The sequence below is a fragment of the Pseudomonas sp. COW5 genome, from assembly GCF_026240005.1.
Lineage (GTDB): Bacteria > Pseudomonadota > Gammaproteobacteria > Pseudomonadales > Pseudomonadaceae > Aquipseudomonas > Aquipseudomonas kribbensis.
Map to the genome: position 1 here is coordinate 5346428 of NZ_JAPHVP010000001.1, position 55691 is coordinate 5402118.

Sequence of the window (55691 nt, forward strand, 5' to 3'; positions counted from 1 at the left end):
CAGGCGCAAGGCGTGCTCGACGTACAACTGGATCGAATCGACTGCTCCGGCGTGCTTGTCAGCGGTTCGACCCAGGCTGCGCAGATGATCAACTGGATAGTCGGAACGGATCACGGTGCCCAGATGAGAACTGTAGCGCCCGACGAAGCCATCGTTTTGCAAGGGTTCGGTCATGAAGTACTGCGACAGGGCCCGGCAGATGTCTCGCATCGGGTCGGGTTTCTGCATATTTATTGACGGCACGACACCACTCCAGGAGTAGTAGCGCACCTCATTGACCTGTTCGGCACCTTGCCCGCCCCAGCTCTGCGGCAGGCCTTGCGGATACTTGTCATTGAAGTCGCCGACGCCTTCGGTCGTCAGGGCATTCAATGCGGCCAATGCATGTTGCGGCAGCGCCGTGGTCCCGCTGAGCAGGCACAGAAAGTCAGAAAACAGTGTGGCGACGTTCTGCGCCACGATTTCCGGCAGCTTTCCGGGGACCAGTGCCTTGCGCAGGAAGTCCGCCAGTTCCGAACCGTGATTCGGCCCGCTGACCGATGTCACGGATGCAACCTTGTGTGGGGCAAACGCTGCCGCGTACCGAGCAGCGAGTGCACCCTGGCTATGGCCGATCAGGTTGACTTTCGCCGCACCCGTGCCCTTGAGCACGGAGTCGATCTGGCAAAGCAGTTGTCTGCCGCGTACTTCGTTGTCGTGAATGGCTGACAAGTGAGGTACGAAAACCTGCACGCCGATGGCCTTCAACGCCTGCCTGACGTCGTGGAACAGCTCAAATGGGCCGATACGCTCGAATCCGAACAAACCGTGCACCAGGAGGATGGGGTAACGGGTGGTGGTGTCTTGTTGCATTTTTCATCCTTGATCGCAGAAGTTCATCGATATTTGCCGGGTGCCACTCTAAATCAGTCTCGGAGCTCTCGATGTATGAAGCGTCTGTCTCGGGAGGCGGAAACTGGGTCGGTGTGCGCAGGAAATATCCTCAAAGTTTGGAATCCGGATCGGAATATCTGGACGTCTTTTGCCTCGTCCAATGTATTTGCTCTGTAATTGCCTACCGGTTGCGATGCGATTGCCGCCGGAACGCGGTGTGGATGGACGACATCATTTTTCTTGTCTGACTGATTGAATAGAGGCTCTTCGACGCAGCAGAGAGCTGCAGGGCGTTTCCAGGGAGTGGAGCTACGAATGAATATGCAGAGCGCGCAAGAAGCGACACGGGGCAATGTTTTAGCCGTAACAACGATCGGCTCATCAGGGCACGCATGCCTGCGCGAACCGTCGGGTTCATTGCCTGCGGTGACCCTCGAATCGGTGGAAGGAGGTGTCCTTGATCCCTCGTTGGGCAGAGTTGTCATCCGGATCGCGCCATATCCCGAAATGGCATGTGGTGACAGAGTGGTACTGAGCTGGCATGGTCTCGACATCGAGGGTTTGCTGTATCGACACGAGTTCGCGCGATCGATCAGCGAAACTCAGCTGGGGAGGGATATCGTTTTTGTCATCAGAAGTCCCCACATCGCTGCGCTGGATGGCGGTTCGCTGGAGGTGTTCTGGACGCTGAGCAGCATGAAATGGTTGTTGCCCGTCAACTCCGTCAGGACTCAGCTGAATGTGGGGGATGTTCTATACAGTCTGTTGCCGCCCACGGTTGACGATGCCGTTGGCGGGCACCTTGATCCGGCACGCGTCAACGAAGGCACCACTGTCATTCTCCAGCCTTATGCCGGGATGTCGGTGGGTGATCGAGTGGAGTTGTTCTGGCAGGGGGCTGCAGAGCTCGCTTCATTCCGGGACAGCTTGATTGTCGAGTCCTTCGCTGTTGGAGCGCCGCTGGTGTTCGGTGTCGATTCTCGATTCATCATCCCGCATCCTGGCAGCGAAGTGCTTGTCCGATATGTCATCGAACAAAAAAACGGAGCGCTGCGCGAATCGGGCTCCAGGAACATCACCATTGCTCCGTTGGTGCGCGGCGTACTGGCCGCACCGCAAGTGCTTGAAGCACGGGAAGGGGCGCTGGACGTACGCGAAACCATTGATGGCGTCAGCATAGTGATCAGCAATGCGCAGGTGGAGGTCGGTGAACTGGTTTATCTCAAGTGCGATGGCGAGCACTTCTTTCATCGTGATGATCGGGAAATAACCAGTGGAATGGAGATTGAGCCCCTGGTGTTTATCGTTCCCTATCGCTTCTGGCGCGAGCATGTCGGTACGGCTGTTCGAGTGTCCTATTCGATTGAGCGGCTGGATGATGTCAGTCAGGTATCCGATGTGGCACTGCTGCGCGTGCTGGCTTGACCAAGCGGCCTTCCGGGCAGGCATGCTCCGGAAGGCCGGTTTCATATTCAGGCGAGGGACGGTTTCCGCAGACGCTGCGCAGCATCGAGCAGCAGACGTTCCGTGGCAGCGAAGCCCAGGCAGCCATCCGTTACCGAGACGCCGTAGCGCAACGACTCACTCAATGGCTGGCACCCTTCGAACAGATGCGATTCGATCATCATGCCGACCAGTGAACGGTCTCCCTGTAGGCGCTGCTCCAGCACATCGTTGAAAACGTCCGGCTGACGAAGAGGGTCCTTGCCGCTGTTGGCATGGCTGCAATCGACCATGATCCGGCTCGGGATCTTCAGTCGGCTCAGTTCGGTATGGATTCGGGACACGCTCGCGCGATCGTAGTTCGGCCCTTGATGGCCACCGCGCAGGACCAGGTGGGTATCCGGGTTGCCCGAAGTCGGAATGATTGCCGGATGGCCCTGGCTGTCTACGCCAAAATGGCGATGTGGATGAGCAGCCGAGCGCATGGCGTCGACGGCAATGGATACGCCGCCATCGGTGCCGTTCTTGAAGCCGACCGGCATGCTCAGCCCGCTGGCCATCTCGCGATGAATCTGTGATTCGGTTGTCCGTGCACCGATGGCGACCCAACTGAGCAGGTCGTCGAAATAGCCCGCAGCCATGGGTTGCAGCAGTTCGGTGGCAACCGGCAGACCGAGGCGGATCATTTCCAGCATCAGTTCACGTGACAATGTCAGGCCGGCGGCCATGTCGTCGCTGCCATCGAGATGGGGATCGTAGGCCAGGCCTTTCCAGCCGACGGTGGTGCGGGGTTTTTCGACGTAAGCGCGCATCACGAGGAGCATTTCGCCGCTGACTTCATCGGCCAGTCGAGCAAGTTTGCCTGCGTATTCGAGCGCGGATTCAGGGTCGTGAATGGAGCAAGGGCCGACGACGACCAGCAAACGATGGTCTTCGCCGTTGAGTATGGCGCGAATCGCCTGACGGTGATCGGCAACCTGCTGGTTCAAGGCATTGCTCAGGGGCAATTGCTGCTTGAGTTGCAGCGAACTGGGCAGACGCAGGGTCAATGCCTCGTTGGCCGGGTTCAGGGTGGACAGTGGCAGAGCAGAAACGGACGAGTTCATATTCGGTCTTCCTGGGCTGGTCGCGGGTCTTTCCCGCTGACTCGGCCCTATTGGGGTGTTCGACAGTTGGCCGTATTGGCTACGTGTGTTGGCTTGCCACCTGTGGGTGACCGATCGGAGGCGGCAGGCTGTCCCGAGCGGAGGCTGCTAAATCGCCAGGCGGTAAAGCTGTCGTAGCGGTAATAAGTGGCGTAGTTCATGTGGTTATTCCTCAAGTGTCTGGTGTGTCGCTGAAAGTTCAGGGCCTGAAAAAACAAAACCCCCGGTCGGGAGGCCGACCGGGGGTTGAGAATTCTCTGGTAGGCGACCCGTCTAAATGGGCGCCGTGTGGGTATCAGGCGCGCCAGTGGCTAAACCAATACCCAAAATAAAAGCTGGCTGGAGCGCAGATGCTGTTCACGCAGGCAGCCGCAACCGAGCGCTGGGCGCTGGTGGCATGAAGCTGTGCAAGGACGTTGAACATGGTCTGTCTCCGATGAATGCGCCGAGCTTACTAGAGCCCGATGCGCATCAGCAATCAGAAATTGCTATTGCAGGTACAAGAAGGCCTCTATCGGTTGAGCCTGTGACACACTATCGCTTTTCAGCTGCTCAGGGTCGAGTAGCGTCGCAGTCGCATCAGGGAGGGCAAGTCATGCAGGTGGTGGATGTGCAAACAAGCTTTCAATTGCGACCGGCATTGCCCGATGACCTGTCGTTTGCGCGAGAAATCACCCGTCGGAACATGCTTCGCTATTACATCAACTACGATCTGTTGTGGCAGGACGAAGCATTCGATCTTGCCTGGGCCGGACGCGAGAACTGGTTGATTGAATGCGATGGCAGGCCCGTCGGTTATTTCAGCCTCAGTCGTGATGCTCGCGCGCTGTACATTCGCGAATTGCAGGTCTGCGAGGGTTTCCAGGGACAAGGAGCAGGATCCTGGGCGATCGATCAGGTTGTTGCAATCGCGCGCCAGGAACGTAGACCGGCATTGCGTCTGACCGTGTTCAAGAATAATCCAGCGCAAAACCTGTATCGCAGAAAAGGAATGGTTGTGCAGGGCGAGGACGAATGTTTCCTGAGGATGCAGCTCGATTTCAGTACACCTGTGCTCTGAAACGCACGGCCGGCAAGCCCTGAATGATGAATTGAAACTTTTTATATGTTGCTTGCCGCTAGGTCTGTCTGGCAGTTTTTGCTAAGGTGTCGGGCATCCCAATAAGACCATATCGCGAGGTGTCTGCTTGATTAGGGTGCTAGTGGTCGATGACCATGATCTCGTTCGTACAGGCATTACACGAATGCTGGCCGATATCGATGGCCTGCAAGTGGTTGGCCAGGCCGAGTCCGGGGAAGAATCCCTTATCAAGGCCCGTGAGTTGAAGCCCGACGTGGTGCTGATGGACGTCAAGATGCCCGGCATCGGCGGCCTGGAGGCCACTCGCAAACTGTTGCGCAGCCATCCGGACATCAAGGTGGTCGCGGTCACCGTGTGCGAAGAAGATCCGTTTCCTACACGATTGCTGCAGGCGGGCGCTGCGGGCTACCTGACCAAAGGCGCCGGATTGCCGGAAATGGTACAGGCCATCCGCCTGGTCTTTGCCGGCCAGCGTTACATCAGCCCGCAAATTGCCCAGCAATTGGCAATCAAGTCTTTTCAGCCAACCAATGATTCTCCGTTCGATGCCTTGTCCGAACGGGAAATCCAGATTGCACTGATGATTGTCGGCTGTCAGAAGGTGCAGATCATTTCCGACAAATTGTGCCTGTCGCCAAAAACCGTAAACACCTACCGTTACCGCATTTTCGAGAAGCTTTCGATCAGCAGCGATGTCGAGCTGACGCTTCTGGCAGTTCGTCACGGCATGGTTGATGCCAGCCTCTGACCATGACTGAAACATTCGATTCCGGCGCCTTCCTGTCGACTGTCAGCGGGCGTCCTGGCGTTTATCGCATGTTCGACAGCGATGCGCGTCTGCTGTATGTCGGCAAGGCCAAGAATCTGAAGAAGCGCCTGGCCAGTTACTTTCGCAAGACCGGGCTGGCGCCAAAAACCGCTGCTCTGGTCGGGCGAATCGCCCAGGTCGAAACGACCATCACCGCCAACGAAACCGAAGCCCTGCTGCTTGAGCAAACGCTGATCAAGGAGTGGCGGCCGCCGTACAACATTCTGTTGCGTGATGATAAGTCCTATCCGTATGTGTTTCTGTCTGACGGGCAATTCCCTCGTCTCAGCATCCATCGCGGCGCCAAGAAGGCCAAGGGCAAGTACTTCGGGCCTTATCCGAGTGCCGGCGCCATTCGCGAAAGTCTCAGTCTTCTGCAAAAGACGTTTTTCGTCCGTCAGTGCGAAGACAGCTATTACAAAAACCGGACCCGTCCGTGCCTCCAATACCAGATCAAACGCTGCAAGGCGCCCTGTGTCGGGCTGGTCGAGCCAGAGGTTTACGCCGAGGATGTGCGTCACTCGGTGATGTTCCTCGAGGGCCGCAGCCATGCGTTGACCAATGAGCTGTCGACTGCGATGGAAGAGGCAGCAATCAATCTCGAGTTCGAACGCGCTGCGGAGCTGCGCGACCAGATTGCATTGCTGCGTCGGGTACAGGATCAACAGAGCATGGAAGGCGGGACTGGCGACATCGATGTGATCGCTGCTTTCGTCAATCCTGGTGGCGCCTGCGTGCATTTGATCAGTGTGCGGGGCGGTCGGGTTCTGGGGAGCAAGAACTTCTTTCCGCAGGTTGGCATCGAGGAAGACGTTGCCGAAGTCATGGCGGCGTTTCTTGGCCAGTATTTCATCAGCAGTCCTGAGCGGGATTTGCCAAGCGAGCTGATCGTCAACGTTGTTCATGATGACTTTCCCACGCTGGTCGAGGCGATCCAGGAACTTCGCGGGCGCGAACTGACGATCAGTCATCGGGTTCGCGGAACGAGGGCGCGCTGGCAGCAACTGGCCGTGACCAACGCCGAACAGGCGCTGGGCGCGAGACTGGCCAACCGTCAGCACGTTGCCGCGCGATTCGAGGCCTTGGCCGAGGTACTGAATCTGGATGAGCCGCCACAACGGCTGGAGTGCTACGACATCAGTCATTCCAGTGGCGAGGCAACCGTTGCGTCCTGTGTGGTCTTCGGGCCGGAAGGGGCGATCAAGTCGGATTACCGACGATACAACATCGAAGGCGTGACGGCGGGTGATGATTATGCGGCCATGCATCAGGCGCTGACCCGGCGCTTCAGCAAACTGAAGGACGGGGAGGGCAAGTTGCCGGACATTCTGCTGGTGGACGGCGGCAAAGGGCAGTTGTCGATGGCGCGTGATGTGCTCAACGAACTGGCCGTGCCGGATCTGATCCTGCTCGGGGTCGCAAAAGGCGCAACGCGCAAGGCGGGCTTCGAGACTTTGTATCTGAATGATGCTGCGCATGAGTTCACATTGCGTGGCGACTCCCCGGCGTTGCACCTGATTCAACAGATCCGTGACGAAGCTCACCGCTTTGCAATCACCGGGCACCGCGCGCGTCGTGGCAAAACCCGTCGTACGTCAACGCTGGAAGGCGTGGCGGGCGTAGGTCCGACCCGTCGCAGGGACTTGCTGAAACATTTTGGTGGATTGCAGGAGCTGTCTCGTGCAAGCATCGAAGAGATCGCCAAAGCACCGGGGATCAGCAAAAAGCTAGCAGAGTCGATTTATGCAAACCTGCATAGTGAGTAGAATGCCCATTCACCTCGTAGCCAGTTGTGCCGATGAATATCCCTAATCTGATTACCGTTCTCCGTGTCCTGCTCATCCCGATCTTCATTTTGCTGTTTTATCTGCCTTACCAATGGAGTTATCTGGCCTCAAGTTCGGTCTTTGCCTTTGCGGCAGCAACGGACTGGCTGGATGGTTATCTGGCGCGACGCCTGGAGCAAAGCACTCCGTTTGGTGCGTTTCTGGATCCCGTCGCTGACAAATTGATGGTTGCCGTTGCGCTGGTGTTGCTGGTGCAAGAACACGGCAACCTGTGGCTAACACTGCCGGCAGCCGTCATCATCGGTCGCGAGATCGTCGTTTCGGCGCTGCGTGAATGGATGGCCGAACTCGGGGCGCGGGCCCATGTGGCGGTGTCGAATCTGGGCAAATGGAAAACCGCTGCACAAATGCTTGCATTGGTGATCCTCTTGGCCAACCCCAAGGTTTTCAGCTTCTGGGTTTTTATCGGTTATGCGTTGCTGATGGTATCGGCAGGGCTGACTCTGTGGTCGATGGTTCAATACCTTCGGGCTGCCTGGCCACATCTGAAGACCGATGTTGAAAAGAAATAAAACTTTTTTGAATCAAAGGGTTGACGGCGCTTCTGATTTCTATAGAATGCGCCACACCAAGCGGGAATAGCTCAGTTGGTAGAGCACGACCTTGCCAAGGTCGGGGTCGCGAGTTCGAGTCTCGTTTCCCGCTCCAAGTTTGTACAGCGTTTGTTGTTGCGCTACTGACAGCAAATGTTTTGAGGCCGAGTAGCAAAATGGTTATGCAGCGGATTGCAAATCCGCCTACGCCGGTTCGATTCCGACCTCGGCCTCCACTATTGAAAACCCCGTAGATCAATGATCTACGGGGTTTTTTATTGCCTGCGAGAAAGTGGGGTGTTCCGCAAATTTCGTTGGGTGTTCCGCAACGGAAGCTGTTTGAACGATGAATCGCTCTAATTTTTACGGTAATGTGAGGGCTCTCTGGAGTGCATGAATATGGAAGAGCTTATGGCTGCAAGCATCGGTGACAGGCTAAATCTCATTGGGTTTTTCTTTACATTTACCGGGATTTTGGCATCTCTCCTCGGGGCGATTCTGATGTATGTGGGATCCGGAATCACTGGCGACAGTGTCTGGAACAGCATTAGAAAAACTCAAAAGGTGGCGGAGCAGGCCTCAGTTGTTACGCCGGACAAGTGGACCGACCTTGTAGCGTTCGACATATCGAATATGGTTCCTCCGACTGCTACTGAGGTGAAGCTCACTTATGGGATGCAGGTGGCGGACACTCGAATTCCATTGAAGATGACGGTATCGTCATCTTCAACTGTAGGGGTTGTTGTTCACGGGTCCGGAGGGCAGGGGCAACTTAGCTTAATTATCGAAAAGCCCACGGTTTATGTCTCGGTCGCGCATCCAGATATCAAATGGAATTTGGTTGTTTCAGGCTACCATTTCGATAGATGAGAACCTGGTCTGAAGTTGGTTGGTGATTTCATCTACCGATCGTCATAAAGGGCCTGTCCATGGCCCGTTCGTTGACGCTCCAGGAAAAAGCATCAACGCCTCCAATCTCAGCGGTCAAAATCGGCAGGTATTAATTTTTGCCTGATCGTGCACTTACCTGAAAAACCACTTCTTCTTTCCGGCAGGCGGTGTGTCTTTGCTGACTTTTGCTGCGATAGGGGCAGAGTGTCCCAGCGGCCAGTAAATGCCGTGATTTGGCTCTGGGTCGAGATAGACCTTTATTTCGTCAAAGCCAGCCTTCTTCAGTTCTTCAATGACTGACCACTCGGAAAACCTTCTCATCTCAATGGTGGTGCCTGGGCCGCCGTGATAGACGAGGTCATGAAAGTACTGGATGTCACCGTTCTTCTTGACGTTCCTCAAGTGCGGACCGTTTTCATTTTCGGTTATGGTCCATTCGTGCAGGTCTGGAAAGTTCTCGGTCGTGATTACGCCGCGTTCCCCGGGGTGGAAGTACGGAACGGTGAATACAAAAACGCCACCTGGCTTGAGTAGGCGTCGGGCATTTTCAAAAGCCAGGCTTACGGGAGAAGCAACATGCTCGAATACGTCACTCGAGACGATAAAGTCGAGTGTCCCCTCCATGGCCGGGTCGATGTTAGTGATATCGACTCTCGGCTCCTGGTGGTAGAAGGTGTTTTTGTAGGCAATGCGATGCGCGAGGCGGCTGACATAACCATCCCAGCAGCTCATGCCGATGCCGCAAATGTCAGGGCGCGGCGGAGTTATTTCGGATATGGCGAGGCTGTTGCCAAAAAGCTCGGTGGTCAGGACTTGTACGATCGAGCGCATTCTCACGGTGGACCCACAGCCGCTGCAGGAAGCTTCTTCGCGGGTCAGTCTGGAGATTTCGATAGTGTTGCTGGTATCGCAAATATTACAGGTGAAAGTAGTCATGCTCTCATCTTCAAAATTCATGCTTTCTCTCCGTGTCAAAGCCTATTGAGATGAAATTGTTTTTCTTCTACTGGAGCCGTTTACGCCTTGTTCTTAAAGGGTATTGCGATACTTGTCACCTCGCATCGGCTGCGGCGGATACTATCAAACACTCGCTAAAAAACCGGTTTTTGTTTCTGAAAAAACCTGTGGGAGGCGGAGGGCTGGGGTGTAGTCGGTGATGCGCGCTGGCAGAGCGCTCTGAGAGTGTTGGCTCGTGCTTCCGGTTGCCATGGGCAATGACAGTCGCCGTCAAAGTCAGCATGGCTGACAGGCCTATAAAAATCAGTAGCTTGCACAAAAGGAATAGTGCTAACCTATTGAAACTCTTGGAGTTATAGGTGGATTCAGATTTGAGTTTGCAACGATTAGTCGCAAACCTCAGAGCCAGCTATAAGAAAGCGTTATAGATTCATGATTTATGGATTTATTTTCTGGCATCGCAGTGAAAGATTTCGTCTCGGAATCAGCCTTTGCCAACTTGCTTCACCGGGGAGTGATGTATATATTTCCCCCTCTGCTGCACGGGCAGCAATCTGTCAGGATTGTGAACCGGCATCAGGGCAACGCAACACCGCGCTACCGCCCGAATGGCGAAACTGGTAGACGCATGGGACTTAAAATCCCCCGCTCGTAAGGGCGTGCCGGTTCGATTCCGGCTTCGGGCACCATGAATATCAAGGGCTTGCATGACATACTTCATGCAAGCCCTTTTTCTTTGCTCCGCAAAAAATCCCCGCACCTTTGTCATTCCGGAGCATTCCAGACCCCGGTCGAAGCCGTGCGTCTGGCATAAGCACTGAAGTTATTGGCTGTTCGTCCCAAGGCTTGCCTTACCCCATCGGCAACAGCGGTATTGCGCCCGTCCAGTACGGTGGTGAAGAGATAAAGCACCAGATCAATCCAGGGTGCCGGCAGTTGCGCATTTTCAAGCTCCTTGCGGTAACTCTCTGGCGGTACTTGTATGAACTGGATATCGCGCCCTGTTGCCGAGCCGATTTCCTGAATTGCCTCAGCGAAGGTCAATGCTTTTGGCCCGGTCAGTTCAAAGAGTTTTCCAGCATGTCCCGGTTTGGTGAGTACCTGCACGGCGACCTCGGCAATATCTTCCGCATCGACAAAGGGCTCAGCGACATTGCCAACTGGCAGCACGAGCTGACCCTCAATGATCGGATCGAGAAAATGCGCTTCGCTGAAATTCTGGAAAAACCAGCTGGCTCGCAGAATTGTCCAGTCGATACCGCTGTTCTGCACAATACGTTCAGCTTCTTGCGCTTCAATTTCACCGCGTCCTGACAGCAGTACCAAGTGTTTGACGTGGTGCTCGACGGCAAGCGAAACGAACGCCTGCAGGGTTTCCAGGGCACCGGGCATGGCGAGATCGGGCTGATAGGAGATATAGACTGCGCGCGCGCCCGTCAGAGCTGCGCTCCAGGTTGAAGGATTGTCCCAATCGAATGGAATGGGTGCGTTGCGCGATCCTGGTCGAACCGGATGTCCTTCTTCGATCAGTCGTTTGCTGATGCGGCTTCCGGTTTTTCCGGTAGCGCCGAGTATCAGAAAGGGTTGGGCTTCTGAGCTTGTCATGATCATCTCTCTCGTTAACGTGAGCATCTCTCACAAAAAAATACGATAGATGCTCACGTTATGCCGTCAAGAAACGCCTGCCCTCAGCCGACGACAGGTCATTTGTTGAACGTCACGGATTTAAATCTAAGAATTGAGAGAGTCGGCGAGGGCCGGATGGAGTATTTCCCGAAGCGACATGCGCTTGAAGGTTTCGACCAGTCGCTTACCTTCTGCCTCGGAACAGGAAATGGCCAGGCGCATCGTCGATTCACCCAGTTGCCAGACCAGAAAAGCCGCATCGCTCACTTGTTGTTCATTGGCATCAGGAAAGGCGCGCAGTACCGCGCGGGTCAACATTTGCGCCGCAATGCGACTTTCCTGCAGCTCCAGATTCAGCAGCTGTTTGTCAGCCTGCATGCCTGACCAGATATCGCGCATGACCGGTTCTGCCGTGATGACCTGGTAGTACAGATCCAGCAGTTCCGAATAAGCGACTTCCAAGGATTGCGCATCGTGGACTGTCTCCAGAGCAACCTGGATACAGCGGCGGCTTTCGGCGTTGTAACGCTGCGCGAGGCTGAGGATGATCGAGCTTTTGTCGGGAAAATACTGATAGAGAGAACCGATGGATATCTCGCAGAGTGAAGCGATTTCGCTCATCTTCAACTGATCGCTGCCTTTGTTGGCAATCAGCCGTGTAGCCACGCCGAGAATTCGTTCCTGCCGTTCACGGCTGCGTTTTTGCGACGGATTGCGGCGAGGCGAGGGGGGCGCTCCGAAGTTGTCTTCAGGATCAAGGGATGTTTGCACGCTGAGTTACCGAAACTGGAACCGACAGGACTCACCATAGCATCGGCAGAGCTACACAGTAATAAACACATCAGCAGAAATGGGCCGAACAGACGGCCCATTGTGTTACCGGTCTAGACGAAGGCTTGCCCGGTAAAACCTCTTGGCAGACGCTGGAGGCCAGCCATCGCCGTCAGACGTTCGATCCACTCGGAACGCCAACTGGATGCGTGGTTTGTTGCCTTGGCATGGCGAGCGGCCCGGCGCGCCGCATTGCGCTGGTCTTTGCGTGCGTTTTTATAAGCGTCGGTGTTGCGGCAGCTGCGGCACTTGACGCGATTGAGCTCGGGGCTGGCGCTGAGATTGTTGCCCTTGTGACCACAGGCAAGATGCCCGTCGACTTTGAAGTGAATGACCATGAGACGCCTCCTTGGTGACGTGTAAAGGGTTTGACCTTTCACCACCAAGGACGTTCTTTTTTTGCGGGCATTGTGCGAATCAGTGGATCACCTGAAGCGTGGCAGCGGCCGATCGACAGGCTTGAGCGACGAGAGGGTGCTGCGGATCAGCGGCGTATCCTTTTCGATGTCGTTCAAGCGGTCGCGGATGCGCAGGGCGGTCGGATGCCCGCCTTGATGATCGACCCAGTCGGCGATCTCTTTGCAGGCCGCGGCAAGGCGTGCCTCCCGCGCCTCGAGCAAGGTGAGGAGAGTGGTGATGGACTCTCTTTCGGACATGGAACACCTCCGTTCGGGAAACCGCTCTGAGGCAGCAAAAAGCCCGCGAAGCGCGAGCTCTCTGCCGTTGGGGCGCTGCTCCTTCAGCTGGTTTGAGTATAGACCCGTAAATGACAGCTATCAGCCCGAAGACTCACAGTCCGTGACTCGTGAGCTGACGGCATTCAGTCGCTGGCATTCTCGCCGGGCGTCCTCTTCCAGATCGTAACCATCCCCGATGAAACCGCCGGTACGCGTGTCGTTGATGCGATACCAACTGGTGGCCTCGGCGGGTTCGTGGAGACTTTCTCCTGCGCGGCGACCGTGAATGATGATCTTGTTGCAACGCTTCACGACGAATATGTCTTCCATGGCGTCACCGCAGCTGATTCATATCAGATCAACTATAGAAGCCCTGACAAATCGTGCAAAAAATAGTCAGGTCAGTTCGTCGGTTGAAGTAACCACCCAGAACGACGCCAGTCCAGAGTGTGAGTCGGTTGCAGCGCCTTGAGGAAGTCCTGGTCGTGCGAAACGGCAACTATCGCTCCCGGAAATGTCTGCAAGGCTCGTTCGAAAGCTTCCACCGAGGGCAGGTCAAGATGATTGGTCGGTTCGTCCAGCAACAGCAATTGCGCGGGATCTGCTCTCCATAATGCCAGCGCTAGCGCGGCTTTCAGGCGTTCGCCACCGCTCAATGAAGCGCAATATGCCGTGGCGCGGCGAGCATCCAGTTGCAGGTGAGCGAGGTTGCTGCGCAGTGTGCCTTCGTCCAGGCCCGCCCCCTGCATCAGCAACTGTTCGGTGATCGAGCGCTGATCGTCCAGTTGGGCCAGTTGCTGATCAATAAACGCGAACGGCACGTGAGTCGTGGCGACCCCGTCGACAGGCGTCCAATGCCCGGCCAACACCTTCAGCAGGGTCGATTTGCCGCACCCGTTGGGACCGCTGACAGCGATTCGCATCGGTCCACGGATCACCAGGCTCAGGCGGCTCGTTGCTGCTTCGCGGGGCAGCCATGGCAATCCGGCTTCAATCAGTGTGCAGACCTGGCGATTGCTCGGTACGGTGCTTCCGGGCAGGTTGACCAGCACACCGTCTGTGGGCTGTACTTTGGCGTATGCCTCCCGTACCTGGGCATCGAGCTCGGACTTGCGTGCCTGATGGCCCTGCCTGACGTGCCCCATGATTTCCCGGGCGGCGCCTTTGATTGCCACATATTCGAAACTGGCAATGTTGGCGGTTTCGGCTTTGCGTCGGGAATTGGCTGCATGGCGTTGTATGGTGTCGTGTTCACGCCGTAACCGCACGTGCTCACGCTGGCGCTCGCTTCGGGCTTGATCGAGACGCGCTTGTGCCGCTGCCTGATGAATCCGTTGATGCTCACGGAACTGCGAATAATTGCCGCGGAAGTCATTTGCCTCCACGCCATTCAATTCGACAATCCGTTGCATGCCATCGAGCAGTTGCCGGTCATGACTGACGACGATCAGTCCGCTGTGCCAGCGCTCCAGGGAATTCATCAACCATTGCCGTCCCGATGAATCCAGATGGTTAGTCGGTTCATCAAGAACCAGCAACGAAGCCTGACTCAAAAACGCGCCGATCAGTGCGACTCGTGCTTGCTGGCCGCCACTGAGTTGCTCGGTCAAGTCAGTGAGTGCGACTTCGGCCAGCCCGGCGTCATCGAGCAAGCGCCGCAAGCGCTCCGCCAGATCCCATTGTTCGCCAATGAGGTCGAAATCCTCGACGGATCCGCAGCCGCGGTTCATTCGTTCCAGGGCCTGAAGAATGGCGGCGCTGCCGGTGGTCTCGGCGATCGTCTCGCCAGGTGCGGCGACCAAGGTTTGCGCTACGTAGGTTGTGGCCACTGTGCGCGTCACGCTGCCGGTGGTGGGCTGCCATTGTCCGGCGATCAAGCGTGCCAGTACGCTTTTGCCGACACCGTTGCGCCCGACGATGGCGGTCGGCGTGTGATCGAATTTCAAATCGAGTGCATCAAAAATCGTCTCGCCATTGGCGAACTGGAAACCCAGCTGGTTCAGGGAGACGAGGGCAGGCGTACGCGAGACGTGAGTCATCGGCACCTCCAAAAAATGTCGTGAAAACAGACAAGCGCCCTGAGAGGCGTGTCGCGATTACATTTTTGAAGGCTTAGTTGTTCACTTTCTGCGGTCGTCCTTGGGAGGGGAAGTTCGATAGCCTAGTCGAGGCGTTCGACCGCTTCAAGCTATGTCTGACATGCGTTCAAGAAATAGCGCCAGGGCGACTTCTTCCTTGCGCAGACCTTTACGGATCCTCGGCTTTGGCAGTTCCGCCAGTGCGCCCAGCATGAAATGCTCCACCACGGCCGGGTGGATATAGCATTTGCGGCACACCGCCGGCGTGTTGCCCAGTTGTCGCGCCACACCTTTGACCATCTCCACCACATGCCGCTTGGCTTCGGCTTCCGATTCCCATTGCAACTCCCGCAACACCGCCAGGGCGAGGGCGCTGCCGGCCCAAGTCCGGTAATCCTTGGCGGTGAAGTCCGCGCCGGTCAGGGTTTGCAGGTAGCTGTTGACGTCGGAAGAGCTGACGGTGTGCCGTTCGCCCTGTTCATCCAGGTACTGGAACAGGTTTTGCCCCGGGATTTCCAGGCAGCGTTTAATGATCCTCGCCAGGCGTCGGTCTTTCACGGTGATCTGATGCTCGATGCCGCTCTTGCCGCGAAACTGGAACAGGATCGCGCTGCCATTGATTTCGACATGCCGGCTGCGCAAGGTGGTCAGGCCGTACGATCGATTGGCCCGCGCGTATTGCGTATTGCCGACGCGAATCAGCGTGGCATCGAGCAGCGTGATCACCGTAGCCATGACTTTGTCGCGGCTGAACCCCGGCGCGTCCAGCAGCACTTCCAGCTGTTTGCGCAGCTTCGGCAGTGCCATGCCGAACTCGCGCAGTCGCGAGTACTTGTCGGCATCGCGGACTTCGCGCCAGCGTGGGTGATAGCGGTATTGTTTGCGTCCGCGAGCATCGCGGCCGGTGGCTTGCAGATGCCCGCAAGGGGCCGCGCAGATCCACACATCGGTGTAGGCCGGCGGCACAGCCAGCGCATTGATGCGTTTGATTTCGTCAGGATCGCGGATGCGCTGGCCGGTTGCGTCGAAGTAGCAGAACTTGCCGCGCAGCTTCTTGCGGGTGAGTCCCGGCTGGGTGTCATCGACGTAATGCAGATCCGAAGGCAACACATCGGTCAGCGCGGTATCGGACATGGCGGGGTTCCTGGGCGGCAATCGGGCTGTTACAGCGATTGACCGCAGGCCCCGGCAGTCGTGCCGACCGATTTATGCCAGAACCGCGACAGCCTTGATCTGCGCCCATAATTGTTGGCCGGCATGTACACCAAGCTGATCCCGTGAGTAGCGGGTAATACGGGCCAGCAGCGGCGTGCCGCCAGCATCGAGGCGAATCAGCACATGAGCGGCATTGTCGGCGGGCATTTCGCTGACAACCGTGACCGGCAACCGATTGAGGATGCTGCTGTGCTCGGTGTTATGCAGGGTCAGGCTGATATCGCGAGCCTGCACTTTGCAGCGCAGCGCCTGGCCGATCTCCATGGGGGAGTGAGTCACGCGAATGCTCAACAACGTGTCGGGCAATTGCAGGCAGAGCAATTGGTAGTCGTGATCGTAGGAAATGACTTGCCCCTCGATCACGACGCCAGCGTCATCGCCCATGGCCAGAGGCAGATCGAGGCGCGCCAGGGTTTCGCCGATGGGACCGCTGGCCAGCGCTTTACCGTTCTCGAGCAGCACCAGATGATCGGCCAGACGCGCGACTTCATCCTGAGCGTGGCTGACATATAGAACCGGGATATCGAGTTCGTCGTGCAGCCGCTGCAGGTAAGGCAGGATTTCACTTTTGCGCTGACTGTCGAGTGCGGCCAGCGGTTCGTCCATCAGCAACAGCTTCGGGCTGGTCAGCAATGCCCGGGCGATACCGACGCGCTGACGCTCACCGCCGGACAGATGCTGCGGATGACGCTCCAGCAATTGGCCGATTCCCAATAGTTCGGTGGCCTGTGCCATGTCGACCCGGCGTTGATTCCTGGCAATCCGCTTGAGTCCGAATTGCAGGTTGGCCAGCACCGAGAGATGCGGAAAAAGGCTCGCTTCCTGAAAGACATAGCCGAGCGCACGCTTGTGCGGCGGGACGAAAATGCCTTTGTCGCTGTCCTGCCAGACTTCGTCGTTGATTTGCACAAAGGCGTGCGAGGCCCGTTCAAGTCCGGCGATGCAGCGCAGGCAGGTGGTCTTGCCGGAACCTGATTGTCCGAACAATGCAGTCACGCCACGACCGGGCAGGTGCAGGTCGACATCCAGGCCGAAGCCTGAGTAAGCGAGTTTCAAGCGTGCTTCAATCATCGATCAACTCCAGCCTGCGCGCGACTTGCGGCTGGAATAGAGCGCCAGCAACACCAGGAACGAAAACACCAGCATTGCCCCGGCGAGCCAATGGGCCTGTGAATATTCCATGGCTTCGACATGGTCGTAGATCTGCACCGAGACAACCCGGGTCTTGTCGGGAATATTGCCGCCGATCATCAGCACCACGCCGAATTCGCCAACTGTATGGGCGAAACCGAGAATCGCTGCGGTAACGAAACCGGGGCGCGCGAGCGGCAGGATGACGCTGAAAAAAGTGTCCCAGGGATTGGCGCGCAAAGTGGCGGCTACTTCCAGTGGGCGTGTGCCGATGGCGGAGAAGGCGTTTTGCAACGGCTGCACCACAAAAGGCATGGAATAGAGCACCGAACCGATGACCAGTCCGGTGAAACTGAAGGTGAGCGTGCCAAGCCCCAGCCACTGGGTGAAATGACCCAGGAAGCCATTCGGCCCCATCGCCAGCAACAGATAGAAACCAATGACAGTCGGCGGCAACACCAGGGGCAGGGCGACGATGGCCCCGATGGGGCCGCGCAGCCAGGAACGACTGCGCGACAACCATAGGGCAATCGGAGTGCCGATGACCAGCAGGATCGCGGTGGTCAGGGACGCCAGTTTCAGGGTCAGCCAGATCGCCGCGAAATCGGCACTCGTCAGCGACATTTACAGCTGATAACCGTAGGACTTGATGACCGCAGCGGCTTTCGGGCCTTTGAGGTAGTCAACCAGTGCCTTGGCGGCGGCGTTGTCCTTGCCTTTGTTCAGGATGACGGCATCCTGCTTGATCGGGTCGTGCATGCTCGCCGGAACGATCCAGGCCGAACCGCTGCTGACCTTGCCGTCCTTGTAGATCTGCGAAAGCGCGACGAAGCCCAGCTCGGCATTGCCGGTGGAAACGAACTGGTAGGCCTGGGTGATGTTCTGGCCTTCGACGATCTTGGCTTTGGTCGCTTCAGTCAGTTTCAGCTTTTCCAGCACCTGGGTGGCCGCCAGGCCATAAGGCGCGGCTTTCGGGTTGGCGATGGACAGGTGTTGGTATTCGTTTTTCTTCAGGACGTCGCCTTTGGCATCGACGTAACCTTCCTTGGCCGACCACAGCGCCAGGGTGCCGATGGCGTAGGTGAAGCGCGAGCCTTTGACGGTGTCGCCTTCCTTTTCCAGTTTTTCAGGCGTGGTGTCGTCAGCAGAGAGGAATACCTCGAACGGCGCGCCGTTCTTGATCTGGGTGTAGAACTGCCCGGTGGCACCATAGGCTGCAACCAGTTTGTGCCCGGTGTCTTTTTCGAAATCGGCGGCGATTGCCTGGATCGGTGCAGTGAAGTTGGCCGCGACGGCAACTTGCACTTCATCCGCCTGAACAGCGCCGACGGCGAATACCGCAAGCAGGGAGGCCAGGCAGGTAGGGGCAAAACGTGAGGCACGAATGGTCATGTAACAGCTCCGTTGTTGGCAGGTGCAGTGGGCAGTTGTTGTTAGAGGGGTAGACTGCGCCGATGCGAGGGGGTGAATCGCTATATAGCTGAATATATAGCGAAATGCTTCCAAACGGAAAGTGCTGGTTTCAGGTGGGCAGGTGAGGGCATGAAATGCCTCGGTCTGCCGCGCCTTTACCGAGCCAGTTTCGCGAGCGCTCCTTCGGCCAGTTGCCGGGTCAGTTCAGCACTGCTCAACTCCTTGCCCAGTGTGAACGCCTGACCGGCCCACAGGTTGCTGAAGTCGGCCTCGTCCTTGGCGCGCAAGGGCATCAGAGCACCGCCGGCCAGCGGAAACGCCGGCGCCTTGGCCGACATCGGTCCCACTTCGCGCATCACTCGATTCAGGATTCCCCGTGCCGGGCGCCCAGTGAACAGGTTGGTGATCGCTGTTTCACTGTCTTTTGCCGCGCGCAGCGCCTTGTGATGAGAGGCGCTGACTTTGGCTTCTGGAGTAAACAGATAAGCCGTGCCGACCTGCACGGCCGATGCACCGAGCATGAAGGCCGCTGCCACGCCTCGTGCATCGGCGATCGCACCGGCAGCAATCACCGGCACTTTGACTGCATCGACGATTTGCGGCACGAGGGCAAAGGTCCCGACCTGGCTGCTCAGGTCATCGCTGAGGAACATGCCCCGGTGTCCGCCGGCCTCATAGCCCATGGCGATGATTGCGTCGCAACCATGCTGCTCCAGCCAGATGGCTTCATCGACGTTGGTGGCCGATGACAGGATTTTCGCGCCGGTGGCCTTGACCCGGTCCAGCAGGGATTTTTCCGGCAGGCCGAAGTGGAAACTCACCACTTCCGGGCGAAACTCTTCAAGCACTTCGCAAGCGGCTGCATCAAACGGTGCACGGTTGGATACTGGCGTCGGAGCGTCGAAATCGGCACCCAGTTCGCGGTAGTAGGGTTCCAGCAGATTCTTCCAGTCCCGTGCCCGCTGTTCATCGGCGGCCGGTGGCTGGTGACAGAAGAAATTGACGTTGAACGGTTTGTCGGTGCCCTGGCGGATAGTCTTCAGTTCTTCGCGCAATTGCTCGATGCTCAACATCGCCGCCGGCATCGAACCCAAACCGCCCGCATTGCACACGGCGATCACCATCGACGAGTTGGTGGCACCGGCCATAGGGCCCTGGATAATCGGCAGTTCGATGCCGAGCAGGTCAAGAATGCGCGTATCTGGCCATTGGTTCATGGAAAAGACTCCGAAGGACAAAGCAGGGCAGAGAAGCTGAAGCCGGTTTTTTTACCAGCAAAACCGGGTTCAGGGCCAGCCAAGATTTGCAGCCTCTCGGGATTCGGTTCAGCGTCGATGAAGTCCGCCACCACCGCCTCCACCGAATGAATGGTTCATGAACTGCGAAGAGTTGTGGAAGTTGTTCAACCGTTGATTGCCAACGTTACGCGCCGCCGAATCGCGGTTGAGGTTCTGCAACTGAGCATTGTTGTTGATCGGTGCTCGTGTCGTGCCTCCCTTGACCATCGATTGCCAGCCGTCATCGGTTTTCTTGTAGACGTTGCCGTCATGCCCGGCGTAAACATTGTCGCCAACCCGCGCGGCGCCGCTGTTGCGCCCATGGATGCCGCCGTACTGCGTGGTGTTGCCGGTGTTCGGGTTGTAGACGGCGCCACGATTGGCCGTAACCTGCGTGCCATTGCGAACATTGCCGGCCGTTACGCGCCCTCCGGCAATTGCACCGCCGTTAGGCCCGACCACTTCACCACTGCGGCCGGCCGCATAGTTGCCGGTGTAGACATTGTGTACCGCACCCCGCTGACCTGCCGTCGCGATCCCGGTCCGTGAGTTATAGGAAGAGCCGACCTGACCGGCCCAGCGGTTGCCGGTCCAGGCGTTGTAGCCCGCGCCATAGCGGCTGACCGTCGCCCGGTCGCCCCATTGCCGATAGATGTTGCCGGTGGTGCCGGCCCAGCCGCCCGGGCCCCAGGCCACGGCGCCGCCGTGATATCCGTAGGCCGCGCCTCCCCAGGCCAATGGCGCCGGATACAGGTGTGGTCCCCACGCGTAGCCCCAGCCGTAATTGCCCCACCAGGGATAGGCGCCCCAGCCCCAACCCATCGCGGCAGTGTTGCCACCCCAGCTCCAGCCGAAGCCGAAACCGAAGGTCCAGCCTGTCCACGGCGTATAGCGAATGGCGACGCCAAAACCGTAAGTCACCGGCGGCCCGTACCAGACAGTGCCGATCCAGGGTGTGTACGGATAGCCTGTGCCGTAAACCACGACGCCAGTCGCTGGATCCAGTGTCGAGCCTTGATAACCTGGGGTATAGCCGACAACGACCGTGTCACCACTGGATTCATAGACTTTGACGTAGGTGAGGTAATGCATCGGCGAGTTCGGCGGAATCGAATAAATCACCGCTGGCACCGAACTGGCGACGGTCCATGGCCCGGACACGGCAGTCGCGACGAACCAGATGCCGTTCTCCACCGCGTACCAACTGTTTTCATCGACCCGGATTATTGGCGTCGCGCTGTTGATCACATACTGAAGCGGGGTTCCGCTGATGGCTTTGAGTTGAGGCTCACCATCGAATTGCGGGGCAGTCATTTTGACCGCGCTTTTCTTGATCGCCGACGTCTGCGGGATCGTGGCGGCAATGGCCGCTTCCTTGGCCTGCGGCGTTCCGGCCACCGAGGCTTTGACGTTCTCCTTCGGACTATCGTCAGGGATGTTGGCGAAGTCTGCCGGCAGCTTGTCCGCCGGGGTAAATGTCCACGAGCCGTTCATGTCAGCGGCACGGAACCAGCGGCCGGAGATCAGCACATAACTGTTCTGGTCGCCGATTTCCTTGAAGATGTGCCCGGTGGTGTTGCTGACATACAGCAATTGCGTTCCCTGGATCGGCTGCCACTGCGGCGCACCGTCGGTGACGATCAGTTCGGTCGGGGTCGTGGCCACGAAGATCTTCGGCTGTGGCGGCTTGGCCAGACTCGGTACCTTGTCCTTCGGATCACTTTGCCCGGTGAGCAGATCCACTTGCCGGCTCTCGATTGCGGCTTTCTTGGCTTTCTCCAGATCCGTCGGAGGCGAGGACAGCAGGGTGTACGGCCCTGTCAATTGATCGGCAACCATCCAGCCGTCGAACACGTGCAGATAGTGTTTGCCCTGGCCGTCCTTGAGCAGCAGAGGGCGGGTGTTGATGACTCGTTGCAATCCGGTGCCGTCCACCGGGCGATACGCGGCGTCACCGTCGATATAGACGAGCATGGCCGGCACGTCAGAACTGATGATGGTCGGTGGCGTGTTTTCCAGAGGCGCCGAATCGGCTTTCTGTTCGGCGGTCAGGACGCCGACCGCGGCTTCGAGCTGATCCAGGGAGATGGTTTTCTTGCGCTTGGCCGCATCGTTTTGCAATGTCGTAATCCAGGTGTCGGCCTGGCTGGAGTCGGCGGGGAAGTCAGCCTTGATGATCTTGTACTGGTCGAGCATGACCCAGCGAGTCGCCTTGTCGACCAGCGTATGAGCGCTGAACTGGACGATCCCGTAAGTCGCCTTGCCGTCAGCATCGGTCGCCTCGACGGCGGCGCGGGCCTGCAAGGTGTAACCGTCCCAGCTGTCGAGCTGGGGCTGGTACACGGTGAGTTTTGACTTGCCGCTGGTGATGACTTGCGGCCATGTCGGCTCAACGGCAGCGGCGTCCGCCGTCTTGGCCGCAGGCGCCGCCCACGCGCTGTTGAATGCCAACAGACAGAGCATCAACCAGACAAGAAAAGGGCGGGCGCGGGACATTGTCAGCTCCGTCGACAAAGGCTTCTCGGGGATAACTGGAAGCAGTCGAAAAAGCATAGTCGCCCGATCTGGATTCACCCGCCGGTTTCAGCGATTGGCGGAAAGTCGAGTGGGGCAAAATGTTGCAGTGTGCTATTTGAATGCCACGATCCCCCGAATCCTTCCCCTGAGAGGCAGTCATGTTCAACGGCATTCTGATCGACAAAGACGACAGCGGTTATCGCGCCAGCCTGCAGAAAATCGACGAGCAGCAGTTGCCTGAAGGCGATGTGACGGTGCGCGTCGCGTACAGCACGCTCAACTTCAAGGACGGGCTGGCGATTACCGGCAGCAGCCCTGTGGTGCGCAAATTTCCGATGGTGCCGGGAATCGATCTGGCGGGTGCGGTCGAAGTCAGTTCGCATCCCGACTATAAGGTCGGCGACCAGGTGTTGCTCAACGGTTGGGGCGTGGGTGAAAGCCACTGGGGCGGTCTGGCCCAGAAAGCGCGGCTCAACGGCGACTGGCTGATTCCGTTGCCAAAAGCTTTCACCGCAGCGCAAGCCATGGCCATTGGAACGGCGGGCTACACGGCAATGCTGTGCATCATGGCGCTGGAGCGCAATGGCGTGACGCCAGAACAGGGCGAAGTGCTGGTCACCGGCGCCAATGGCGGGGTCGGCAGCTTTGCCATTGCCTTGTTGCACAAACTTGGCTATCGCGTGGTGGCCTCCACCGGGCGGGTGTCGGAGCATGAATATCTGCAGCAGCTGGGTGCCAGCGAAATCATTGATCGTGCAACCTTGTCCGAGCCCGGCAAACCCTTGGCGAAGGAGCGTTGGGCAGCGGTCATCGATTCGGTGGGCAGCCACACATTGGCCAACGCGTGCGCCAGCACCCGCGCCGAAGGCACCGTTGCGGCATGCGGTCTGGCTCAGGGCATGGATTTTCCGGCGTCTGTGGCCCCGTTCATCTTGCGTGGCGTGACGCTGGCCGGCATCAACAGCGTGACTCAGCCCAAGGCCCGCCGAATCGAAGCCTGGTCGCGTCTGGCCAAGGATCTGGATTTCGCCCTGTTGCCCCTGATCGGCCACGAAATCGGCCTCAGCGAAGCGATCGAAGCTGCACCGAAATTGCTCGCCGGACAGTTGCGTGGACGGGTTGTCGTGGACGTCAATCGCTGACACATTAAGCGCCATCGCGGACCTGCCGGGCCGCACTTCAAAAAAGGGAGTGGCACTTCGATGGATTTACAACAACAGCACGTTGAGTCGTTCACGGTTTCAGGCTTGCGCGTTCGAACCACCAACGCCGCAGAACACAAGGCCGAGACCGCGAAAATCGGACCGATGTGGGGCGAGTTCTTTGGCAGGAACCTGGCGCAGGTCATTCCCGGCAAGCAGACCGAGTCGCCGATTTACGGGGTGTATTCGGCCTACGAGTCGGATGCCTCGGGTGCTTTCGATGTGACCGCCGGCGTTGCTGTCGTTGATCCGCAAAGCGGTTTCGAAACAATCCGCATCGAGAGCGGCGAGTATCTGGTGTTTCAGGGGCATGGCGCCTTGCCTGATGCGGTCATCGCCACCTGGGGCCGGATCTGGAATCACTTCGAAGCCAATCCGCAGATCCAGCGCCGCTACGCCACCGACTTCGAGGCCTACCTTGGCCCCGAGTTGGTGTCGATCTATATCGGTATTCGTTAAGACCGGGTTTCCCGGGACAACAACTCACGCTTGCGCTCCACACCCCAGCGGTAGCCCGAGAGATTGCCGTCGCTGCGCACCACACGGTGGCAAGGGATCGCCACCGCGAGGCTGTTGGCACCGCAAGCCTGGGCTACCGCCCGAACCGCTTTTGGCGAGCCGATGCGCTGTGCGATGTCGGCGTAACTGGCGGTGCTGCCAACCGGAATTTCGCGTAGTGCCTGCCAGACCCGCTCCTGAAACGCGGTGCCCCGCACATCCAGTGGCAGATCGAGGCCGATGGCCGGTGCTTCGATGAAACCGACGACATGGGCAATCAGTTGTTCGAACTCGGCGTCAGCCCCGATCAGGTTCGCCCGGCGAAATTGGTCCTGCAGGTCACAGACCAATTGATGAGGGTCGTCCCCCAACAGAATCGCGCAGATCCCCCGGTCACTCTGTGCCACCAGAATCGCGCCGAGCGAACATTGGCCCACCGCAAAACGAATGTCGTTGTTTTGCCCCGCGGCCCGGAAATCGCCCGGTTTCATGCCCAGCAAATGGTCTGCGGATTCGTAGAAGCGGCTGTTCGAGTTGAAACCGGCGTCGTACAGCGCATCGGTCACCGAGTCGCCATCCGCCAGACGTTCCCGCACTCTGCGGGAACGGTGTGCAGCAGCATAACCTTTGGGTGTCAGGCCGGTGGCGGCTTTGAAGACCCGATGAAAATGGAAGGCGCTAAGGCCGGCGGCTTCGGCCAGTTCGTTGAGTGCCGGCAGGGTTTCGGCGCTTTCGATCTGCCGGCAGGCCGCGGCTACGGTCGCGGCATGTTGCGCGGCCACGTCGCTCTGGTCCTTGCTCGCTCGTTTGCTGGGGCGATAACCCGCCGCTTCAGCTTCTTCGGCCGTGTCGAAGAACTCCACATTCTGCGGCCTCGGCAAGCGCGCCAGGCTGCTCGGGCGGCAATAGATGCCGGTGGTCTTCACGGCATAGACAAATTGGCCGTCCGCACGTGGGTCGCGAGCGACGACAGCGGCCCAGCGTGGATCGTCTTGAGTGTTCAAAGGGGTCGAAAGCGTTTTCATGATGGAGAGTCCGTTGACCTGTTGAATTTCAGGTTAACCAGTGCCGCCAACCGTAACACTCCGGCCCTTGCGGTCAAATTCCGTGAGGTTATCCAGCGGTGCGAAATGTCAGGTTGAATCGCTGTTCGCCCAGTTGCGGATGCCGGCCGTACTTGATCGGCAGGATGCCGTGGTAGCGCAGCCGGTCGACGCCGCCCCAGATCACCATGTCGCCGTGCAACAGCGAAATGCGCTGACTCTTGTCGCTGCGCGCGAAGCCGCCGAACAGGAACATGGCGGGCAAACCCAATGACAAGGACACGATAGGTGCGGCGTAGGAATGTTCGTCTTTGTCCTGATGCAATGACATTTTTGCGCCGGGGACATAGCGGTTGATCAGGCAGGAGTCCGGTATGAAGTCGGAAAATCCGCCTTGCTTTGCCGCTGCCTGGGCCAATTCGCGAAAGACTTCAGGCATATGCGGCCAGGGTTGGTGGCTGATTGGATCTTCAGCCGAGTAGCGGTAACCGCTGCGATCGGTGATCCAGCCCAAAGCGCCGCAGCTGCTGGTGGCAACGGACATGCTGAAGCCGCCGGGCGTCATCATGTGCCGCAACGGGGCACGGTCGATGACCGATTCCAGCGCCGGCAGCAATTGCTCGATACGGGACAGTGCAAAGCCACGCAAGACCCACGATTGCTCTCCAATCTGCTCGGAGCGGTGTGGCTGCTCGGTGTCGGCGAAGAGGTCGAAATTACTGTGCATGATGGTCAGGTTGCGTCGTGAAAAATGATGCCGAGAGTATGCCGTTTTCCGCTGTGCAGGCGACTCACGCCGTGGCGCATGGTGACCCGATAATCGCCGCGCACGCCTTTGACCGGACGCTGGTTGACGGCAAAGATCAAGGCATCACCTTTTCTCAGGTCCATCACCAGCGGGCGAGACTGCATCCTCGGACGTTGTTCGGTCAGGACAAATTCACCACCGCTGAAGTCTTCGCCAGGCTCTGACAGAAGAATCGCCACTTGCAGCGGAAAGACATGTTCGCCGTACAAGTCCTGGTGCAGACAGTTGTAGTCCTGTGGGCCGTATTGCAGCAAGAGCGGGGTAGGCCGCAGTTGACCGGCGGCGTGACAGCGCGCGAGAAATTCGCTGTGCAGAGGTGGAAACCGTTGCGGAAAACCCATTCGTTCGTGCCAGCGGTTGGCCAGGGGAACAAGTCGCGGATAAAGCGCATTTCGCAGGCGCTCAACCACCGGAGGCAGCGGGTAGCGCAGATATTTGTACTCGCCGCGCCCGAAACCGTGGCGGGCCATGATGACTTGCGAGCGGAACGGTTCGCTTTGCGGGTAAAGCGCACTCAGGCGCTCGCAGGTTTCCGGGCGCAACAACGAGCGGATGACGGTACAGCCGTCCTGATCCAGCTGTTGTTCCAGCGCGACCCAGTCGAGCCTGTCGAGGGGAGAGTCGGGTGACATCGGCATGCTGATTCCTTGGTGCTTGTCCAGGCGATCAGTCTAGGCAGCCCGCGAGGCCGGAACACTCCGGCGCTTGCGGTCGAATTGTCACCCGTGTCTTACAAGGCCTTGCTGACGCTGATATCGCTGATCACGTCGCCGTTCTGGCCGTGCAGGGCATCCAGTGCAGCCTTGGCCTCTTCCGGCGTGCCGTTTTCCAGCTGGGCGAATTCGAAGCGGCGCTCGCCGTTGAGTTTGTACTTGATGACGTATTTGGTCGTTTGAGCCACGGTCATGCTTACCTGATTGTATTGAGGGGGGGCGATCAGCTGAGTTTCGAGCTGGAACGACGGATGATCTTGATCGAGTGCGTCAGGGTCGGCTTGCGGGTCACGCTGATTGCGCGGCGGCTGACGGTGTCGATGGTGATGTTCCAGAAACCGGTGCTCGGCGCCGTGATGCGGGCCGGGAAGGTGTCGAACGCGCCGCCGTGGTAGGTGTGACGGCCGCCGTTCTTGAAGCTGCGGAAGTTGGCGTCGTTCATCAGGCGGATGTTGCAGGTTTGCGAGCATTGGATGACGACAATGTCGTCTTCGTTGAGGTGCTCGCGCTGGTGAATAAATTTCATGGGCGCCTCCAGAAGGGCTTTTTCTACAAAATCAAAACGATAGCAAGGTCGATTGGCGGCAGTTTATCAGTCCGGACAGGTTATTATCCGGCCGTCGGGCGCTGCTTTGACAATTAAAAACAGTTATTCGCGATTCCATGTGCGTTAAATGCAATGAGCCTCGGAGAAAATTGGCATTCGTGCTGTCCGACGGTCTTTATAGGAGATTCTGTATGAAGTGGGGTGTGGTCATTGTGCCGTTGGCATTGGCGATGGGTGGTTGCGCAAGCGTTTCGGAGATTAATGAAACGTTGCCGACCATGAACGTCATTTCCGGCAAGAAGCCCCACGAATATGCGCAGTGCCTGGCTGACAAGCTGGCGCAAAGCCGCGGGGCCCTGCAAATGGAGCCGCACAAGGACGGGGTTCGGGTGATCGTGCCGGGGAAATTGTCATCCGGCCCGGCGGCGGTGTTTGACATCGAGGATCGCTCCGGCGGCAGCAGTATCAAGTTGCATGAACGCATGTCCAATGTGCCGATACGTCCTCGGGATGTTCGCAATGCTGCCACGGTGTGCATTTCCGGCTGATAAACTGTCAGTCATCGGTATTGATGCCGTCCAGGTCACGCCTGGGCGGCATTGTCATTTCTGGAGATGTGCATGAAGCGGGAGCAGGTGCGCGAGCGCCATAAAGAAGGGCTGATTGCGGCCACGCATGTGATTCAGAACCCGGCGAATCCGGGTGAGTGGATCGTTTTTTTCAAGAAAAGCGCCGGGCGCAGTTATTTTCTGGTGGATGAAAACGACGAAGTCGAATCGTTTGGCCGTCTGGATGACCTGATTGAGGTCGTTCGCGGGCTGGGGATCAAGTTCGCCGAAATCCATATGTAGAACCTACTTGCAGACCACTACGACGCTGCGAGTCTTGTAATTACCGACGTCGACACCCAGAGTCTTGTCGCTTTCCTTCGGCGCAGGCGTCCCTTCCGTTCCAACTATGCGATAGCCGGTTCCGGCGCAGGAGGCATCGGCCTTTTCATAGCAACTGGCCCAGGAGTTGGCCTCGCCGGAGCAGTCAATGCTCAGGCCTTGTTCGCCATTGTTCAGATAAGTCGTTTCGGAAGTGGCGCAGCCGGCCAGGGCCAGAAGCGCAATCAGTGGCAGCATGCGGTGCAGGGTACGGGTGTTCATGGCGATGTCGTCTTCGGAAGGAGAGGGCTAGACGCTATGACAGCGCCGGTGCGAAAAGGTTATAGCGATTGGCCACATCTTTGTGTGCGGGCCAAAAAAAGCCCTGCGCAGTGGCAGGGCCGGGATTTGTGGTCGTCGATCAGTCCTGATCCTTGCCGCGACGCTTCGGTGCAGGAGGCGTGTAATCAAGCACCGCGGCTACTTCAATCGCCATCGCTTCAGTGGGCAATGGGCCGGACACATCTTCGCCGTTGGCGGCGGTGATATGCCACTGGCCATCTTTTGCCTTGGCGACGGTGTACCCGTTGATGATTTTTGCTGCGGACATCTAGCGGCCTCGTTGGCTGGTTCAAAGGCATCATGATAACGGGAAACGGGCGAGCAGGCGCGGGTCGATGCGGTGTTCCTGAATCTTTGGGCTACGCTGAATGCGCAGCTTCTGCGTGCGGATTGAACTATCCGCCAGAATATTTCTCTATGTTGACATCGGTTAGCCAGTGCGGGGCATTGTAAGGTGCACGCCGCCTGATTAGACTGCGCCGAAACTCGTACACACAGCCCTTTCAAGGACTTATATGATCAAGAAATGCTTGTTCCCAGCAGCCGGTTACGGTACTCGCTTCCTCCCAGCGACTAAGGCCATGCCCAAAGAAATGCTGCCGGTGGTAAACAAGCCACTGATCCAGTACGGCGTCGAAGAAGCTCTGGATGCTGGCCTGAACGAAATCTCCATCGTGACCGGCCGTGGCAAGCGCGCCCTGGAAGACCACTTCGACATCAGCTACGAGCTGGAAAACCAGATCAAGGGCACCGACAAGGAAAAATACCTGGTTGGTATCCGCAAGCTGTTGGACGAGTGCTCGTTCTCCTACACTCGCCAGACTGAAATGAAAGGCCTGGGTCACGCGATCCTGACCGGTCGTCCGCTGATCGGCGATGAGCCGTTCGCGGTAGTGCTGGCGGACGACCTGTGCGTCAACCTCGAAGGCGACGGCGTACTGACCCAGATGGTCAAGCTGTACAAGCAGTTCCGCTGCTCGATCATTGCCATTCAGGAAGTCGATCCGGCAGAGACCAGCAAGTACGGCGTTATCGCCGGCGAGATGATCCGTGACGACATCTACCGCGTACACAGCATGGTCGAGAAGCCAAAGCCGGAAGACGCGCCGTCGAACCTGGCGATCATCGGTCGTTACATCCTGACCCCGGACATCTTCGACCTGATCGAACAGACCGAGCCAGGCAAGGGTGGTGAAATCCAGATCACCGACGCCCTGATGAAGCAGGCCCAGAACGGCTGCGTGATGGCCTACAAGTTCAAGGGCAAGCGTTTCGACTGCGGTGGTGCCGAGGGTTACATCGAGGCAACCAACTTCTGCTTCGAAAACTTCTACAAGACCGGCAAGGCCTACTGATAGCGCCTGTTCTGCCTGTACGAAAAAGCCACCTTCGGGTGGCTTTTTCATTTTCCGCCCCTATATCGGCAGGAGTGCTTGCCCAAAGGACGACGGCGGGTATGCTGATCGCCTGCCGAGGAGAAAGAAATGGCCTACGATTTTGACCTTTATGTGATTGGTGCCGGTTCCGGCGGTGTACGGGCTGCGCGTTTTGCTGCCGGTTTCGGTGCGAAAGTGGCGGTGGCCGAGAGCCGATATCTGGGTGGCACCTGCGTCAATGTCGGCTGCGTGCCGAAGAAGCTGCTGGTGTACGGTGCGCATTTTGCCGAAGACTTTGAACAGTCGTCCGGTTTCGGCTGGAGCCTGGGCGAAGCGGACTTTGATTGGGCGACCCTGATCGCCAACAAGGATCGCGAGATCAATCGCCTTAACGGCATTTATCGCAATCTGCTGGTCAACAGTGGCGTGACCCTGCACGAAGCGCACGCGAAAATCGTTGGCCCGCATGAAGTCGAGGTCAACGGTGAGCGTTTCACTGCAAAAAACATTCTGATCGCCACGGGCGGCTGGCCGCAGATTCCGGAAATTCCGGGGCATGAGCATGCCATCAGCTCCAATCAGGCGTTCTTCCTCAAGGAACTGCCGAAGCGTGTCCTGGTCGTCGGCGGCGGTTACATCGCCGTCGAATTTGCCGGCATCTTCCATGGCCTGGGTGCGGATACCACGTTGCTGTATCGCGGTGATCTGTTCCTGCGCGGCTTCGACGGCTCGGTGCGCAAACACCTGCAGGAAGAGCTGACCAAGCGCGGCATGGATCTGCAGTTCAATGCCGATATCGAGCGGATCGAAAAGCAAGCCGATGGCAGTCTGAAGGCAACCCTCAAGGATGGTCGCGTACTGGAAGCGGATTGCGTGTTCTACGCCACTGGCCGGCGCCCGATGCTGGACAATCTCGGGCTGGAAAATACCGACGTGCAGCTCGACGACAAAGGTTTCATCAAGGTTGATGAGCAATACCAGACCACCGCGCCGTCAATTCTCGCGCTGGGCGATGTCATTGGCCGCGTTCAACTGACGCCGGTGGCGCTGGCTGAAGGCATGGCGGTGGCGCGACGCCTGTTCAAGCCGGAGCAATACCGACCGGTGGATTACAAGATGATCCCGACGGCTGTGTTCAGTCTGCCGAACATCGGCACCGTCGGATTGACCGAAGAAGAAGCGCGTGAAGCGGGTCACGATGTGGTGATCTTCGAAAGCCGCTTCCGTCCGATGAAGCTGACCCTGACCGAATGCCAGGAGCGCACGCTGATGAAGCTGGTGGTTGATGGCAAAACCGACAAGGTGCTGGGCTGCCACATGGTCGGGCCGGATGCCGGCGAGATCGTACAGGGCCTGGCCATCGCGCTGAAGGCTGGCGCCACCAAGCGTGACTTCGACGACACCATCGGGGTGCACCCGACGGCGGCCGAAGAGTTTGTCACCATGCGTACGCCGGTCGGAGATTAAGTCTTTTTCGGTTCTGCTGCGTCTGGCGCTGCCGCAACGGTGGTGGCCAGGCGCAGGCTGTCTTGCGCCTTGGTCAATTCCTTCTCCAATGACTGATTGAGCTGCGACTGCTCGTCGACGTTCTGCTTGAGTGTCTGACTTTCCAGCAGCGCCACGCGCAAGCGTTCCTGGAGGAGGGTGCGCTCGCTGTCGACGCGCGTTGCTTGCTCCAGCAATTGATCCTGACGCTGATTGCTGTGCTTGAGCTGATCCTGCAGCAGGCTAAGTTCACGCAGCGTGCCACGGTTTTCGGTCAGCAGGCGTTCGTTGTCACGGTGCAATTGAGTGATTTCGTCCTGACGAACCAGCGCACTTTGCTGCGCCTGACGCAACTCCATCTGCAATTGTTGAACCTGACTTTCGTGACGGCTCTGTTCCTGTTCGCGCTGTTCCTTGACGGCATTACGGTAGTGCTCAAGCGCGTCTCGGGCATGCAGGTGTTTTTCTTCCAGCGAGCGGATCTGCTCGTCCTTGTCTTGCAAGCGCAATTCGAAATCTGCCAGCGCCTGATTCAGGCCGGCATTGCGTGTCTGTTCGGTTTGCAGCATCGAGCGGGTGTCGCTCAAGGCTTCGGATTCTTTCGCTAGCGCTGCGCTCTGGATGTCGTGCTTCTTCTCCAGCTGCGCATGGTCCTGACGAAGCTGATTCAGCTCCGTTTCCAGCGCTTGGCGTTGTTGCTCGTACTGTTCGCGCGCCTGATCGATCGGCTCCTGTGCCTGTTCTTTCAGGCGTTGTGCGAGGCGCGTGACGAGTGCCAGGAGCTCGTCATCGATGGGTTCGGCCGAAGGATCCGCCGGTGCGCTGCCGTCATCCAGCTCCTTCAGATAGCGATGAATCGTGGTTTTTGATCCGGTATTCCCTAGCTCGATGCGTACTGCGTCGATGCTTGGGTGTTCGCCACGGGCGAGGATCGCTGAGCGCGCGATCTGGACTACTGCTTTGTTAACGCCGCCACGGGCCATATGTGCTCCTACGATTACGTACTGTGGTACATGCCACCAAGGTACGCAGTGTACCACGCTGAAAATAAAGTTAAATGTTTCAAGATAAACGGGCGGGATATACTGGTATTACCCAATGTGAAGCGCCAGAATCCGCTTTTCAATCTTCAAATCAGTACATCTGCGAGAAAACAGCCCATGAGCGATCTGGATCGCTATCTGCAAGCCGCCACCCGTGACAACACCCGCCGCAGTTACCGCGCGGCCGTCGAGCATTTCGAAACGGTATGGGGCGGGTTTCTGCCCGCGACGGCGGACAGCGTTGCGCGGTATCTGGTGGCTCACGCGGGCGTGCTGTCGGTCAATACGCTGAAGCTGCGCCTGTCGGCACTGGCGCAGTGGCATAACAGTCAAGGGTTCGCCGACCCGACCAAGACGCCGGTGGTGCGCAAAGTGTTCAAGGGCATCCGTGCGCTGCACCCCGCGCAGGAAAAACAGGCCGAGCCGTTACAGTTGCAGGACCTTGAACAGGCCGTTGCCTGGCTTGAGCAGGAAATGAAAGTTGCCCGGGAAAAACAGGACCGGCCGTTGCTGCTCAGAGCCTGTCGTGACCGGGCGCTGATTCTTCTCGGGTTCTGGCGCGGCTTTCGCAGTGACGAGTTGTGCCGGGTGCAGATCGAGCATGTCCAGGCCCACGCCGGCAGTGGCATCACCCTGTACCTGCCGCGCAGCAAGGGTGACCGGGAGAACCTCGGTCAGACCTATCAGGCCCCGGCGTTGCTGAAACTCTGCCCGGTGCAGGCCTACATCGACTGGATCACTGAAGCTGCGCTCGTACGCGGCCCGGTGTTTCGTGCTGTCGACCGCTGGGGCAATCTGAGCGAGGAGGGGTTGCACGCCAACAGTGTGATTCCGTTGCTGCGTCAGGCCCTGGAGCGCGGCGGGATAGCCGCCGAGCGCTACACAAGCCATTCGTTGCGGCGTGGCTTTGCCACCTGGGCCCATCAAAGCGGCTGGGATCTCAAGTCGCTGATGAGTTACGTGGGCTGGAAGGATATGAAGTCCGCGATGCGCTATGTTGAAGCGAGCCCCTTTCACGGGATGGCCCGGATTACGGATAAGCCGTTGTCGTCGTAGATATCGTTTTCTTCTATTAATACAGTCAGCTAATAGCGAAAACAAATCAGCAGCATCAGGTTTGCCAATGAGCCATCCGTCGAGTGAGTGGGTAGGATTCACCCATCGAATTCACAACCCTGACGGAGAGTCATCAATGCCTATCATCAACAGCCAAGTAAAACCGTTCAAAGCTACCGCGTTCAAAAACGGCGACTTCGTACAAGTCTCGGACGCTGACCTGAAAGGCAAATGGTCCGTAGTGTTCTTCTACCCGGCCGACTTCACCTTCGTTTGCCCAACCGAGCTGGAAGACCTGGCCGACAACTATGCTGCCTTCCAGAAACTGGGCGTAGAGATCTACAGCGTTTCGACTGACACCCACTTTGCCCACGCTGCCTGGCACAACACTTCGCCAGCCATCGGCAAAATCGAATACACCATGATTGGCGACCCGACCCACGTCATCTCCCGCAACTTCGACGTGCTGATCGAAGAAGCTGGCCTGGCAGACCGTGGCACCTTCGTGATCAACCCTGAAGGCCAGATCAAAATCGTTGAACTGAACGATGGCGGCGTTGGCCGTGACGCTTCCGAGCTGCTGCGCAAAATCAAGGCTGCTCAGTACGTTGCTGCTCACCCAGGCGAAGTTTGCCCGGCCAAGTGGAAAGAAGGCGAGGCCACTCTGGCTCCGTCCCTGGACCTGGTCGGCAAGATCTGAGTCTGTGAGACACGCAACACAGGGCGGGACTCCGCACCTACCTCAGTAAGCTGCACCGCCCACTAGAAAAGCCCGGGCGAGATTCGCTCGGGCTTTTTTTCGCCTCAAATAAAGTCAGGAGATCGCCCGTATGTTGGACGCCAATCTTAAAGCCCAGTTGAAATCGTACCTAGAACGGGTCACCCAGCCGATCGAGATCGTTGCCTCACTCGACGACGGTGCGAAATCCCGTGAAATGCTCGACTTGCTGAAAGACGTTGCCAGTCTTTCGCACCAGATTACTTTGATCGACAGCGGCGACGATGCGCGCAAACCGTCGTTCTCGATCAACCGCCCGGGTGCCGACATCAGCCTGCGTTTCGCCGGCATCCCGATGGGCCATGAATTCACTTCGCTGGTGCTGGCCCTGCTGCAAGTCGGTGGCCACCCTTCGAAGGCCAGTGTCGAAGTGATCGAACAGATCCGCTCGCTCAAGGGCGAGTTCAACTTCGAGACTTACTTCTCGCTGTCCTGCCAGAACTGCCCTGACGTGGTTCAGGCGCTGAACCTGATGGCCGTGCTGAACCCGAACATCCGCCACGTCGCCATCGACGGCGCGCTGTTCCAGGACGAAGTCAACGATCGCAAGATCATGGCCGTGCCGAGCATTTACCTGAACGGAGAAAACTTCGGTCAGGGCCGCATGGGCCTGGAAGAAATCCTCGCCAAGCTCGACACCGGTGCCATCGAGCGTCAGGCCGAGAAAATCAGCGCCAAAGAGTCTTTCGATGTACTGGTGGTCGGCGGTGGCCCGGCCGGTGGTTCGGCAGCTATTTATGCAGCACGTAAAGGCATTCGCACTGGCGTTGCGGCTGAGCGTTTCGGCGGTCAGGTGCTGGACACCATGGCTATCGAGAACTTCATTTCCGTGCAGGAAACCGAAGGCCCGAAGCTGGCAACCGCGCTGGAAGAACACGTCAAACAGTACGACGTCGACATCATGAACCTGCAACGCGCCGACAAGCTGATCCCGGGCAAAAACGGCGAGTTGCATGAAGTCCACTTCGCCAGCGGCGCGACCCTCAAGGCCAAGAGCGTGATTCTGGCGACCGGCGCACGGTGGCGAGAAATGAACGTGCCGGGCGAACAGGAATACCGCAACAAGGGCGTGGCTTACTGCCCGCACTGCGACGGTCCGCTGTTCAAAGGCAAGCGTGTGGCGGTGATTGGCGGCGGCAACTCCGGCGTCGAAGCGGCCATCGACCTGGCGGGTATCGTGTCCCACGTAACGCTGCTGGAATTTGATGTGCAGCTGCGTGCCGACGCCGTATTGCAACGCAAGCTGCACAGCCTGCCGAACGTAACCGTGATCACCAGTGCGTTGACCACTGAAGTCACCGGCGACGGGCAGAAGGTCAACGGCCTGCGTTACAAGGATCGCAACACTGACGAGCTGCGCACGGTCGAGCTGGAAGGGATCTTCGTGCAGATCGGTCTGCTACCCAACACCGATTGGCTCAAAGGCACCATCGAGCTGTCGCCGCGCGGCGAGATCATTGTCGACAACCGTGGTGAAACTTCGATCCCGGGTATCTTCGCTGCCGGTGACGTGACTACTGTGCCGTACAAGCAGATCGTGATTGCGGTGGGCGAGGGCGCCAAGGCTTCCCTCAGCGCTTTCGATCACCTGATCCGTACTTCGGCTCCGGCGTAAATCCCGGACCGAAAAAAGAAAAACCCCATCAGCGATGATGGGGTTTTTTTCTTTTCAGCGTTTACAGCGGCGCCGGCTGAATGATCTCGACCCAGTAGCCATCCGGGTCCTTGATGAAAGCCAGGCTTTTCATGCGGCCATCGGTCAGGCGTTTCTGGAAGTCGCAGCCCAGTTCTTCAAAGCGTGCGCAAGCCGCGACGATGTCAGGAACCGAAATGCAGATGTGGCCGAAACCGCGCGGGTCGGTGTTACCGTTGTGGTAGGCGAAATCGGCGTCGTTTTCGGTGCCGTGGTTGTGGGTCAGTTCAAGGATGCCGGGAATCGACTTCATCCACTCGGTGCGCGCAGCGGCATCGGCCGGGATCTGCGACTTGTCGACCAGGGCGAGGAAGTACAGGCTGAATTCCGCTTCCGGGAAATCGCGTTTTTCAACCAGCGAGAAACCCAGCACGCGGGTGTAGAAGTCCAGCGACTTGGTGATGTCTTTGACGCGCAGCATGGTGTGGTTGAACACGAAGTTGCGGGTTGCGCTGTCCGGGGTGGCGGTGACGCCAGGGAAGGTGTTCAGTTCTTGCAGGCTCATGGGCCCTCCGTAACAAATTGGGGCGAGTGAATGGGCGCAATGATACGCATGCCTTGCGGCATCGCCAAACCGAAAGCGCGGGCTTGCCCTGCAAGCGGGCGAGCCTCAGACTTTACGGTTCAATCCGCGAGTGCCTCTGGTAATGATCCGACCGTTCAAATCGCTGTTCGTTTTCTTCGGCTTGTCCCTCATCGCCGCTTCGGCCTGCGCTGATGCGCCGAGCATTACCTGGCCTGCGGGTTGGCAAGTCGAAGCGCTGCCCGAAACCACGCCGGAAGTTTCCCGTCAGCGGGCGGTGAAGACCGATGCCGATGGCAATCAGGTGATGGTGATGGAGTTGACGATGACGCGTGTGGAAACGGGTCATCAGGTCAATCTGCAAGGCGTGTTGCTGGAGATGCGCAAGTCGGTGCAGAAGGACTTTTTCCAGGGCGGTTATCAGAGTGTCTGTAACAAGGTTCATTCGAGCACACTTGGCTCACTCGCGGCGCTCGAGACCACTTGTACCGTCACCGAAAACGGTCGTCATGTGCTGTCACAAACATTGGTTGCTGCAGTTGAGGCAGACAAGGCCTATGTACTTTCGTATGCCGGGCAAGCCGAGGTTTACAAGGCCAGCGCCGATGAAATAGTGGCGGCAAGAAACAGCTTGAAATTTTAGTCAGCTGTTCGGTGATCCGCAGCCCGTTAGATACCTGAAGTGATTAAATACAAAGTTGCTCGCCCTGCGAAGACGCAACATCCGGAAGCATAGTTCCAGTGCAAGAGGCTGTTTGGCTGTGAACTTTCGAGACGGGAAATTGTTGCATTTGTTAGATATTGTCCAAAAAAAAGCCCTGCATCTGCAGGGCTTTTATGTTTGCGGAGGATTAACCGCGCAACCAGGAATCAACGGTGGCTGCACCGTATTGTTCCTTCCAGGCCTTCAGGCCGCGATGGTTGCCACCCTTGGTCTCGATCAGCTCGCCGGTGTGCGGGTTCTGATAGACCTTGACCACGCGGGCGCGGCGGGTCTTAGGTGCTGCGGTCAGTTGCAGACCGGATTTGGCCGGGTTCGGATCGAGGATGGCGATGATGTCTTTCAGGCCTTTGCCGTAGGTTTTCATCAGCCCCTGGAGCTTTTCTTCGAATTCGATTTCTTTCTTGAGCCCGGCATCGTTCTTCAGCGATTCCAGCTGCTTGAGCTGTTCCTGAAGGGCCTTTTCAGCTGCACGAAATTCAGCGAGTCTGGACAATATCTTTACTCCAATAGTGTGTTTGGCTGATACCAACCGCAAACAAAGCTATAAGCCAAGAGCCTTGAAGCGACTCGGTGATAGTGGCTCACCTGCCAATCTAGCAACAGGTAAGAAAAATTGTAGTAGTTAATGCGTCAAGAGTAAATCCTGACGTTTTCTTTATGTAAAAACAGCGATGTCTTGTATCAATTTGGTGCGAACGGTCTGAGCCCCTCGGTTTTATCGCGTTTAGTTAATGGTGAGTTAATGCATCGATGAAGTCTGGGGCCGGCATCGGTTTGCCAAACAGATAGCCTTGCAGAAAGTTGACGTGATGGGCGGCCAGATAATCGGCCTGGGCCTGTGTTTCCACGCCTTCGGCCACAATGCCCAGATCCAGTTTGGCGGAGAGTTCGATGATGCTGTCCAGAATGTGTCGGGACAGGGCGTCCTTATCAATCATGGCGACGAATGTCTGGTCGATCTTCAGGAAGTCGACATTGAATGTTCTCAAATAGCCCAGGCTCGAATGACCGGTGCCGAAGTCGTCGATGGCGATCTTCACACCCATGGCGCGCAGTTGTGCAAACAGCTGATGGGTGATGTCGGTGGGCTCGATCAACTCGCGCTCCGTCAACTCCAGGACCAGGCTGATGCTGCCGGGAGCGAATGCCGCCAGAAACTCGCGGCAGTCTTCCAGCAACTCGAGATCGTGGCAGTGACTGGCCGTAATGTTGATACCGATGTGGAAGGGGGCCTCGAAGGAAGCCGACAGCGGCCCGAGCACCACGGCGGTCTGCTGCATCAATGAACGGGTCATCGGTACGATCAGCCCGGAATGTTCTGCGAACGGTATGAACAGGTCCGGGCGCACCAGGCCTTCCTTGGGATGATTCCAGCGCATCAGCACCTCGCAGCCCGACCAGCGTTTGCTGTCGCCGTAGACCACCGGTTGGAAGTAGGGAATGAACTCTCCGGCTTCCAGCGCGCGCAGCATTTCGTGACTGGGGGATGTTGCGCGGTTCTGCACGATATAACCGATTGCCCCCGACACCGCCCCAAAGAAAATCAACAGGCTGAACAGCGGCGGGTATTCGTCGCTCATGTAGTTCCAGGTTTCATCTTCAGGGAAACCGGCGCTCACCGTGTAGGCATAGTGCGGAGAGTTCAACGTGCTCTGGGCTACCGGCAACTCGGGGAGGGGGCCTTGATGCACTTTGCCGTCGGCCGAAAGCCAGTTATTGCCGACCTGCAGCAATAACAATGTCTGCCGGCCGATCAGGCGCAGGATATTGCTCAGGTGGTAGCCGTCCAGCGTCGTCAGCGCACCGCCCCGGCCCTCGCTCAGTCGATACACCAGCAGCGCCGTATCAGGCGTAACCGGGTTGCCGTTCATGAGCCATAACTTGCCTTGGGTGTAGTCCCCCGGATTGACGGCTTCCTTGAAGTCGCCGAACAACGAACTGCAATAGAGGTTGTTGTCCCACACCAGATTGGTCGAACGCACGAACGGGCGGCGGGTGACTTGTTCGCGCAGGGCCAGTTTGACGTCCTCGCAGGTCTGGCCCGCCAGCGGCAGCAATTCCCGGGCGGACTGCGCGGTGTTGTCGAGCATCAGGTCGAACTGGCGCAAGGCTTCCTCGGCGGTTTGCCGGGAGCTCTGCTCCAGCGTGCGCTCGGCCTGCATATGCAGAATGACCGTGCCGATGATGATCGGCAGCAAACCGCACAGCAGCGTCACGATGATTCGGGTGCTGCGTTTGCGGCGGGGCCTGGCGGTCAGAGGCATGGGCGCATCCTGTTGCGGTGGTGTGGGGCTCTCGACGGCAGGCGGGGCAAGGATGCACCTTCTGGAAAGCGTTGGGTCTGTGCCCATGATAGATGGCCGTTGGCGCTTGCGCCGCTCAGCGGTAATCCAGTGCAGTCGCCAGTTTGATGAAAGCCAGAGTGGCGGGTGATGCCTGGCGCTGATCCAGCACGGCCAGGCCGATGTGGCGCACCACGGCGGGCGACAGTGGCCGCTTCACGTATTGCGGGTTTGGCTCGTCGGGCAGCGAACCTTCGGCAACGAGGGTGATGGCGTCGCCCCGGCTCACGGTGTCGAGGGTGCTCAGCAGTTGCGAGCAGCGGTAGCGGGTATTCGGGCTCAGCCTTGCCGCGTTGAACAGTCGCGATACCAGCTCCGAAGAGCCGGCTTCGGTGAGTACAAACGGGTCGCTGCACAGGTCTTTCAGGCTCAGTTCCACCTGCGAGGCCAGAGGATGGTCGAGCGGGAGCAGGGCGACCATCTGGTCTTCCATCAGGGCGAACGTATCGAAGCGTTCTTCGGGCAATACCACGAAACCGATGTCGATCCGCCGCTCATCAAGCCACTGGAGCACCTGCCGGTCCGGCCCTTCGTCGATGTGAACCTCGATGCCCGGGTGCGCCTGGCGGAAATGCTGGAGGATCCGCGGCAGCAACCTGATCGATGAAGTCGGGCCGAACGAGCCGATACGCAAGGTGCCGCTTTTCAACCCGCGCGCGTCGGCGGCTTCCTGGCGCAATGTGTTGGCCAGCCCGAGCATCGCCCGTGCGCGCAGCAGCAATTGCCCGCCAATGTCGCTGAGTTCCACTTGCGACTGATTTCGGCGAAACAATTCGACACCCAGTTCCTGCTCCAGTGACTTCAAGGCATGGGACACCGCTGACTGGGAAATCCCCAGACGATGGGCGGCGAGGGTGAAGCCGCGCAGTTCGGCCACCAGAGAGAAGATTTCGAGCTGGGTCAAAGTCATGAGTAAAAGCTCATTTTACGATGATCGACAATTATTCGAATGATACGGCATCCGTCAGTTTCGTCGTCGAGCGCGTTATGAATAGTCATGTATCAATCCGTCCGGTGGCCTCGGACATGCCCGTCTATGTGAACCTCGCCATGGTCAGCATGATCTGGGGCGGGACCTGGGTGGCCGGGCGATTTCTCGCCGGCAGCCTGAGTCCGATCCTCGCCGCCAGCCTCCGGTTCTTGCTGGCCAGCGTCGCGTTGCTCGGTTTTCTGTGGCTGGCGCGAATTCCCCTCGCAAGGCCGAATGCGGGGCAATGGCTGCAACTGGCATTGCTGGGGTTCTTCGGGATTTTCTTTTACAACCTGTGCTTCTTTTACGGCTTGCAATACATCAATGCGTCGAGGGCTTCTCTGATTGTTGCGTTGAATCCGGCGGTGATCGGCCTGGCATCCTGGCTGCTGTTCAAGGAGCGTCTGAGTCGATTGAAAGTCATCGGAATCCTGATCTGCATCGGCGGCGCCGGTGTGGTGATCGTCAGCCGTAATCCGCAACTGCTGGCTGCGACACCAGATGCCTGGATCGGCGATCTGCTGATTTTCGGCTGCGTGTTGAGCTGGGGTGTGTATTCGTTGTTTTCCCGCCGCCTCAACCAGAGCATCGGCCCGTTGCAGACGGTGACCTTTTCGATACTGCTCGGCACGCTGATGCTTTGGGCGCTGGCCGCCGTTCGCGGCGAAGTGAGCGGGGCGGCGGTGGCCAATCTCGGGATGACGCAATGGCTGAGTCTGACCTACCTCGGGGTGTTGGGCTCGGCGCTGGCCTATATCGGTTACTACGACGGCATCCGCAAGATCGGCGCGACCCGCTCCGGCGTGTTCATTGCGCTTAACCCGCTGACCGCCGTGCTGGCCGGGGCCATCCTGCTGGGCGAGCAACTGACGCTGCCCATGTGCCTGGGTGGCGTGCTGATTCTGGTGGGCATCTGGCTGTGTAACAAACCCCTTGCACCGGGCCGAAAAAAGCGGATTTTATAGAGAGGGCAGACAACCCTATTTACGCTGTGTAGAATCGGGTTACGCATACAATAATAATCGTCTTCTGGCAGCAGAAGCCTCGCCCGCAAGAGCCTTGGGTCGACAATGAAGATATTCGGGTTTCAACTGATCTACGGTGACTTTCTCGCCCGCAGTGTGCGTGGCATCTCCTGTGCGCCACCCACCGGTCTCAGCATTACTGACAAATAACTCTGGTTAATTGATAAGAATGATGAGGCGCCAACCATGGCAGATTTATACGAAAACCCAATGGGCCTGATGGGCTTCGAGTTCATCGAGTTCGCATCGCCGACACCTGGCACCCTGGAGCCGATCTTCGAGATCATGGGCTTCACCAAGGTCGCGACCCACCGTTCCAAGAACGTGCACCTGTATCGTCAGGGCGCGATCAACCTGATCCTCAACAACGAACCCCACAGCGTTGCTTCGTACTTCGCGGCTGAACACGGCCCGTCGGTGTGCGGCATGGCGTTCCGGGTCAAGGATTCGCAGAAGGCCTACAACCGTGCGCTGGAACTCGGCGCCCAGCCGATCCACATCGAAACCGGCCCGATGGAACTGAACCTGCCGGCGATCAAAGGCATCGGCGGCGCGCCGCTGTACCTGATCGACCGTTTCGGCGAAGGCAGCTCGATCTATGACATCGACTTCGTGTTCATCGAAGGCGTTGACCGTAACCCGGTCGGTGCCGGCCTGAAGATCATCGATCACCTGACCCACAACGTGTATCGCGGCCGCATGGCCTACTGGGCCAAGTTCTACGAAACGCTGTTCAACTTCCGCGAGATCCGCTACTTCGACATCAAGGGCGAATATACCGGCCTGACCTCGAAAGCGATGACCGCGCCGGACGGCATGATCCGCATCCCGCTCAACGAAGAATCGTCGAAGGGCGCCGGGCAGATCGAAGAGTTCCTGATGCAGTTCAACGGCGAAGGCATCCAGCACGTTGCCTTCCTGACTGACGACCTGATCAAGACCTGGGATCAGTTGAAGACGATCGGCATGCGCTTCATGACCGCGCCGCCGGACACCTACTACGAAATGCTCGAAGGCCGCCTGCCGAACCACGGCGAGCCGGTGGATCAACTGCAATCGCGCGGCATCCTGCTTGATGGCGCATCGGACAAAGACGACAAGCGTCTGCTGCTGCAGATCTTCTCGGAAACCCTGATGGGCCCGGTGTTCTTCGAATTCATCCAGCGTAAAGGCGACGATGGTTTCGGCGAGGGCAACTTCAAGGCACTGTTCGAATCGATCGAGCGTGACCAGGTGCGTCGTGGCGTACTCGCCACCGAGTAATCCGCATCAGATGTAAAAAAGCCCGGCCTGCAATTAATTGTGCAGGCCGGGCTTTTTTATTGCGCGTCTTACGGGCGCCGCTGGCGCATCAGATGCTTGAACCCTTCAAACACCAGCACCACCACCGCGAGCCAGATCGGGATGTAGGTCAGCCATTCGCCAGGCTTGATGCTCTCGCCCAGCAGCAGCGCCACACCCAGCAGCAACACTGGCTCTACGTAACTCAACAAACCAAACAGGCTGAACGGCAGCAAGCGGCTGGCGATGATGTACACCACCAGCGCCGACGCACTGATCAGACCGAGCAGCGGAATCAGCCACGCCAGCGCCGGATACTGATCGAACACACCGAAACCCTGTTCACCGCCGCGCACAAACCAGTACGCCACCGGCAGCATCAGCGTCATGTCGACCCACAAGCCGCCGAGGTTGTCGGTCTTGAGGTATTTGCGCAGCACGAAATACAACGGGTAACCGACGACCACCACCAGCGTCGCCCAGGAAAACCCGCCGACCTGATACAACTCGTTCAACACGCCGAGGCTGGCAAAGAACACCGCGATTTTCTGCAGGTACGACAGACTTTCGCCATAAGCAATACGCCCTGTCAGCACCATGGCCAGCGGCAACAGGAAGTAACCCAGCGATACATCGAGGCTGTAGCCATTGAGCGGCGCCCACATGAACAGCCACAACTGCACGCCGAGTAGCGCTGACGAGAGGATCAGGCCACCGATCAGCTTCGGCAGCGCAGGGATCCGGCGCAGCAGCTCCAGCACCCGCCGCCATTCGCCGGACAACAACATGAACACGGTCATGCAGGGCACGGTCAGCAGCATTCGCCAACCGTAGATTTCCACGCCGCTCAACGGGGTGAGCAACGAGGTGTAGTAATACATGACGGCAAACAGCGTCGAGGCTGTTACCGAGAGAGCGATACCTTTAGACAAACTGTCCTCGCGGGGGTGATGGTCAAACGGGGCGCGCAGGATACGTGGTTTTTGTGCTGAATATTGGCCGAGTGATCAATATTTCCAACAATCAAAAGCTCCCTCACCCCAGCCCTCTCCCGGAGGGAGAGGGAGCCGACCGAGGTGTCTCAAGAAATCCGTCGACCTGAAAAGGCCAGTCGATTATGGATTCACCACGAAACCTTCAGGCAAAAGCTTAGCTTCAATATTCCCCAATCGGTTCCCTCTCCCTCCGGGAGAGGGCTAGCGTGAGGGGGCGATCTCACGCCTGGCGCAGTTTCCGACCCGACACAAAATGGCTCACATCATTAAACCCCGGCGTAGACGCATGCCCCGGCGTCACCAGCGAGTCGATAAACGCCTCATCCTCCGCCGTAATCTTCACCGCCTGCGCCTTGGTGTACGCGTCCCACTGTTCTTCCGTACGCGGCCCGACAATCGCCGACGTCACCGCGCCGTTGTTCAGCACCCAGGCAATCGCAAACTCGACAATCCCGACTCCACGCTCCTTGGTGTATTGCTGAATCTGCTGGGCAATGCGCAACGACTCCACCCGCCATTCAGTCTCCAGAATCCGTTTGTCCTGACGCCCTGCACGGCTGTTGGCGTCCGGGGTCACGTCCGGTGCGTACTTGCCGCTGAGCACGCCACGGGCCAGCGGGCTGTAAGGCACCACGCCGAGGCCGTAAGTCTGGGCGGCGGTGATCTGTTCGGTCTCGGCCTGACGGTTGACGATGTTGTACAGCGGCTGGCTGATCACCGGGCGATCAACCCCGAGTTTGTCCGCCACGCGAATCACCTCGGCAATCCGCCAGCCGCGATAGTTCGACAGGCCCCAATAACGGATCTTGCCCTGGCGAATCAGATCGCCAATCGCCGAGATCGTCACTTCCAGCGGGGTGTTGTGGTCTTCGCGGTGCAGGTAATAGATGTCGAGGTAGTCGGTGCCGAGCCGGGTCAGGCTGGCCTCCAGACCGTTGAAGACATGCTTGCGACTCAGACCGCTGCGGTTCGGCACGCCATCCACCGGGCCGAATCCGACCTTGGTTGCCAGCACCCACTCATGGCGATGACGGGCGATGGCTTCGCCGACGATCTCTTCCGAACGGCCATTGGTGTAGACGTCGGCGGTATCGATGAAGTTGATGCCCTGATCCCAGGCCTTGTCGATGATGCGCAGCGAATCTTCCGCGCTGGTCTGCTCGCCGAACATCATCGTGCCGAGGGTGAGGGTGGACACCTGCAACCCCGAGTGACCCAGTGTGCGATAGCTCATGCCGAAATCCTTTTGTCGGTGGGAAAGCTTCCATCAAATACCAGAAGCATCCGGCGCGGCAAAGTGAATTTATCGGCGCAATGCCTCGCAGCGCTCGCGCAAAAACGCCTGCAACACCTTGACCCGTTCCGACACCTGCACCCGGTGCGGGCACAGCAGGTTGAACGGCACGCTCTCGCCGTGCCAGTCATCGAACAGCGTCACCAGCCGCCCGGCGCGCACGTCTTCAGCCACGTCGAGCCAGGCTTTATAGGCGATACCGTGCCCGGCCAGCGCCCAGCGGCGGGCGACTTCGCCGTCGTCGCTGAGGTAATCGCCGCGTACTTCGACCTCGACCGTTTCGTCTTCGCGATGGAAGCGCCAGGTGTTGTAAGGCCGGCCATTGCGCAGGTAGAGCAGGGCGCTGTGCTCGCTCAAATCGGCGGGGTTTTGCGGTGTGCCGTGACGCTCCAGATACGCAGGGCTGGCGCAGGCCACGCGACGATGCTCAGGCAGAATCGGCAACGCCACCAGCGTCGAATCACTCGGCACGCCAAAGCGCAACGCCACGTCCACCGTCTCGCGAAACAGATCCGCATGTCGGTCGTTCAGCAACAATTGCAGCTGAATGTTCGGGTGCTCGCGCTTGAAGTCGTCCAGCCACGGCAGCAACACATTGCGCCCGAAGTCCGACGGCGCCGCCAGTTGCAGCACGCCGCTCAGGCCTTCGGTCTGCTGCTTCAGCGCTTGTTCGCCCTCGGCCAGGGTGGCCAACGCCAGACGCACACTTTCCAGATATCGCCGGCCTTCTTCGGTCAGACGCATGCTGCGGGTCGAGCGGGCGAAGAGGCGGATGCCGAGGCGGGTTTCCAGGCGTTTCAACGCGATGCTGGCGGCGGCCGGCGTCAGCTCTAGCGCCCGGGCGGCGGCGGAGATGCTGCCGGAGTCGGCGGTGCGGACGAAGATCTCAAGATCCAGAATCGAGCTCATTGGTAAAAATCCTTTAAAGATCCTTGGCGTTTTGCGGGATTTTTCCGGGATTGGCAAGCGCGGATACTGAAATCCTGAATAACCGCAGGAGACAGACATGACGTGGACATTTGATCATCTGGCCTTCAACACCGCTGACGGGCAGACGCTGCAAGACACTTTCGATGCGTTATTGGGACTGAAACCGGGACGTCGTCCGCCGTTTCCGTTTCCCGGGCGGTGGTTGTATCAGGATGGGCAGGCGCTTGTGCATGTGATTGAGCAGCCCGCGCTGGATGAGTCGGCGTTGAGTCATATTGCGTTTCGTACCGATGAAGATGCAGCGGTGATTTTGAAGCGGGTGCAGGGCAGTGGGTTGCCGCATCAGGTGGCGCAGGTGCCGGAGGACGGGATCTGGCAGATTTTTGTGCAGATGCCGGGGGGATTGGTTTTGGAGCTGGATGCGAAATCGGGCACTTAAAATCAAGAGCGCCCTCACCCTAACCCTCTCCCGGAGGGAGAGGGGACTGACCGAGGTGTTCTCACGAAGTACTTCGACCTGAAATATCGAGTCGAACTTCGATTTTGAAAAGCACCGAGATCGGCTCCCTTTCCCCCTCGCCCCCCTGGGGGAGAGGGTTGGGGTGAGGGGGTAGGTTCTCATCGACGCCGCAGTGTTTAAGCCATGCGTTTAAAGGACACTTCCAGACACGCACCCCAGGCTACACAACCTTGCGCCGTTGCCTACGACTGCGCCAGAATCCGCCGGCTTGTGCGCTTACAGGCCGGGTTTTATCGTTATCTCGTCGCTGAAAAGAACAGCGATCGGGTTTGGTAGCCCGGGTCTTTAAATGCAGAGTGCTCCATTTTGTGGAGTCTTTTGTCTCTGTTTTATGGTGGTCATTCGCAGGGCACCTCCGGGTGCGCCGTTTCTCCTAAGGCCCGGTCTACCAACCTGCGTCTGGCCACCACCATCGTTTGGTAGCGAGAGTGGTGGCTCCATATAAGTGCCTTAGGAGTTTCACCATGATCAAACCAACACCCAACCCACCCGAAGCCGATTCAACGTCCCCCTACGAAACCCTCGACTCCAAGAAATTCCACGAAGCCGCCGAACGCGCCCTCGATCACTACCTCAATCCGCTGCTCCCCAGAAAACCGCTGCTCAAACCCAACACCCGCTACCTCATCGCCCCCGGCATCCCGAGCGAAGAGCTGCTGGCCGACGCCTGCGAAACCCTGACCTCCGCCAAAACCATGGCCAGCGATTTCGCCGGGATGATCGATGCGCCGCAGCGGCATGTACTGCTGGGCATCGGGCAACTGATCATGCTGGCGGAACTGGCGGTAAATCGGGTGCTGGATAATCTGGAGGTGGCGGCGGGTTCGGCTGTCTGATGCGTTGAAAAAGAAACGGCCTGCGGGCCGTTTTTCTATGTAGAAAAAAGGGTGAATCAATCATGACCGCTTGTCGCTACTGTCAAAGTTGACAGTAGTGGGGCGCTCGGCAATTGACGTTTGATGGCATAGCCCACGCGGCATTGGCCCGATCAACGAAGGAGCGTCCCTTGAGTACCCAAAAACCGTTTTCTACGGGTTCCACGCCGTATTCCGACGGACTTCCGATCCCACCTGGCGTCATTCCCCCCACCACTGAAATCGAAATCAGCGGAAGCGGAGCGGTGGGAGTTTCATTCCAAAATCCGTTCTTTACTTACTGCACGACTTATCCCGGCGGATCCCCGATCCCGTCGGGCACCAAAACCCCCTCCACTGGAGTCGAGTTCGGCGGAAGTGGGCCGGCGGGTGTTCCATTTGTGATCACGGATAACGGTTCGGTAGTGGCCAGTGGTGTGTTCAATCAAAGCAGTGCGTTCGTCCAGCAGTTGGTAAACCTGTCTCAAGGGCCTCATCGCTTTGAACTACGGGGAAATGCCAGTTTGCCGGCGACAGACGTCTGGACTCTGACTGTGGAGTCCGTCGTACCTGCAAGAAGTGAAGATTTTAACAATGTACCCATCGCCATCTATCCACAGTTGCTTACGACGCCTGGACTCAAGATAGCTGTAACTTCCGGGGCACATGGCGTGGGGGTATATTCCACGCCTGCCAATGAAGTTCCTTTGCTTCCAGGCAAGATCGATGGGAGGGCGGCTGTGTTACTGACAAACGGAGGCGCAACGGGCGTTTTCAGATGTGATTTATCAGTCCCGACGAACACAATCGCCTTCTATTACTCGCGAGTTTTGTTTTCAGGCGGATCGGTCGTCTTCTATGACCGTTTGCAAAATATGATTCAAACACTACCTCTTCAAGTGACAGGGCCGTATGACTCCCCAATAGCACATCCAATGGTTTTTAATGCTAGAGATATATCCCGATGTGACATTGTTACTCCGCGCAACAACGCCATTGTTGTAGATAATTTCACATTCTAGGGCCGCGGGGATCCGGGGAGTTCTTGACTGTATTCCCCCAAGAGCGCGGAACAGAACACCCGAAATCGAAAACGGCCCGAAGTGGGCCGTTTTTGTGTGTCTGCGGATAATCAGGCCCGCAACGTCCGCGTCATCCGCAACGCCAGCAGACTCCCGCCAACAATCACCCCCGCCAGCAGATACAGCGCCGCATCGGTCGAACCGGTGCTGTCCTTGACCCAACCCACAAGGTAAGGGCTCAAGAACCCCGCCATCTGCCCCATGGAGTTGATCAACGCCAGACCACCCGCCGCAGCACCCGCGCTCAACATCGCCGTCGGCACTGGCCAGAACATCGGCAAACCGGTCAGCGCGCCCATGGTCGCGATAGTCAAACCGAGAATCGCAATCGCCGGATTCGCCGCGAAGTTCACCGCGATCAACAGGCCGACAGCGCCCATCAACATCGGCACCACCAAATGCCAGCGGCGTTCTTTACGCAAATCCGCCGAACGACCGACCACCAGCATGAACACGGCGGCCAACAGATACGGAATCGCACTCAACCAGCCAATCACCAGGTTATCGCTGAAACCGAGGTTCTTGATGATCGACGGCAGCCAGAAGTTGATCGCGTACACGCCGCTCTGGATGCAGAAGTAGATCAGGCCGAAGGCCCAGATCGCCGGGTTCTTGAATACGGCGATCAGCGAATCGGAAGTGGTTTTCGGTTTATTGGCCAGGTCTTCGGCCTGATCCGCTTCCAGCACCGAACGCTCGTGCGGGGTCAGCCATTTGGCAGCGGCGAAGTTGTCGCTCAACAGGAAGTAGGCGAGTGCGCCGAGGATTACAGTCGGAATGCCTTGCAGCAGGAACATCCACTGCCAGCCAGCGAGGCCGCCTTGACCTGCGGCGAAGTGATTGAGGATCCAGCCGGAAAACGGGCTGCCGAGCAGGCCGGACACCGGGATCGCCGACATGAACAGCGCCATGATCCGCCCACGGCGGAAGGTCGGGAACCACTGCGAGAGATACAGCACAACGCCCGGAAAGAACCCGGCTTCAGCCGCACCGGTGAACAGGCGCAGAGTGTAGAACTGGGTCGGTGTGGTGACGAACAGCAGGCAGGTCGACAACGTGCCCCAGGTGATCATCATCAGCGCGATCCAGCGCCGTGGACCGAATCTGGTCAGCGCCAGGTTGCTCGGTACGCCGCACAGCACGTAGCCGATGAAGAAGATACCGGCACCGAGGCCGTACACGGTTTCGCTGAATTTCAGCGCGTCGAGCATCTGCAGTTTGGCGAATCCAACGTTGACCCGGTCGAGGTAGTTGAACAGGTAGCAGATGAAGATGAAGGGGATCAAACGCAGGGTGATGCGTTTGTAGACGGCATTTTTATCGTCAGCGATGGTCTGGGCGGCAGCGGCGCTCTGCGACATGGCGGCTCTCTCTTTATTATGATTTTTTGCGATGCAAAGGGTAACGTTGATCGCCCTGAGAGTCTCGGTCACCTTTGGCCGGATTGTCTTTGTGCCTGAGCACAGGGTTTGCCGGCAGACCCTGTGCGGGTGAACAACCGTCCGCGCCTGTTTTCAAGGATTTTCCCCTTATGTTCGAACTCGATCACGACCTCGCCCAGGACATCGTCGACCGGGCCATGGCCATTTTGCCCTACAACGTCAACGTCATGGACAGCCAGGGGCTGATCCTCGGCAGCGGCGAACCGGAGCGGATCAACACCCGCCACGAAGGCGCGCAACTGGTGCTGGCCAACGGGCGGGTGGTGGAGATCGATGCGCAGACCGCCGTGCATTTGAAAGGCGTGCAGCCGGGGATCAATCTGCCGTTGCTGCTCGATCAGCGTTTGATCGGCGTACTTGGCATTACCGGCGAGCCGGAGCAACTGCGCACTTACGCCGAACTGGTGCGCATGACGGCTGAAATGCTCGTTGGCCAGCGCAATCAGCAATCCGAGCAGCAGTGGCGGCGGCAACGCTGCGATGACTTGCTGGCGCTGCTGTTGAGCGAAGCGGGGGATTCGCCAAGGCTGGTCGACGAGGCCCAGCAGCTCGGGTTGAAACCGCAACTGACGCGGGTGCCATATCTGTTCGAACTGGGCCTGGAACACGGGCCGGGGCAAACCGTCGAGGCGCTGAGTGCCTGGCTGATGTCGCGCTATCCGGACAGTTGGTGCGTGAGTTCGGCCAAGTCGTCACTGCTGTGGTGCCGGCCGGCGAGCCAGAGCGTCGAGCATGATCGGCTGCTGGAAAAGCTCGATGGCCTGGGCTGGAACATCCTGCGCATTGCGGTCGGCGGGCAGGCCGATGGGCTGGCCGGGTTGCGCCGTTGTTATCGCCGGGTCGGCGACTTGCTCGCCTATGGCCGCGAAGTGCTGCCACGTTCACGCCTGCTGACCCTCAATCGCTATCGCTTGCCGGTGATGCTCTGGCGCCATCGCAACGATGATGCGCTGGATGAACTGCTCAAACCGCTGCGCAAAGTGATCGCCAAGGACAGCAACGGCCAGTTGCTCGCGACCCTGCGCAGCTGGTGCGATCACGACGGCCAGAGCCAGGCCTGCGCCGATGCCTTGGGAATTCACCGCAACAGCCTGCGCTACCGGATGGAGCGGATTGCCGAGTTGAGCGGGGTCGATCCGCTGAAGCTCGACGGGATGCTGGCGTTGTATCTCGGGGTGCAATTGCTGCCGCAGACTGACGATTTGTCGAAATGAACAATAAACGCCTACCCAACTTGTGCAGCGGACAGGCGTCAACGTTTGAAGCGACTGGCAGCATGAGGGGCATTGGAACTGGAGAATTCGCATGAAAATCGTCATCGCCCCCGATTCGTTCAAGGACAGCCTGAGTGCCCAAGGCGTTGCAGAAGCCATCGCGCTGGGCCTGGCGCAGGTCTGGCCGCATGCGACGCTGGTCAAATGCCCGATGGCCGACGGTGGCGAAGGCACGGTGGAGTCGATTCTCGACGCCTGTGAAGGCGAGTTGCGCCGCACTCGCGTGCGCGGCCCGTTGGGCGCGGCGGTCGAAGCCGCGTGGGGCTGGCTGCCGCACAACCACACTGCGATCATCGAAATGGCCGAGGCCAGCGGCCTGCAACTGGTGCCGCCGGGGCAGCGGGATGCGTGCATCAGCAGCACGTTTGGCACCGGTGAGTTGATCCGTGCAGCGCTGGACGCTGGTGCACAACGGGTGATTCTGGCCATCGGCGGCAGTGCCACCAATGACGGCGGCGCCGGGGCGATGCAGGCGCTGGGCGTGAAACTGCTGGACGCTCAAGGACAATCACTGGTGCCGGGTGGTCTGGCGCTGGCGCAACTCGCCAAACTTGATCTCAGCGAACTCGACCCGCGTCTGGCACAAGTGCGTTTCGACATCGCCGCCGACGTCAACAATCCGCTGTGTGGCCCCCACGGCGCCTCGGCAATCTTCGGCCCGCAGAAAGGCGCATCCCCTGCGCAAGTGCAGCAACTGGATCAAGCCCTCGGTCACTTTGCCGAACTCTGCGCACAAGCGCTGGGCAAGGATGTTCGGGACGAGCCGGGCAGCGGTGCAGCGGGCGGACTGGGTTTTGCCGCCAAAGCATTTCTCGGCGCACGGTTCCAGGCCGGGGTTGAAGTGGTCGCCGAATTGGTCGGGCTGGCCGATGCAGTGAAAGGCGCAGATCTGGTGATCACCGGCGAAGGGCGCTTCGACGCGCAGACCTTGCGCGGCAAAACCCCGTTCGGCGTCGCGCGGATCGCCAAGCAACACGGCGTCCCCGTGATCGTCATCGCCGGCACCTTGGGCGAGGGCTATCAAGCGCTCTACGAGCACGGCATCGACGCCGCTTTCGCCGTCACCAGCGGCCCGATGACGCTGGAACAAGCCTGCGCCGAAGCGCCGCGTCTGTTGCGCGAACGTGCCACGGACATTGCCCGCGTCTGGCGCATGGCGACTGCGGGCTGACCTGTCACCCATCATCTAAAACGCCGGGTGTTTCAATCGCGAAACACTCGCAATAATTTGAAAAATATTTGCGCTTTACCTGCAAAATTCCTCAAGCCTGGCCGATATAAAGATCAGGCGCGCACAAGACTTCCACAAACAGTGACGCCGGACTGAAGCCCGCCCTCGCGGGCCAGTGATTACGGCATGGATGCTCTTAGCTTCGACTTTCCGAGAGCCTTCCTATGTCCTTGCGTAATCTGAATATCGCGCCCCGTGCCTTCCTCGGTTTTGCCTTTATTGCCTTCTTGGTGATCGTGCTCGGCGTGTTCGCCGTCAACCGCATGTCGGTCATCCGCCAAGCGTCCGTCGAGATGCAGACCAATCAGTTGCCCAGCGTCGCTTACCTTGGCGTGGTGACGGAAAACGTCTTGCGCCTGCGCATTCTGTCGTTCCGCATTCTGGTCAACCGTGACGCCGCCGGCCTGCAGGAGGCACAGACCCGCATCGGCGTACTTGTCGACAAGGTGCGCAGTGCCCAGGCCGCCTACGCCGCATTGCCGGCGGAGAGTGAAGAGCGCGCACAGTACCAGGCCTTCGCGACGACGCTGGACAACTATCTGCAAGCGCAAAACCAGATGATGGAGTTGTCCCGTCAGGACAAGGTCGAGGACATGCGCACCCTGATCAACACCAAGATCAAGGACGGCACCGACCAGATGGGCGAGCAGCTCAACAAGCTGATTGCGATCAACGCCGCCGGTGCCAAAGACGCCTCGATCCAGGCCGGTGAGCATTACGACAGCGCCATCACCGGTGTGGTCATTGTGGCCGTCATCGCCGCTGTGGCTACCGTGCTGCTGGCCTTGATGCTGACCCGCAGCATCGTCACCCCGTTGAACCGTGCCGTGGCCGCCGCACAAACCATTGCGGGCGGCAACCTGACCAAAACCATCGAAGTCGACGGCAAGGACGAACCGGCGCGTCTGCTCGAAGCCTTGGCAGTGATGCAGACCAACCTGCGCAAGACCATCGAGCAGATTGCCGGTTCCGCCACGCAACTGGGCGCCGCTGCCGAAGAGCTCAGCGCCGTGACCGAAGAAGCCTCCCGTGGCCTGCAACAACAGAACGATGAAATCGAACAAGCCGCCACCGCCGTCAACGAAATGACCGCGGCGGTGGAAGAGGTTGCGCGCAATGCAGTTTCGACCTCCGAAGCCTCCAACCAATCGACTCACGCTGCCCGTGAAGGTCGCGATCAGGTTGTGAAAACCGTCGACGCGATCCAGACCATGACCCAGGACGTGCAAAACACCGCACAGATGATCGAAGGCCTCGCCGCACAGGGCCGCGACATCGGCAAGGTGCTGGACGTAATCCGCGCCATCGCCGAACAGACCAACTTGCTGGCGCTCAACGCCGCCATTGAAGCGGCCCGTGCCGGTGAAGCCGGGCGTGGTTTTGCCGTGGTGGCGGACGAGGTGCGTGCCCTGGCTCATCGCACCGCGCAATCGACCCAGGAAATCGAAAAAATGGTCGCCGGCATCCAGAACGGCACCGGTGAAGCGGTCGATTCGATGCAGCAAAGCAACCAGCGTACCCAGACAACCCTGGAAATGGCACGTGCCGCCGGCGTCGCGCTGGAGCAGATCACCCAATCGATTCACCAGATCAACGAGCGCAATCTGGTGATCGCCAGCGCGTCCGAAGAGCAGGCGCAGGTGTCCCGCGAGGTTGACCGCAACCTGGTGAATATCCGTGATCTGGCCACGCAATCGGCGGCCGGGGCCAACCAGACCAGCGCCGCGACCCACGAACTGTCGCGCCTGGCGGTGGATTTGAATGCGATGGTGGCGCGGTTTGTGATTTGAATGGCGGTTCAGGTCAATTGATATCAACCCTGATAAATTTCGCCATCGACTCCTGCGACGAGACGCCAGCACGGCTCACGATCCGATAATGCAACAGGTAAACGCCATTACCGATATTCACGAAGATCCAGCCCGGTAATGGCACGATTGTCTCTCCTTCGAGGTGGTTGATCAGCACTTCCATCACTACGGGTGCATTGGGCGGGCCGAAAAAGATTCTGACAGTGTCACCGTGTATATATCCGGAATGCCCCGGAATCCCGATCTGAACGACGTTGCAGTGTTTGTTGAGATATTCGGTGGTGACCCCGGCGCCGATAGTCGTTTCTTCCGGCACTATCGGTTCGTCCGGCGTTGCGCCATCAAGCGGTACGCGATCTTCAATGGTGATTATTGTCGGTTCTGACTCGTGCTGCGTCCCGTCGTCTGTGATCACTGTGATTCGAACTTCGCTGACGCCAACTGTCAGGTACTGCTGCGGCATTGTCAGTTTCAGAGGGAATGTGATCAGGCCAGGGAACTGCCACTGTCCGACCACCTGCCAGATTCCGCCAGGTGGCTTGAACCACAGTTGAACCACGTCCGTCTGCCCACCCACTGCGGAGCCCGGCCACGGACGAGGTACTTCCAGCCATAGGTCAAACAGTCTGGCCCAGTTTGGCAGCAGATTGATCTGTGGATAGACCGGGGCGTTCGACGGACCCGAACTGGGAAGTGCGTGAGTGATTTTCAACGCCTGAATCGTAGCCATATCCTTATCTCCGGAAAGTGCGGCCTGTGGTTTCTGGGCATCACAGACTCAGGGGCAATTAAACTGCTGCGCGAGATTCCTCGATACTGTCAAACCTGACAGGTAGCAGCGCCGGAAAGTGGCGCGTTTCTTGATTTGAGATAGGGTGAAGGCTGGAGACCGCGCAATCAGGAGACGTACATGCGCTATTCAGCCTTGACCCAACGAATCGCCGGGGAGGGAGCAGCGGCCTGGCGGATTCACGACCGAGCGCTGGAGCTGCGCGCCGAAGGGGTCGATGTATTGCTGCTGTCGGTGGGTGATCCGGATTTCGATACGCCGTTGCCGATCATCCACGGCGCCATCGACAGCCTGTTGGCGGGCGATACCCATTATTCCGAAGTGCGCGGCCGCCTGGAGCTGCGCAAGCGGATCGCCGAGCGCCATCGGCGAAAAAGCGGCCAGGACGTGGACGCTGACCATGTGATTGTGCTGCCGGGCGCGCAATGCGCGGTGTATTCGGTGGCGCAATGTCTGCTCGATCCGGGCGATGAAGTCATCGTCGCCGAGCCCATGTACGTTACCTACGAAGGCGTGTTTGGCGCTTGCGGCGCGACCGTGGTGCCAGTGCCGGTTCGTCCGGAAAACGGCTTTCGTGTCGATCCGGTGGATGTCGCGGCGCGCATCACCCCGAAGACTCGGGCCATGCTGCTCAACAGTCCCAACAATCCTTCCGGCGCCAGTCTGTCGTTGCTGATCTGGCAGGAGCTGGCAGCGCTGTGCATCCGTCATGACCTGTGGCTGATCAGCGATGAGGTCTACAGCGAATTGTTATACGAAGGCGAGCACGTCAGCCCGGCGAGCCTGCCGGGCATGGCCGAGCGCACG

At 58.5% G+C, this 55691-nt stretch carries 57 protein-coding genes and 3 tRNA genes (2 of these 60 running past the window's edge); 28 read left to right on the forward strand and 32 right to left on the reverse strand.

The genetic code is table 11. The features are described from left to right. Nucleotides 1-852, reverse strand: the 5' portion of a protein-coding gene (locus OQ248_RS24395) for a triacylglycerol lipase (RefSeq protein ID WP_119428342.1). It extends 18 nt beyond the left edge of the window; only the first 852 of its 870 coding nucleotides appear in the window; the start codon lies at nucleotides 850-852; the stop codon falls past the left edge of the window. Between the two features lie 336 nt (nucleotides 853-1188). Between OQ248_RS24395 and OQ248_RS24400 the strand changes: the two genes are divergently transcribed. Continuing rightward, entirely contained in the window at nucleotides 1189-2298 is a 1110-nt protein-coding gene (locus OQ248_RS24400; RefSeq protein ID WP_265814327.1) for a hypothetical protein, read from the forward strand. A gap of 47 nt (nucleotides 2299-2345) precedes the next feature. On the opposite strand, the gene OQ248_RS24405 is transcribed toward OQ248_RS24400, so the two are convergent. Further along, nucleotides 2346-3422: a 3-deoxy-7-phosphoheptulonate synthase gene (locus tag OQ248_RS24405; RefSeq protein ID WP_265814328.1), complete on the reverse strand. Its 1077-nt coding sequence runs from the start codon at nucleotides 3420-3422 to the stop codon at nucleotides 2346-2348. Between the two features lie 634 nt (nucleotides 3423-4056). Here OQ248_RS24405 and OQ248_RS24410 point away from each other — a divergent pair. The 7 genes from OQ248_RS24410 to OQ248_RS24440 all read left to right on the forward strand — a co-directional run bounded on the left by OQ248_RS24410 (nucleotide 4057) and on the right by OQ248_RS24440 (nucleotide 8600). Next, nucleotides 4057-4521, forward strand: a complete 465-nt coding sequence (locus tag OQ248_RS24410) for a GNAT family N-acetyltransferase (RefSeq protein ID WP_119428340.1) — start codon at nucleotides 4057-4059, stop codon at nucleotides 4519-4521. 127 nt (nucleotides 4522-4648) lie between these two features. Further along, entirely contained in the window at nucleotides 4649-5290 is a 642-nt protein-coding gene (gene uvrY / locus OQ248_RS24415; protein ID WP_032829778.1) for a UvrY/SirA/GacA family response regulator transcription factor, read from the forward strand. Nucleotides 5291-5292: 2 nt separating this feature from the next. Next, on the forward strand, nucleotides 5293-7116 hold the full coding sequence (gene uvrC / locus OQ248_RS24420; protein WP_085710052.1) for an excinuclease ABC subunit UvrC: 1824 nt from the start codon (nucleotides 5293-5295) through the stop codon (nucleotides 7114-7116). A gap of 32 nt (nucleotides 7117-7148) precedes the next feature. After that, nucleotides 7149-7709, forward strand: coding sequence for a CDP-diacylglycerol--glycerol-3-phosphate 3-phosphatidyltransferase (pgsA, locus tag OQ248_RS24425; RefSeq protein ID WP_085603312.1), 561 nt, complete (start codon nucleotides 7149-7151; stop codon nucleotides 7707-7709). A 60-nt stretch (nucleotides 7710-7769) separates the two neighbouring features. Beyond that, a tRNA-Gly gene (locus OQ248_RS24430) sits at nucleotides 7770-7845 on the forward strand. Between the two features lie 47 nt (nucleotides 7846-7892). Continuing rightward, nucleotides 7893-7966 (forward strand) — tRNA-Cys (locus OQ248_RS24435). A gap of 163 nt (nucleotides 7967-8129) precedes the next feature. After that, a complete protein-coding gene (locus OQ248_RS24440; RefSeq protein ID WP_265814329.1) occupies nucleotides 8130-8600 on the forward strand; it encodes a hypothetical protein in 471 nt (156 codons plus the stop codon). A 153-nt stretch (nucleotides 8601-8753) separates the two neighbouring features. Here OQ248_RS24440 and OQ248_RS24445 read toward each other — a convergent pair whose 3' ends face one another. Next, nucleotides 8754-9578, reverse strand: coding sequence for a methyltransferase domain-containing protein (locus OQ248_RS24445; RefSeq protein ID WP_265814330.1), 825 nt, complete (start codon nucleotides 9576-9578; stop codon nucleotides 8754-8756). Between the two features lie 602 nt (nucleotides 9579-10180). Between OQ248_RS24445 and OQ248_RS24450 the strand changes: the two genes are divergently transcribed. Further along, nucleotides 10181-10267, forward strand: a tRNA-Leu gene (locus OQ248_RS24450). A gap of 76 nt (nucleotides 10268-10343) precedes the next feature. Here OQ248_RS24450 and OQ248_RS24455 read toward each other — a convergent pair. The 12 genes from OQ248_RS24455 to OQ248_RS24510 all read right to left on the reverse strand — a co-directional run bounded on the left by OQ248_RS24455 (nucleotide 10344) and on the right by OQ248_RS24510 (nucleotide 22322). Beyond that, the gene (locus tag OQ248_RS24455; protein WP_265814331.1) at nucleotides 10344-11183 is read right to left on the reverse strand and encodes an NAD(P)H-binding protein; all 840 of its coding nucleotides are present in this window, start codon (nucleotides 11181-11183) and stop codon (nucleotides 10344-10346) included. A 126-nt stretch (nucleotides 11184-11309) separates the two neighbouring features. Then, nucleotides 11310-11975, reverse strand: coding sequence for a TetR/AcrR family transcriptional regulator (locus tag OQ248_RS24460; RefSeq protein WP_265814332.1), 666 nt, complete (start codon nucleotides 11973-11975; stop codon nucleotides 11310-11312). Nucleotides 11976-12088: 113 nt separating this feature from the next. Then, nucleotides 12089-12373, reverse strand: coding sequence for a hypothetical protein (locus OQ248_RS24465; protein ID WP_119428263.1), 285 nt, complete (start codon nucleotides 12371-12373; stop codon nucleotides 12089-12091). A gap of 87 nt (nucleotides 12374-12460) precedes the next feature. Beyond that, entirely contained in the window at nucleotides 12461-12691 is a 231-nt protein-coding gene (locus OQ248_RS24470) for a hypothetical protein (protein ID WP_085710047.1), read from the reverse strand. 120 nt (nucleotides 12692-12811) lie between these two features. Beyond that, nucleotides 12812-13042, reverse strand: coding sequence for a hypothetical protein (locus OQ248_RS24475; protein ID WP_085710046.1), 231 nt, complete (start codon nucleotides 13040-13042; stop codon nucleotides 12812-12814). A gap of 71 nt (nucleotides 13043-13113) precedes the next feature. After that, the gene (locus OQ248_RS24480) at nucleotides 13114-14751 is read right to left on the reverse strand and encodes an ATP-binding cassette domain-containing protein (protein ID WP_265814333.1); all 1638 of its coding nucleotides are present in this window, start codon (nucleotides 14749-14751) and stop codon (nucleotides 13114-13116) included. A 144-nt stretch (nucleotides 14752-14895) separates the two neighbouring features. Further along, a complete protein-coding gene (locus tag OQ248_RS24485; RefSeq protein WP_265814334.1) occupies nucleotides 14896-15924 on the reverse strand; it encodes a DNA topoisomerase IB in 1029 nt (342 codons plus the stop codon). A 72-nt stretch (nucleotides 15925-15996) separates the two neighbouring features. After that, a complete protein-coding gene (gene modC, locus OQ248_RS24490) occupies nucleotides 15997-17076 on the reverse strand; it encodes a molybdenum ABC transporter ATP-binding protein (RefSeq protein WP_265814335.1) in 1080 nt (359 codons plus the stop codon). 3 nt (nucleotides 17077-17079) lie between these two features. After that, on the reverse strand, nucleotides 17080-17760 hold the full coding sequence (modB, locus tag OQ248_RS24495) for a molybdate ABC transporter permease subunit (protein ID WP_085710042.1): 681 nt from the start codon (nucleotides 17758-17760) through the stop codon (nucleotides 17080-17082). After that, entirely contained in the window at nucleotides 17761-18528 is a 768-nt protein-coding gene (modA, locus tag OQ248_RS24500) for a molybdate ABC transporter substrate-binding protein (protein ID WP_114883351.1), read from the reverse strand. A 176-nt stretch (nucleotides 18529-18704) separates the two neighbouring features. Next, the gene (locus tag OQ248_RS24505) at nucleotides 18705-19766 is read right to left on the reverse strand and encodes a nitronate monooxygenase (RefSeq protein ID WP_265814336.1); all 1062 of its coding nucleotides are present in this window, start codon (nucleotides 19764-19766) and stop codon (nucleotides 18705-18707) included. Between the two features lie 108 nt (nucleotides 19767-19874). Further along, nucleotides 19875-22322, reverse strand: coding sequence for an autotransporter (locus tag OQ248_RS24510; RefSeq protein ID WP_265814337.1), 2448 nt, complete (start codon nucleotides 22320-22322; stop codon nucleotides 19875-19877). 179 nt (nucleotides 22323-22501) lie between these two features. On the opposite strand from OQ248_RS24510, the gene OQ248_RS24515 reads away from it, so the two are divergent. Continuing rightward, nucleotides 22502-23485, forward strand: coding sequence for an MDR family oxidoreductase (locus tag OQ248_RS24515; RefSeq protein ID WP_265814338.1), 984 nt, complete (start codon nucleotides 22502-22504; stop codon nucleotides 23483-23485). A gap of 60 nt (nucleotides 23486-23545) precedes the next feature. After that, nucleotides 23546-24004 carry a GyrI-like domain-containing protein gene (locus OQ248_RS24520; protein WP_265814339.1) on the forward strand — a complete coding sequence of 153 codons (459 nt, stop codon included), beginning with the start codon at nucleotides 23546-23548 and terminating at the stop codon, nucleotides 24002-24004. On the opposite strand, the gene ada is transcribed toward OQ248_RS24520, so the two are convergent. The 5 genes from ada to OQ248_RS24545 form a co-directional block, all read right to left on the reverse strand. Then, nucleotides 24001-25068, reverse strand: coding sequence for a bifunctional DNA-binding transcriptional regulator/O6-methylguanine-DNA methyltransferase Ada (gene ada / locus OQ248_RS24525; protein ID WP_265814340.1), 1068 nt, complete (start codon nucleotides 25066-25068; stop codon nucleotides 24001-24003). The two genes, OQ248_RS24520 and ada, sit on opposite strands and share 4 nt — an antisense overlap. 88 nt (nucleotides 25069-25156) lie before the next feature. Further along, the gene (alkB, locus tag OQ248_RS24530) at nucleotides 25157-25813 is read right to left on the reverse strand and encodes a DNA oxidative demethylase AlkB (RefSeq protein ID WP_265814341.1); all 657 of its coding nucleotides are present in this window, start codon (nucleotides 25811-25813) and stop codon (nucleotides 25157-25159) included. Between the two features lie 5 nt (nucleotides 25814-25818). Continuing rightward, the gene (locus OQ248_RS24535) at nucleotides 25819-26526 is read right to left on the reverse strand and encodes a 2OG-Fe(II) oxygenase (RefSeq protein WP_265815142.1); all 708 of its coding nucleotides are present in this window, start codon (nucleotides 26524-26526) and stop codon (nucleotides 25819-25821) included. Between the two features lie 98 nt (nucleotides 26527-26624). Continuing rightward, nucleotides 26625-26801 carry a hypothetical protein gene (locus tag OQ248_RS24540; protein WP_265814342.1) on the reverse strand — a complete coding sequence of 59 codons (177 nt, stop codon included), beginning with the start codon at nucleotides 26799-26801 and terminating at the stop codon, nucleotides 26625-26627. Between the two features lie 29 nt (nucleotides 26802-26830). Beyond that, nucleotides 26831-27133, reverse strand: coding sequence for a DUF1883 domain-containing protein (locus OQ248_RS24545; RefSeq protein WP_039768744.1), 303 nt, complete (start codon nucleotides 27131-27133; stop codon nucleotides 26831-26833). Between the two features lie 212 nt (nucleotides 27134-27345). Between OQ248_RS24545 and OQ248_RS24550 the strand changes: the two genes are divergently transcribed. Continuing rightward, the gene (locus OQ248_RS24550; RefSeq protein ID WP_085710033.1) at nucleotides 27346-27702 is read left to right on the forward strand and encodes a hypothetical protein; all 357 of its coding nucleotides are present in this window, start codon (nucleotides 27346-27348) and stop codon (nucleotides 27700-27702) included. 72 nt (nucleotides 27703-27774) lie between these two features. Continuing rightward, entirely contained in the window at nucleotides 27775-28005 is a 231-nt protein-coding gene (locus OQ248_RS24555) for a hypothetical protein (RefSeq protein WP_085710032.1), read from the forward strand. 3 nt (nucleotides 28006-28008) lie between these two features. Here OQ248_RS24555 and OQ248_RS24560 read toward each other — a convergent pair whose 3' ends face one another. Next, the gene (locus OQ248_RS24560) at nucleotides 28009-28305 is read right to left on the reverse strand and encodes a hypothetical protein (protein WP_085710031.1); all 297 of its coding nucleotides are present in this window, start codon (nucleotides 28303-28305) and stop codon (nucleotides 28009-28011) included. 139 nt (nucleotides 28306-28444) lie between these two features. Further along, nucleotides 28445-28633 carry a hypothetical protein gene (locus tag OQ248_RS24565; protein ID WP_096821531.1) on the reverse strand — a complete coding sequence of 63 codons (189 nt, stop codon included), beginning with the start codon at nucleotides 28631-28633 and terminating at the stop codon, nucleotides 28445-28447. 247 nt (nucleotides 28634-28880) lie between these two features. Between OQ248_RS24565 and galU the strand changes: the two genes are divergently transcribed. Together galU and gorA are read left to right on the forward strand one after the other, a co-directional pair. Then, complete coding sequence (gene galU / locus OQ248_RS24570) at nucleotides 28881-29720, forward strand: UTP--glucose-1-phosphate uridylyltransferase GalU (protein ID WP_119428247.1); 840 nt, start codon at nucleotides 28881-28883, stop codon at nucleotides 29718-29720. Between the two features lie 129 nt (nucleotides 29721-29849). Further along, entirely contained in the window at nucleotides 29850-31208 is a 1359-nt protein-coding gene (gene gorA / locus OQ248_RS24575) for a glutathione-disulfide reductase (RefSeq protein WP_265814343.1), read from the forward strand. On the opposite strand, the gene OQ248_RS24580 is transcribed toward gorA, so the two are convergent. Then, nucleotides 31205-32209 (reverse strand): DNA-binding protein, encoded by a 1005-nt coding sequence (locus OQ248_RS24580; RefSeq protein ID WP_265814344.1) that lies wholly within the window; start codon nucleotides 32207-32209, stop codon nucleotides 31205-31207. The two genes, gorA and OQ248_RS24580, sit on opposite strands and share 4 nt — an antisense overlap. 177 nt (nucleotides 32210-32386) lie before the next feature. Between OQ248_RS24580 and OQ248_RS24585 the strand changes: the two genes are divergently transcribed. The 3 genes from OQ248_RS24585 (at nucleotide 32387) to ahpF (ending at nucleotide 35718) form a co-directional block, all read left to right on the forward strand. Then, nucleotides 32387-33325, forward strand: a complete 939-nt coding sequence (locus OQ248_RS24585) for a site-specific integrase (RefSeq protein WP_265814345.1) — start codon at nucleotides 32387-32389, stop codon at nucleotides 33323-33325. Nucleotides 33326-33461: 136 nt separating this feature from the next. Next, nucleotides 33462-34025, forward strand: coding sequence for an alkyl hydroperoxide reductase subunit C (gene ahpC, locus OQ248_RS24590; protein WP_003224621.1), 564 nt, complete (start codon nucleotides 33462-33464; stop codon nucleotides 34023-34025). Between the two features lie 130 nt (nucleotides 34026-34155). Further along, nucleotides 34156-35718 (forward strand): alkyl hydroperoxide reductase subunit F, encoded by a 1563-nt coding sequence (gene ahpF, locus OQ248_RS24595; protein WP_265814346.1) that lies wholly within the window; start codon nucleotides 34156-34158, stop codon nucleotides 35716-35718. A 61-nt stretch (nucleotides 35719-35779) separates the two neighbouring features. On the opposite strand, the gene gloA is transcribed toward ahpF, so the two are convergent. Then, on the reverse strand, nucleotides 35780-36301 hold the full coding sequence (gene gloA / locus OQ248_RS24600; protein WP_065260490.1) for a lactoylglutathione lyase: 522 nt from the start codon (nucleotides 36299-36301) through the stop codon (nucleotides 35780-35782). Between the two features lie 142 nt (nucleotides 36302-36443). On the opposite strand from gloA, the gene OQ248_RS24605 reads away from it, so the two are divergent. Then, on the forward strand, nucleotides 36444-36962 hold the full coding sequence (locus OQ248_RS24605) for a DUF4946 domain-containing protein (protein ID WP_134827065.1): 519 nt from the start codon (nucleotides 36444-36446) through the stop codon (nucleotides 36960-36962). 208 nt (nucleotides 36963-37170) lie between these two features. Here OQ248_RS24605 and OQ248_RS24610 read toward each other — a convergent pair whose 3' ends face one another. The 3 genes from OQ248_RS24610 to OQ248_RS24620 all read right to left on the reverse strand — a co-directional run bounded on the left by OQ248_RS24610 (nucleotide 37171) and on the right by OQ248_RS24620 (nucleotide 40295). Continuing rightward, the gene (locus tag OQ248_RS24610; protein ID WP_064381416.1) at nucleotides 37171-37536 is read right to left on the reverse strand and encodes a histone-like nucleoid-structuring protein, MvaT/MvaU family; all 366 of its coding nucleotides are present in this window, start codon (nucleotides 37534-37536) and stop codon (nucleotides 37171-37173) included. A 235-nt stretch (nucleotides 37537-37771) separates the two neighbouring features. Further along, nucleotides 37772-39307, reverse strand: coding sequence for an EAL domain-containing protein (locus tag OQ248_RS24615; RefSeq protein WP_265814347.1), 1536 nt, complete (start codon nucleotides 39305-39307; stop codon nucleotides 37772-37774). 115 nt (nucleotides 39308-39422) lie between these two features. After that, complete coding sequence (locus OQ248_RS24620; protein WP_265814348.1) at nucleotides 39423-40295, reverse strand: LysR family transcriptional regulator; 873 nt, start codon at nucleotides 40293-40295, stop codon at nucleotides 39423-39425. A 77-nt stretch (nucleotides 40296-40372) separates the two neighbouring features. Here OQ248_RS24620 and OQ248_RS24625 point away from each other — a divergent pair, with 77 nt between their 5' ends. Both OQ248_RS24625 and hppD read left to right on the forward strand, forming a co-directional pair. Continuing rightward, a complete protein-coding gene (locus OQ248_RS24625; protein WP_265814349.1) occupies nucleotides 40373-41320 on the forward strand; it encodes a DMT family transporter in 948 nt (315 codons plus the stop codon). A gap of 246 nt (nucleotides 41321-41566) precedes the next feature. Next, a complete protein-coding gene (gene hppD / locus OQ248_RS24630) occupies nucleotides 41567-42643 on the forward strand; it encodes a 4-hydroxyphenylpyruvate dioxygenase (RefSeq protein ID WP_265814350.1) in 1077 nt (358 codons plus the stop codon). 68 nt (nucleotides 42644-42711) lie between these two features. Here the strand turns inward: hppD and rarD are convergent, their stop codons facing one another. The 3 genes from rarD to OQ248_RS24645 all read right to left on the reverse strand — a co-directional run bounded on the left by rarD (nucleotide 42712) and on the right by OQ248_RS24645 (nucleotide 45859). Further along, nucleotides 42712-43593: an EamA family transporter RarD gene (rarD, locus tag OQ248_RS24635; RefSeq protein WP_085710020.1), complete on the reverse strand. Its 882-nt coding sequence runs from the start codon at nucleotides 43591-43593 to the stop codon at nucleotides 42712-42714. Nucleotides 43594-43876: 283 nt separating this feature from the next. Beyond that, complete coding sequence (locus OQ248_RS24640) at nucleotides 43877-44890, reverse strand: aldo/keto reductase (RefSeq protein WP_265814351.1); 1014 nt, start codon at nucleotides 44888-44890, stop codon at nucleotides 43877-43879. Between the two features lie 69 nt (nucleotides 44891-44959). Continuing rightward, nucleotides 44960-45859 carry a LysR family transcriptional regulator gene (locus tag OQ248_RS24645; RefSeq protein WP_265814352.1) on the reverse strand — a complete coding sequence of 300 codons (900 nt, stop codon included), beginning with the start codon at nucleotides 45857-45859 and terminating at the stop codon, nucleotides 44960-44962. Nucleotides 45860-45956: 97 nt separating this feature from the next. Here OQ248_RS24645 and OQ248_RS24650 point away from each other — a divergent pair, with 97 nt between their 5' ends. The 3 genes from OQ248_RS24650 (at nucleotide 45957) to OQ248_RS24660 (ending at nucleotide 48276) form a co-directional block, all read left to right on the forward strand. Beyond that, complete coding sequence (locus tag OQ248_RS24650) at nucleotides 45957-46319, forward strand: hypothetical protein (RefSeq protein ID WP_265814353.1); 363 nt, start codon at nucleotides 45957-45959, stop codon at nucleotides 46317-46319. Nucleotides 46320-46864: 545 nt separating this feature from the next. After that, nucleotides 46865-47236: a DUF6124 family protein gene (locus tag OQ248_RS24655; protein WP_265814354.1), complete on the forward strand. Its 372-nt coding sequence runs from the start codon at nucleotides 46865-46867 to the stop codon at nucleotides 47234-47236. 170 nt (nucleotides 47237-47406) lie between these two features. Then, entirely contained in the window at nucleotides 47407-48276 is an 870-nt protein-coding gene (locus tag OQ248_RS24660) for a hypothetical protein (protein WP_265814355.1), read from the forward strand. A gap of 110 nt (nucleotides 48277-48386) precedes the next feature. On the opposite strand, the gene OQ248_RS24665 is transcribed toward OQ248_RS24660, so the two are convergent. Next, complete coding sequence (locus OQ248_RS24665) at nucleotides 48387-49697, reverse strand: MFS transporter (protein WP_085710014.1); 1311 nt, start codon at nucleotides 49695-49697, stop codon at nucleotides 48387-48389. A 170-nt stretch (nucleotides 49698-49867) separates the two neighbouring features. On the opposite strand from OQ248_RS24665, the gene OQ248_RS24670 reads away from it, so the two are divergent. The 3 genes from OQ248_RS24670 (at nucleotide 49868) to OQ248_RS24680 (ending at nucleotide 54073) form a co-directional block, all read left to right on the forward strand. Further along, entirely contained in the window at nucleotides 49868-50992 is a 1125-nt protein-coding gene (locus OQ248_RS24670) for a sugar diacid recognition domain-containing protein (RefSeq protein WP_265814356.1), read from the forward strand. A 91-nt stretch (nucleotides 50993-51083) separates the two neighbouring features. Beyond that, nucleotides 51084-52223, forward strand: coding sequence for a glycerate kinase (locus OQ248_RS24675; RefSeq protein ID WP_265814357.1), 1140 nt, complete (start codon nucleotides 51084-51086; stop codon nucleotides 52221-52223). A gap of 224 nt (nucleotides 52224-52447) precedes the next feature. Then, a complete protein-coding gene (locus OQ248_RS24680; protein ID WP_265814358.1) occupies nucleotides 52448-54073 on the forward strand; it encodes a methyl-accepting chemotaxis protein in 1626 nt (541 codons plus the stop codon). Nucleotides 54074-54086: 13 nt separating this feature from the next. Here OQ248_RS24680 and OQ248_RS24685 read toward each other — a convergent pair whose 3' ends face one another. Further along, nucleotides 54087-54824: a hypothetical protein gene (locus OQ248_RS24685; protein WP_265814359.1), complete on the reverse strand. Its 738-nt coding sequence runs from the start codon at nucleotides 54822-54824 to the stop codon at nucleotides 54087-54089. Nucleotides 54825-55004: 180 nt separating this feature from the next. Between OQ248_RS24685 and OQ248_RS24690 the strand changes: the two genes are divergently transcribed. Next, on the forward strand, nucleotides 55005-55691 hold the 5' portion of the coding sequence (locus OQ248_RS24690; RefSeq protein WP_265814360.1) for a pyridoxal phosphate-dependent aminotransferase. Its footprint extends 501 nt past the window's final position; only the first 687 of its 1188 coding nucleotides appear in the window; its start codon is at nucleotides 55005-55007; its stop codon lies off the right edge, out of view.

Bases quoted from the DNA above. Each gene is read 5' to 3' on its own strand.
- OQ248_RS24400 (WP_265814327.1), top strand. From the start codon at position 1,189: ATGAATATGCAGAGCGCGCAAGAAGCGACACGGGGCAATGTTTTAGCC.
- OQ248_RS24405 (WP_265814328.1), bottom strand. From the start codon at position 3,422: ATGAACTCGTCCGTTTCTGCTCTGCCACTGTCCACCCTGAACCCGGCC.
- OQ248_RS24410 (WP_119428340.1), top strand. From the start codon at position 4,057: ATGCAGGTGGTGGATGTGCAAACAAGCTTTCAATTGCGACCGGCATTG.
- uvrC (WP_085710052.1), top strand. From the start codon at position 5,293: ATGACTGAAACATTCGATTCCGGCGCCTTCCTGTCGACTGTCAGCGGG.
- pgsA (WP_085603312.1), top strand. From the start codon at position 7,149: ATGAATATCCCTAATCTGATTACCGTTCTCCGTGTCCTGCTCATCCCG.
- OQ248_RS24440 (WP_265814329.1), top strand. From the start codon at position 8,130: ATGGAAGAGCTTATGGCTGCAAGCATCGGTGACAGGCTAAATCTCATT.
- OQ248_RS24445 (WP_265814330.1), bottom strand. From the start codon at position 9,578: ATGAATTTTGAAGATGAGAGCATGACTACTTTCACCTGTAATATTTGC.
- OQ248_RS24455 (WP_265814331.1), bottom strand. From the start codon at position 11,183: ATGACAAGCTCAGAAGCCCAACCCTTTCTGATACTCGGCGCTACCGGA.
- OQ248_RS24465 (WP_119428263.1), bottom strand. From the start codon at position 12,373: ATGGTCATTCACTTCAAAGTCGACGGGCATCTTGCCTGTGGTCACAAG.
- OQ248_RS24470 (WP_085710047.1), bottom strand. From the start codon at position 12,691: ATGTCCGAAAGAGAGTCCATCACCACTCTCCTCACCTTGCTCGAGGCG.
- OQ248_RS24475 (WP_085710046.1), bottom strand. From the start codon at position 13,042: ATGGAAGACATATTCGTCGTGAAGCGTTGCAACAAGATCATCATTCAC.
- OQ248_RS24480 (WP_265814333.1), bottom strand. From the start codon at position 14,751: ATGACTCACGTCTCGCGTACGCCTGCCCTCGTCTCCCTGAACCAGCTG.
- OQ248_RS24485 (WP_265814334.1), bottom strand. From the start codon at position 15,924: ATGTCCGATACCGCGCTGACCGATGTGTTGCCTTCGGATCTGCATTAC.
- modC (WP_265814335.1), bottom strand. From the start codon at position 17,076: ATGATTGAAGCACGCTTGAAACTCGCTTACTCAGGCTTCGGCCTGGAT.
- modB (WP_085710042.1), bottom strand. From the start codon at position 17,760: ATGTCGCTGACGAGTGCCGATTTCGCGGCGATCTGGCTGACCCTGAAA.
- modA (WP_114883351.1), bottom strand. From the start codon at position 18,528: ATGACCATTCGTGCCTCACGTTTTGCCCCTACCTGCCTGGCCTCCCTG.
- OQ248_RS24505 (WP_265814336.1), bottom strand. From the start codon at position 19,766: ATGAACCAATGGCCAGATACGCGCATTCTTGACCTGCTCGGCATCGAA.
- OQ248_RS24510 (WP_265814337.1), bottom strand. From the start codon at position 22,322: ATGTCCCGCGCCCGCCCTTTTCTTGTCTGGTTGATGCTCTGTCTGTTG.
- OQ248_RS24515 (WP_265814338.1), top strand. From the start codon at position 22,502: ATGTTCAACGGCATTCTGATCGACAAAGACGACAGCGGTTATCGCGCC.
- OQ248_RS24520 (WP_265814339.1), top strand. From the start codon at position 23,546: ATGGATTTACAACAACAGCACGTTGAGTCGTTCACGGTTTCAGGCTTG.
- ada (WP_265814340.1), bottom strand. From the start codon at position 25,068: ATGAAAACGCTTTCGACCCCTTTGAACACTCAAGACGATCCACGCTGG.
- alkB (WP_265814341.1), bottom strand. From the start codon at position 25,813: ATGCACAGTAATTTCGACCTCTTCGCCGACACCGAGCAGCCACACCGC.
- OQ248_RS24535 (WP_265815142.1), bottom strand. From the start codon at position 26,526: ATGTCACCCGACTCTCCCCTCGACAGGCTCGACTGGGTCGCGCTGGAA.
- OQ248_RS24540 (WP_265814342.1), bottom strand. From the start codon at position 26,801: ATGACCGTGGCTCAAACGACCAAATACGTCATCAAGTACAAACTCAAC.
- OQ248_RS24545 (WP_039768744.1), bottom strand. From the start codon at position 27,133: ATGAAATTTATTCACCAGCGCGAGCACCTCAACGAAGACGACATTGTC.
- OQ248_RS24550 (WP_085710033.1), top strand. From the start codon at position 27,346: ATGAAGTGGGGTGTGGTCATTGTGCCGTTGGCATTGGCGATGGGTGGT.
- OQ248_RS24555 (WP_085710032.1), top strand. From the start codon at position 27,775: ATGAAGCGGGAGCAGGTGCGCGAGCGCCATAAAGAAGGGCTGATTGCG.
- OQ248_RS24560 (WP_085710031.1), bottom strand. From the start codon at position 28,305: ATGAACACCCGTACCCTGCACCGCATGCTGCCACTGATTGCGCTTCTG.
- OQ248_RS24565 (WP_096821531.1), bottom strand. From the start codon at position 28,633: ATGTCCGCAGCAAAAATCATCAACGGGTACACCGTCGCCAAGGCAAAA.
- galU (WP_119428247.1), top strand. From the start codon at position 28,881: ATGATCAAGAAATGCTTGTTCCCAGCAGCCGGTTACGGTACTCGCTTC.
- gorA (WP_265814343.1), top strand. From the start codon at position 29,850: ATGGCCTACGATTTTGACCTTTATGTGATTGGTGCCGGTTCCGGCGGT.
- OQ248_RS24580 (WP_265814344.1), bottom strand. From the start codon at position 32,209: ATGGCCCGTGGCGGCGTTAACAAAGCAGTAGTCCAGATCGCGCGCTCA.
- OQ248_RS24585 (WP_265814345.1), top strand. From the start codon at position 32,387: ATGAGCGATCTGGATCGCTATCTGCAAGCCGCCACCCGTGACAACACC.
- ahpC (WP_003224621.1), top strand. From the start codon at position 33,462: ATGCCTATCATCAACAGCCAAGTAAAACCGTTCAAAGCTACCGCGTTC.
- ahpF (WP_265814346.1), top strand. From the start codon at position 34,156: ATGTTGGACGCCAATCTTAAAGCCCAGTTGAAATCGTACCTAGAACGG.
- gloA (WP_065260490.1), bottom strand. From the start codon at position 36,301: ATGAGCCTGCAAGAACTGAACACCTTCCCTGGCGTCACCGCCACCCCG.
- OQ248_RS24605 (WP_134827065.1), top strand. From the start codon at position 36,444: ATGATCCGACCGTTCAAATCGCTGTTCGTTTTCTTCGGCTTGTCCCTC.
- OQ248_RS24615 (WP_265814347.1), bottom strand. From the start codon at position 39,307: ATGCCTCTGACCGCCAGGCCCCGCCGCAAACGCAGCACCCGAATCATC.
- OQ248_RS24620 (WP_265814348.1), bottom strand. From the start codon at position 40,295: ATGACTTTGACCCAGCTCGAAATCTTCTCTCTGGTGGCCGAACTGCGC.
- OQ248_RS24625 (WP_265814349.1), top strand. From the start codon at position 40,373: ATGAATAGTCATGTATCAATCCGTCCGGTGGCCTCGGACATGCCCGTC.
- hppD (WP_265814350.1), top strand. From the start codon at position 41,567: ATGGCAGATTTATACGAAAACCCAATGGGCCTGATGGGCTTCGAGTTC.
- OQ248_RS24640 (WP_265814351.1), bottom strand. From the start codon at position 44,890: ATGAGCTATCGCACACTGGGTCACTCGGGGTTGCAGGTGTCCACCCTC.
- OQ248_RS24645 (WP_265814352.1), bottom strand. From the start codon at position 45,859: ATGAGCTCGATTCTGGATCTTGAGATCTTCGTCCGCACCGCCGACTCC.
- OQ248_RS24650 (WP_265814353.1), top strand. From the start codon at position 45,957: ATGACGTGGACATTTGATCATCTGGCCTTCAACACCGCTGACGGGCAG.
- OQ248_RS24655 (WP_265814354.1), top strand. From the start codon at position 46,865: ATGATCAAACCAACACCCAACCCACCCGAAGCCGATTCAACGTCCCCC.
- OQ248_RS24665 (WP_085710014.1), bottom strand. From the start codon at position 49,697: ATGTCGCAGAGCGCCGCTGCCGCCCAGACCATCGCTGACGATAAAAAT.
- OQ248_RS24670 (WP_265814356.1), top strand. From the start codon at position 49,868: ATGTTCGAACTCGATCACGACCTCGCCCAGGACATCGTCGACCGGGCC.
- OQ248_RS24675 (WP_265814357.1), top strand. From the start codon at position 51,084: ATGAAAATCGTCATCGCCCCCGATTCGTTCAAGGACAGCCTGAGTGCC.
- OQ248_RS24680 (WP_265814358.1), top strand. From the start codon at position 52,448: ATGTCCTTGCGTAATCTGAATATCGCGCCCCGTGCCTTCCTCGGTTTT.
- OQ248_RS24685 (WP_265814359.1), bottom strand. From the start codon at position 54,824: ATGGCTACGATTCAGGCGTTGAAAATCACTCACGCACTTCCCAGTTCG.